This is a genomic window from Salegentibacter sp. 24 (assembly GCF_004362395.1).
GTDB lineage: Bacteria > Bacteroidota > Bacteroidia > Flavobacteriales > Flavobacteriaceae > Salegentibacter.
Genome location: NZ_SNWE01000011.1, coordinates 57,672 through 115,342 on the forward strand (window position 1 = coordinate 57,672; position 57,671 = coordinate 115,342).

General features: G+C 39.5%; 41 protein-coding genes (2 of these 41 cut by a window edge). 6 read left to right on the forward strand and 35 right to left on the reverse strand.

Translation table 11 applies throughout. The annotated features are described in order from the left end of the window. The 26 genes from DET49_RS09500 to DET49_RS09625 form a co-directional block, all read right to left on the reverse strand. Positions 1–1,145, reverse strand: the 5' portion of a protein-coding gene (locus DET49_RS09500; RefSeq protein ID WP_133547866.1) for an argininosuccinate synthase. Its footprint begins 43 nt before the window's first position; 1,145 of the gene's 1,188 nt are visible here — the first part of the coding sequence; the start codon lies at positions 1,143–1,145; the stop codon falls past the left edge of the window. Positions 1,146–1,235: 90 nt separating this feature from the next. Continuing rightward, positions 1,236–1,871: a GNAT family N-acetyltransferase gene (locus tag DET49_RS09505; RefSeq protein ID WP_133547867.1), complete on the reverse strand. Its 636-nt coding sequence runs from the start codon at positions 1,869–1,871 to the stop codon at positions 1,236–1,238. A 331-nt stretch (positions 1,872–2,202) separates the two neighbouring features. Further along, positions 2,203–3,477 carry a threonine ammonia-lyase IlvA gene (gene ilvA / locus DET49_RS09510; protein WP_133547868.1) on the reverse strand — a complete coding sequence of 425 codons (1,275 nt, stop codon included), beginning with the start codon at positions 3,475–3,477 and terminating at the stop codon, positions 2,203–2,205. Positions 3,478–3,479: 2 nt separating this feature from the next. Then, a complete protein-coding gene (gene ilvC / locus DET49_RS09515) occupies positions 3,480–4,955 on the reverse strand; it encodes a ketol-acid reductoisomerase (protein ID WP_133547869.1) in 1,476 nt (491 codons plus the stop codon). Between the two features lie 9 nt (positions 4,956–4,964). After that, positions 4,965–5,495, reverse strand: a complete 531-nt coding sequence (gene ilvN, locus DET49_RS09520) for an acetolactate synthase small subunit (protein WP_208109631.1) — start codon at positions 5,493–5,495, stop codon at positions 4,965–4,967. After that, positions 5,495–7,228, reverse strand: coding sequence for a biosynthetic-type acetolactate synthase large subunit (ilvB, locus tag DET49_RS09525; protein WP_133547871.1), 1,734 nt, complete (start codon positions 7,226–7,228; stop codon positions 5,495–5,497). The genes ilvN and ilvB overlap by 1 nt, the downstream gene beginning before the upstream one ends. 11 nt (positions 7,229–7,239) lie before the next feature. Beyond that, complete coding sequence (gene ilvD, locus DET49_RS09530; RefSeq protein WP_133547872.1) at positions 7,240–8,913, reverse strand: dihydroxy-acid dehydratase; 1,674 nt, start codon at positions 8,911–8,913, stop codon at positions 7,240–7,242. A 571-nt stretch (positions 8,914–9,484) separates the two neighbouring features. Beyond that, positions 9,485–11,011 (reverse strand): bifunctional GNAT family N-acetyltransferase/carbon-nitrogen hydrolase family protein, encoded by a 1,527-nt coding sequence (locus DET49_RS09535; RefSeq protein WP_410527959.1) that lies wholly within the window; start codon positions 11,009–11,011, stop codon positions 9,485–9,487. Between the two features lie 247 nt (positions 11,012–11,258). Next, entirely contained in the window at positions 11,259–11,891 is a 633-nt protein-coding gene (locus DET49_RS09540; RefSeq protein WP_133547874.1) for a response regulator transcription factor, read from the reverse strand. Beyond that, a complete protein-coding gene (locus DET49_RS09545) occupies positions 11,884–12,672 on the reverse strand; it encodes a sensor histidine kinase (RefSeq protein WP_133547875.1) in 789 nt (262 codons plus the stop codon). Before DET49_RS09545 ends, DET49_RS09540 begins: the two co-directional genes overlap by 8 nt. Continuing rightward, complete coding sequence (locus DET49_RS09550) at positions 12,662–13,378, reverse strand: hypothetical protein (protein WP_133547876.1); 717 nt, start codon at positions 13,376–13,378, stop codon at positions 12,662–12,664. The genes DET49_RS09545 and DET49_RS09550 overlap by 11 nt, the downstream gene beginning before the upstream one ends. Further along, positions 13,378–13,764 (reverse strand): hypothetical protein, encoded by a 387-nt coding sequence (locus DET49_RS09555; RefSeq protein ID WP_133547877.1) that lies wholly within the window; start codon positions 13,762–13,764, stop codon positions 13,378–13,380. The genes DET49_RS09550 and DET49_RS09555 overlap by 1 nt, the downstream gene beginning before the upstream one ends. Positions 13,765–14,388: 624 nt before the next feature. Next, complete coding sequence (locus DET49_RS09560; protein ID WP_133547878.1) at positions 14,389–15,246, reverse strand: biotin-dependent carboxyltransferase family protein; 858 nt, start codon at positions 15,244–15,246, stop codon at positions 14,389–14,391. Further along, on the reverse strand, positions 15,236–15,967 hold the full coding sequence (gene pxpB, locus DET49_RS09565; RefSeq protein WP_133547879.1) for a 5-oxoprolinase subunit PxpB: 732 nt from the start codon (positions 15,965–15,967) through the stop codon (positions 15,236–15,238). The genes DET49_RS09560 and pxpB overlap by 11 nt, the downstream gene beginning before the upstream one ends. Further along, the gene (gene pxpA / locus DET49_RS09570; RefSeq protein WP_133547880.1) at positions 15,964–16,704 is read right to left on the reverse strand and encodes a 5-oxoprolinase subunit PxpA; all 741 of its coding nucleotides are present in this window, start codon (positions 16,702–16,704) and stop codon (positions 15,964–15,966) included. Before pxpA ends, pxpB begins: the two co-directional genes overlap by 4 nt. 118 nt (positions 16,705–16,822) lie before the next feature. Beyond that, positions 16,823–18,046 carry an Nramp family divalent metal transporter gene (locus DET49_RS09575; protein WP_133547881.1) on the reverse strand — a complete coding sequence of 408 codons (1,224 nt, stop codon included), beginning with the start codon at positions 18,044–18,046 and terminating at the stop codon, positions 16,823–16,825. Further along, positions 18,043–19,194, reverse strand: coding sequence for a DUF2891 domain-containing protein (locus tag DET49_RS09580; protein ID WP_133547882.1), 1,152 nt, complete (start codon positions 19,192–19,194; stop codon positions 18,043–18,045). The genes DET49_RS09575 and DET49_RS09580 overlap by 4 nt, the downstream gene beginning before the upstream one ends. Before the next feature lie 671 nt (positions 19,195–19,865). Next, entirely contained in the window at positions 19,866–20,726 is an 861-nt protein-coding gene (locus DET49_RS09585; RefSeq protein WP_133547883.1) for an N-acetylglucosamine kinase, read from the reverse strand. Positions 20,727–20,827: 101 nt separating this feature from the next. Continuing rightward, a complete protein-coding gene (gene gap, locus DET49_RS09590; RefSeq protein WP_133547884.1) occupies positions 20,828–21,826 on the reverse strand; it encodes a type I glyceraldehyde-3-phosphate dehydrogenase in 999 nt (332 codons plus the stop codon). 18 nt (positions 21,827–21,844) lie between these two features. Beyond that, positions 21,845–22,831 carry a 6-phosphofructokinase gene (gene pfkA, locus DET49_RS09595; protein WP_133547885.1) on the reverse strand — a complete coding sequence of 329 codons (987 nt, stop codon included), beginning with the start codon at positions 22,829–22,831 and terminating at the stop codon, positions 21,845–21,847. A 124-nt stretch (positions 22,832–22,955) separates the two neighbouring features. Further along, entirely contained in the window at positions 22,956–24,392 is a 1,437-nt protein-coding gene (locus tag DET49_RS09600) for an alpha-amylase family glycosyl hydrolase (protein ID WP_133547886.1), read from the reverse strand. Positions 24,393–24,562: 170 nt separating this feature from the next. After that, positions 24,563–26,419, reverse strand: a complete 1,857-nt coding sequence (locus DET49_RS09605; RefSeq protein WP_133547887.1) for a glycoside hydrolase family 13 protein — start codon at positions 26,417–26,419, stop codon at positions 24,563–24,565. A gap of 145 nt (positions 26,420–26,564) precedes the next feature. Next, positions 26,565–28,871, reverse strand: a complete 2,307-nt coding sequence (locus tag DET49_RS09610; protein WP_133547888.1) for a glycoside hydrolase family 65 protein — start codon at positions 28,869–28,871, stop codon at positions 26,565–26,567. A gap of 76 nt (positions 28,872–28,947) precedes the next feature. Next, on the reverse strand, positions 28,948–29,607 hold the full coding sequence (gene pgmB, locus DET49_RS09615) for a beta-phosphoglucomutase (protein WP_133547928.1): 660 nt from the start codon (positions 29,605–29,607) through the stop codon (positions 28,948–28,950). Positions 29,608–29,688: 81 nt separating this feature from the next. Then, the gene (locus DET49_RS09620; RefSeq protein ID WP_133547889.1) at positions 29,689–31,041 is read right to left on the reverse strand and encodes an MFS transporter; all 1,353 of its coding nucleotides are present in this window, start codon (positions 31,039–31,041) and stop codon (positions 29,689–29,691) included. A 136-nt stretch (positions 31,042–31,177) separates the two neighbouring features. Next, entirely contained in the window at positions 31,178–32,200 is a 1,023-nt protein-coding gene (locus DET49_RS09625) for a LacI family DNA-binding transcriptional regulator (RefSeq protein ID WP_133547890.1), read from the reverse strand. 225 nt (positions 32,201–32,425) lie between these two features. On the opposite strand from DET49_RS09625, the gene DET49_RS09630 reads away from it, so the two are divergent. The 6 genes from DET49_RS09630 (at position 32,426) to DET49_RS09655 (ending at position 43,515) form a co-directional block, all read left to right on the forward strand. After that, positions 32,426–35,344 (forward strand): SusC/RagA family TonB-linked outer membrane protein, encoded by a 2,919-nt coding sequence (locus DET49_RS09630; RefSeq protein ID WP_133547891.1) that lies wholly within the window; start codon positions 32,426–32,428, stop codon positions 35,342–35,344. A 22-nt stretch (positions 35,345–35,366) separates the two neighbouring features. Beyond that, positions 35,367–36,953 (forward strand): RagB/SusD family nutrient uptake outer membrane protein, encoded by a 1,587-nt coding sequence (locus DET49_RS09635; protein WP_133547892.1) that lies wholly within the window; start codon positions 35,367–35,369, stop codon positions 36,951–36,953. Positions 36,954–36,971: 18 nt separating this feature from the next. Next, complete coding sequence (locus tag DET49_RS09640) at positions 36,972–38,117, forward strand: SusF/SusE family outer membrane protein (RefSeq protein ID WP_133547893.1); 1,146 nt, start codon at positions 36,972–36,974, stop codon at positions 38,115–38,117. A gap of 53 nt (positions 38,118–38,170) precedes the next feature. Then, the gene (locus DET49_RS09645; protein ID WP_133547894.1) at positions 38,171–39,631 is read left to right on the forward strand and encodes an alpha-amylase; all 1,461 of its coding nucleotides are present in this window, start codon (positions 38,171–38,173) and stop codon (positions 39,629–39,631) included. 287 nt (positions 39,632–39,918) lie between these two features. Continuing rightward, positions 39,919–40,674: a hypothetical protein gene (locus DET49_RS09650; protein WP_133547895.1), complete on the forward strand. Its 756-nt coding sequence runs from the start codon at positions 39,919–39,921 to the stop codon at positions 40,672–40,674. A 285-nt stretch (positions 40,675–40,959) separates the two neighbouring features. Next, a complete protein-coding gene (locus DET49_RS09655) occupies positions 40,960–43,515 on the forward strand; it encodes an adenosylcobalamin-dependent ribonucleoside-diphosphate reductase (protein WP_133547896.1) in 2,556 nt (851 codons plus the stop codon). Between the two features lie 82 nt (positions 43,516–43,597). On the opposite strand, the gene DET49_RS09660 is transcribed toward DET49_RS09655, so the two are convergent. The 9 genes from DET49_RS09660 to tilS all read right to left on the reverse strand — a co-directional run. Next, positions 43,598–46,165 carry a cellulase family glycosylhydrolase gene (locus tag DET49_RS09660; protein ID WP_133547897.1) on the reverse strand — a complete coding sequence of 856 codons (2,568 nt, stop codon included), beginning with the start codon at positions 46,163–46,165 and terminating at the stop codon, positions 43,598–43,600. Between the two features lie 9 nt (positions 46,166–46,174). After that, on the reverse strand, positions 46,175–47,071 hold the full coding sequence (locus DET49_RS09665) for a hydroxypyruvate isomerase family protein (RefSeq protein WP_133547898.1): 897 nt from the start codon (positions 47,069–47,071) through the stop codon (positions 46,175–46,177). A gap of 230 nt (positions 47,072–47,301) precedes the next feature. Then, positions 47,302–48,006 (reverse strand): NUDIX hydrolase, encoded by a 705-nt coding sequence (locus DET49_RS09670; protein WP_133547899.1) that lies wholly within the window; start codon positions 48,004–48,006, stop codon positions 47,302–47,304. Positions 48,007–48,165: 159 nt separating this feature from the next. Next, complete coding sequence (locus tag DET49_RS09675; RefSeq protein WP_133547900.1) at positions 48,166–49,755, reverse strand: solute:sodium symporter family transporter; 1,590 nt, start codon at positions 49,753–49,755, stop codon at positions 48,166–48,168. Between the two features lie 69 nt (positions 49,756–49,824). After that, complete coding sequence (locus tag DET49_RS09680; protein WP_133547901.1) at positions 49,825–50,823, reverse strand: aldose epimerase family protein; 999 nt, start codon at positions 50,821–50,823, stop codon at positions 49,825–49,827. A gap of 10 nt (positions 50,824–50,833) precedes the next feature. Next, positions 50,834–52,657 carry a DUF885 domain-containing protein gene (locus DET49_RS09685; protein ID WP_133547902.1) on the reverse strand — a complete coding sequence of 608 codons (1,824 nt, stop codon included), beginning with the start codon at positions 52,655–52,657 and terminating at the stop codon, positions 50,834–50,836. A 3-nt stretch (positions 52,658–52,660) separates the two neighbouring features. Continuing rightward, positions 52,661–54,508 carry a CocE/NonD family hydrolase gene (locus DET49_RS09690; RefSeq protein ID WP_133547903.1) on the reverse strand — a complete coding sequence of 616 codons (1,848 nt, stop codon included), beginning with the start codon at positions 54,506–54,508 and terminating at the stop codon, positions 52,661–52,663. 59 nt (positions 54,509–54,567) lie between these two features. Then, entirely contained in the window at positions 54,568–56,586 is a 2,019-nt protein-coding gene (locus tag DET49_RS09695; RefSeq protein WP_133547904.1) for a protein-disulfide reductase DsbD family protein, read from the reverse strand. Beyond that, positions 56,583–57,671 carry the 3' portion of a tRNA lysidine(34) synthetase TilS gene (tilS, locus tag DET49_RS09700; RefSeq protein WP_317130309.1) on the reverse strand. The gene runs 177 nt beyond the window's last position, so the window shows 1,089 of its 1,266 coding nt (coding positions 178–1,266); the start codon falls outside the window, past its right edge — the gene reads right to left on this strand; the stop codon is at positions 56,583–56,585. The genes DET49_RS09695 and tilS overlap by 4 nt, the downstream gene beginning before the upstream one ends.

Below are 57,671 nucleotides of genomic sequence, written 5' to 3' on the forward strand. Positions count from 1 at the left end.
GACAGAATTTTGATGAATCCCTTAGCATCATCGGCAGTCCAGGCTTTATTCTCTTCCCCGTAATTTCCGAAGCTGGAATTCATTAAATCGTTTTTAGATTTAATTCCATCTAATGTAAAACGGTAAGGATGCAGGCTTACAAAAACCTCCCCGCTAACCTGCTGCTGTGAACTATCAAGAAAAGCTTCCAAATCCCGCATTACAGGTTCCAGATACTGACCTTCGTGTAAATGAGTACCATACCAGTTAGCAAGGTAATCCTTGTGCTGTAATTGCCATTTGCTAAGGGTATGTTTCTCAAGCAAATGATGCGCTTTAATGATAATTAGCGCCGAGGCGGCTTCAAAACCAACCCTACCTTTTATACCAATAATGGTATCCCCTACGTGTATATCACGACCTATGGCAAATTTGGAAGCGATTTTCTCGAGGATTTCAATATTTTTTTCCGGTGAATTTTTCTCCCCATTTACTGCGGAAAGTTCCCCCTTAGTAAAGGTCAAACTGATCTGTTTTGCTTCTTTCTCCTTTAGTTGGGAAGGGTAAGCAGAATCTGGTAAAGGTTTCTCCGAAGTCAGGGTTTCTGCTCCCCCCACACTGGTCCCCCAGAGGCCCTTGTTCACAGAATATTTTGATTTTTCCCAATTCATTTCCACCCCATTTTGTTTTAAATATTCAATCTCTTCCTGACGACTGAGTTGTTTATCCCTTATGGGGGTGATAATTTTAATTCCAGGTGCCATTATTTGAAAGATCATATCAAAACGAACCTGGTCGTTTCCGGCTCCCGTGCTACCATGAGCGATATACTTAGCATCGATCTTTTTGGCATAATTTACAATTTCGATAGCCTGTACTATCCTTTCTGCACTTACTGAAAGCGGATAGGTATTGTTCTTCAAGACATTTCCGAAGATCAAATATTTAACGACTTTCTGGTAAAATGAAGAAACCGCATCAATATTTTTATAGGACTTGGCACCAATTCTTTTAGCGTTTTCGCCAATTTTTTTCACTTCTTCTTTTGAAAAACCACCGGTATTGACACTCACCGCATGGACTTCAAAATTTTCTTCTTTAGATAAATATTTTGCGCAGTAAGAAGTGTCCAAACCTCCACTGTATGCTATAACTACTTTTTTCATTTTACTGATTTTCGATTTTAACCTCCCTCCTGAACTTTATGTATCGGAAACTGAAAAAGCTGACGCAGGTTCAGCCTTGAGATCAATTTGTTAACTTTCGTTTTTCTCTTTTTTATAAAACAAGGTCTGTTTAATATTCTTCAACCTTTTAAAAGCTTTTTCATTTAAGCTTTCTTTTTTAGTTCCTTTTTGTAATTCTTTTTTTCTTTCAGGATCGTACATCATTCCCGTGCACAGGCACATTTTACGTTCTGTCCTGGTTAGGATATCGTAATTTTTACATGTTTGGCAGCCTTTCCAAAATGCTTCATCATCGGTAAGTTCGGAAAAGGTTACGGGTTGATAGCCCAGCTCATAATTTATTTTCATAACAGCCAAACCTGTAGTAATTCCAAAAATTTTTGCATTTGGATACATCTTTCTTGAATGACTAAAAATCACCTCTTTAATATCCTTGGCAAGCCCCTGATTCCTGAAATCCGGGTGCACGATAAGGCCTGAATTTGCCACGTACCTTTCGTGGCTCCAGGTTTCGATATAACAAAAGCCGGCAAATATTTCACCTTCAAGTGCAATAACCGCATTGCCCTTTTCCATTTTTCCAATGATATATTCCGGAGTTCTGCGAGCAATGCCCGTGCCTCGAACCTTTGCAGATTCTTCTATATTTTTACAAATAATCTCCGCGTACCCGGCGTGAGATTTATTAGCAATGATAATCTTCATTTGCTAAGGGTTTAGTGAGAAAATAAATTTGATTTGTTCTTTTTGAAAGGGGAACCGGACTCACCTAAGTTCCATTAAATTATACACGCACCAAGGTGCGACGCGGAAAGCGACGGCGAATGGGTGTAATTTCAGAAGTGATTCTGAAATTTAAATTGGACGGTATATTTTGTGGATCTCTCAAGTTGTAATTAAAATCAAATAATATTAAAAAATAGTACATTTTACCTCTGCCTGCTAGGGCGCAGGAAGAAGCGAAAAAATGGGGATATTATTTGTTTCATTGAAAGCATATTGTAAATGTACATAATTATTTTAACCAACAAAATATTTATACTAAATATTGAAACAAATTAGGCTTATCGTTGAGATATTCCCCATAAAAATTCTTCGCTTTCATCCTGGCTACCAGTGGTTCAAAATCCGCAGGATCGTTTAGCTCTATTCCAACAACCGCGGGGGCATTTTCCCGATGATGTTTTTTTGAGTATTCAAAATGTGTAATATCATCCTTGGGGCCCAGAACTTTTTCAAGAAAATCTTTTAAAGCTCCTGCTCGCTGGGGGAAACTAATTACAAAATAATGCTTTAGACCGGCATATAACAAAGCCCTTTCCTTTATCTCTGCAGTTCGGGTAATATCGTTATTGCTTCCGCTAACGATGCAGACCACATTTTTCCCCTTGATTTCTTCTGCAAAAAAATCAAGCGCGCTTATAGCCATGGCCCCGGCTGGTTCTACAACAATTGCATCCTGGTTATAAAGGTCCAGGATACTTTGACAAATCTTCCCCTCGGGAACCGTAATCATTTTATCAAGATTTTCTTTGCAAATTTCAAAATTTCGGCTCCCTACTTTTTGCACTGCGGCACCATCTACAAAACGTTCTATTGATTTTAATTCTACCAGTTTTCCTTCTTTTAAAGAAGAGGTCATAGAAGGTGCGCCCTCTGGTTCTACACCGATAATTTTGGTATGAGGGGAAAGTTCTTTAAACATAGAAGACAAACCAGCTAGTAGGCCTCCCCCGCCAAGAGGTGCAAATACATAATCAATAGGTTCGGTGGCCTGTTCCAAAATTTCCAGCCCAATAGTGGCCTGGCCTTCAATTACTTTCTCATCGTCAAAAGGATGGATAAATACCAAACCGAATTTGTCGGCATGTATCATCGAACTTTTAAAGGAATCATCAAAGGTATCTCCTTTTAAAACCACCTCAACCCACTCCCCGCCAAACATCTTGGTTTGCTCCACTTTTTGTCTAGGGGTGGTAATAGGCATGTAGATGACGCCCTTTACCTGCAGTTTATTACAGGCAAAGGCTACACCCTGCGCGTGATTTCCGGCACTGGCACAAATAACTCCCTTATTCAGCTGATCCTGAGGCAGGCTTGAAATCTTATTGTAGGCTCCCCGAATCTTATAGGAGCGCACCTGCTGCAGATCTTCTCTTTTCAACATTACATTTGCTGAAAATTTCTTGCTATACGTAAAAGATTGCATAAGTGGGGTTTTAACCACCACTTTGGAAATACGCTCGGCCGCTTCTTTTACAGCTTTCAATTGGGGTTTATATATTTTTTTATCTGCCAGCAAAGTATCCATTTTTATTCCTGTATTTTTTTCATTGCAGTCATTGCTTTTCGTAGCCTTCCTCCTACTTTTTCCACCTGGTGTTGCCTGATGTCATCGTTCACTGCTATTAACTGCTGATTATCCACTCCTGTATAATCCGTTCCAAAAGAATGTCCTACAACCTCTTTGGGTAAGCTGTTTACATAATCTTTAATAAGCGGTTTTGCGGAATGGTCAAATAAATAACAACCGTATTCTGCCGTATCAGAGATAATCCGGTTCATCTCAAATAATTTCTTCCTGGCAATGGTATTTGCAATCAGTGGAGTTTCGTGCAGGGATTCATAATACGCTGAATCCGCAACGATTCCGGCTTCCACCATCGTTTCAAAAGCCAGTTCTACGCCGGATTTCACAAAAGCTACAAGCAATACACCTTTATCAAAATACTCCTGTTCTTTGATCTTTTCAGAGGTGGCCTCAGATTTCTCAAAAGCGGTTTCTCCGGTTGCCGCCCGCCATTCCAGCAATTCTTTATCGCCATTTTCCCAGTCTTTCATCATTCTACTACTAAAAGCACCGGAAATAATATCATCCATATGTTTCTGAAAAAGCGGTCGCATCAGTTGCTTTAATTCCTTGGAAATCTCCTCGGCTTTAATCTTAGCCGGATTTGAAAGCCTATCCATCATATTGGTAATACCGCCATGCTTTAATGCCTCGGTAATGGTTTCCCATCCATATTGAATAAGTTTTGAAGCATACGAAGGCTCCACTCCTTCAGCAACCATTTTATCATAGCTAAGGATAGAGCCGGTTTGCAGCAATCCACATAGGATAGTTTGTTCTCCCATCAAATCAGATTTTACCTCAGCCACAAACGAAGAGGCTAAAACTCCGGCCTTATCGCCACCTGTGGCAACGGCATAGGCCTTGGCCCATTCAAAACCAATTCCCAGGGGGTCATTTTCCGGATGTACAGCAATTAAAGTAGGTACTCCAAAACCTCTTTTATATTCTTCTCTTACTTCACTTCCAGGACATTTTGGTGCCACCATTATTACGGTAATATCCTCGCGTATTTTCATACCTTCTTCCACGATATTGAATCCGTGGGAATAAGATAGCACGGCGTCTTTTTTGATATGAGGCTGAATTGCCTTTATTACCGAAGTATGTTGTTTATCAGGTGTCAGGTTAATAACCAAATCAGCGGTAGGGATCAGTTCCTTATAGGTCCCAACCTTAAAATTATTTTCTGTAGCGTTTTTATAAGACTGTCTTTTTTCTTTAATAGCTCCTTCGCGAAGGGCGTAAGAAATATCCAGCCCGCTATCGCGCATATTTAAACCCTGGTTAAGGCCTTGTGCACCACAGCCCACAATCACTATTTTTTTCCCTTTTAAAGCAGCCACTCCGTCGCTGAATTCATCACTACCCATAAACCTGCAGGTTCCCAGCTGGGCTAATTGTTCACGTAAAGAAAGGCTGTTAAAATAATTCGTCATCACTTTTATTTAATTGGTTGTATCAAATTTTTCTAAAATTTTCGAGATTGGCATTTCATTCTTCGTTACAGCAATAGTACCCGAACGAACGAACTGCATCAATCCATAAGGCTTTAATTTTTCATAAAGACTATCGGTTTCGTGGCGTTTCCCGGTTTTTTCAATTACAAAAAACTTGGGAGTAACCGTCACGATACGCGCATTGGATTCCTTTATAAAATCCTGGATATTGAGATCTTCCACGAAATCTGCCGAATTTATCTTATAAAGCGCGGTTTCCTGGTAGATCATTTCATCGTCCGTATGATAAAAAGCTTTAATGACCTCAATTTGCTTTTCTATTTGGCCAGCGATCTTTTTAACCTGGTCTTCGGTCACCTGCACCACTATTGTAAACCGCATCACCTCGTTTACCTCACTTCTGGAAGCGGTAATACTCTCAATATTGATGTGCCTTTTCTGAAAAATAGCCGCGATCCGGCTCAAAAGGCCTATGTTGTTTTCGGTATAAACCGAAACTGTAAAATCTTTCTTTTCCATTACTCTAATCTTATATCAGAAACTGAAGCCCCGGTAGGAACCATAGGGAATACATTTTCTTCCTGTTCAACTTTTACCTCAAGAAAATAGGCTTCCTTGGATTCCATCATTTCCGTAACGGCCTCTTTTAAATCCTCACGTTTACTTACCTGTTTGGCTTTAATATGATATCCTTTGGCAATAGTTATAAAATCAGGATTCATCATTTCGGTAGAAGCATAACGTTTCTCGAAAAACAATTGCTGCCACTGGCGTACCATCCCCAGAAAATCGTTATTTAAAACAACAATTTTAACCGGTACCTTAGTCTGAAATATAGTGCCCAGTTCCTGTATGGTCATTTGGTAACCGCCGTCTCCAATTATTGCCACAACATCCCGCTCTGGCGCGCCCATTTTAGCTCCAATTGCTGCCGGTAGCGCAAAACCCATGGTTCCCAAACCTCCGGAAGTCACATTACTTCGGGTTTGGTTAAACTTTGAATAGCGGCAGGCGACCATTTGATGCTGTCCCACATCGGACACTATTACGGCATCACCTTTGGAGCATTTATTAATTTCATCAATAACTTCAGCCATTCCGATCTTTCCGCGCTCAGCATTTAGATCATTTTTAATGATTTTATCAAATTCAATTTTATAGTGATCTTTGAATTTTTGATGCCAGGCTTCGTGCTTATTGGGTTTTAAAAGGTCTAAAAGCACTTTAAGGGTTTCATTTACATTACCCAGAACCGGAATATCAGCATGTACATTTTTATTGATCTCTGCGGGGTCTATCTCAAAATGGATCACTTTTGCCTGCTTAGCATATTTCTCCAAATTCCCGGTTACCCGGTCATCAAAGCGCATTCCAATTGCGATCAATACATCGCACTCGTTGGTGAGCACATTAGGACCATAATTCCCGTGCATTCCTACCATTCCCACATTTAGCGGATGATCTGTGGGCATAGCAGAAAGCCCTAAAATGGTCCAGGCAGCAGGGATCCCTGATTTCTCTACTACTTGTTTAAAAAGTTCTTCGGCACCGCCTAAAATCACACCCTGACCAAAAACAATCATTGGTTTTTTGGCGTTATTCATGGCTTGTGCAGCTCTTTCTACCTCAATTAAATTAATTTCAGGCTTAGGTTTATAACTTCTAATGCCTGAGCATTTTTTATACGAAAAATCAAGGCTTGCGAACTGTGCATCCTTGGTAATATCAATCAATACAGGTCCAGGTCTTCCTGAGCGCGCAATAAAAAATGCTTTTGCCAGAATCTCTGGAATTTCTTCGGCTTTGGTAATCTGATAATTCCACTTGGTTATTGGGGTTGAAATCCCAATGATATCCGTTTCCTGGAAAGCATCGCTTCCAAGTAAATGCGAGCCTACCTGCCCGGTAATGCACACCAGTGGTGTAGAATCGATTTGCGCATCGGCAATTCCTGTAACCAAGTTTGTCGCCCCGGGTCCCGAGGTAGCAAGGGCTACTCCTACTTTTCCGCTAACTCTGGCATAACCCTGTGCAGCATGGGAAGCGCCTTGTTCGTGGCGCGTAAGGACGTGGTGAATTTGGTTCTGATATTTGTACAATTCATCGTAAACGGGCATAATTGCTCCCCCGGGATAACCGTAAAGCGTATCCACCCCTTCTTCCAACAAACATTTTATCACGGCTTCAGCACCGGAAACCGTGGTTTGTTTTGAAGAAGATACTTTTTCGAAACTAGCTGTTTTCACTTCCATAATTCACCTTATTAAAATTCGTCGGTTACACAACCCTGTGAGGCCGAAGAAACCGTTCTTGCATATTTGTAAAGCACTCCCTTGTTGAATTTTAAAGCGGGGGCTTTCCAGTTTTCTTTTCTTTTTCTTATCTCTTCTGCTGAAAGACTGGCTTCAATCTTATTGGTTTCAGCATTGATGGTAATCTTGTCACCATCTTTTAGAAAAGCGAGTAAACCGCCTTCCTGGGCTTCCGGGGTGATGTGCCCGACGACAAAACCGTGGGTTCCACCGGAAAATCTACCGTCTGTTATTAAAGCTACATCTTTACCGAGTTTGGCGCCCATTATGGCCGAAGTAGGTTTGAGCATTTCCGGCATTCCCGGACCGCCTTTTGGGCCCTCGTACCGAATGACGACGACATCGCCCTTTTTTACTTTTCCTTCTGAAATACCATCATTAGCTTCATATTCACTATTAAAGACTTTGGCAGTTCCGGTAAACTGCAAACCTTCTTTTCCGGTAATTTTTGCTACCGATCCACCTTCAGCAAGATTTCCGTAGAGAATCCTGATATGCCCGGTTTTCTTGATCGGGTTATCCAAAGGCCTGAATACATCCTGTCCTTCCTCCATATCGGGAACATCAGCAAGGTTTTCAGCTAATGTTTTCCCGGTGACAGTAAGACAATCCCCGTGAAGCATATCGTTTTTCAACATATATTTTAAAACCGCAGGAATGCCGCCAATCCTATGTACATCTTCCATCGCATACTTGCCACTTGGTTTTAGATCGGCCAAAAAGGGTGTACTATCGCATATTTTTTCAAAATCTGCCAGATCAAAATCAACCTCAGCCGATTTCGCTATGGCCAAAAAGTGCAGTACCGCGTTGGTAGAACCTCCTAAGACGGTCAATAATCGAATCGCATTTTCCAGCGATTTACGATTTACTATATCGCGTGGCTTAATATCTTTTTCAATTAGTAAACGTACAGCCTTTCCGGCTTCTTCGCTCTCGGCTTTCTTTTCTTCACCTACAGCTGGATTTGAAGAATTATATGGCAAAGCCATTCCCAATGCTTCAATAGCTGAGGCCATGGTGTTTGCTGTATACATGCCTCCACAGGCACCTGCCCCAGGACAGGCTTTTTCAATAATGCTTTCGTATTCCTCTTTTTCAATATCGCCGGCAGTCTTAGCACCCCAGGCTTCAAAAGCGGAAACCACGTCCAGTTTTTTCCCATTGTGACAACCCGAAGCGATGGTTCCACCGTAGACTAAAATCGCAGGTCGGTTAATTCTGAGCATCGCCATAAGGGCTCCGGGCATATTTTTATCACATCCCACCACAGTGATCAGCGCATCATAAGACATCGCATGAATCACGGTTTCCATTGAATCGGCTATAATATCACGGGACGGCAAGGAATACCGCATTCCAGGGGTTCCCATAGAAATCCCATCACTCACCCCAATGGTATTAAAAATCAAACCGACAAGATCATTCTCATTGGCGCCCTTTTTAACCAATTTGGCCAAATCGTTCAGGTGCATATTACAGGGATTACCCTCGTAGCCCGTACTGGCAATCCCAACAAAGGGTTTTTTAAAATCTTCTTTGGTCAGGCCTATGGCATGCAACATGGCCTGTGATGCCGGTTGCGAATCGCTTTGTGTTAAAACTTTACTGAATTTGTTATGCATTACTTATTTCTTCTTCGTGTGTTTTGAAGATTAAAAGTAAGCTGATAAGTTGTCAAGACAGTATTTAAGGAAGTAAGAGCACTACTTTCGGAAGAAAAATAACAGGTTTAACAATCTGAAAAACAATATTTTAGCACTCAATGAATTACGATAGCTGAAAAGCTTATTTTATACAGGAAAATTTAATTCAAAAAAGTCCGAAATTCAACAAAATTAAGGCTTTTGAAGAATTCTTAATTTTTTGAATATTATTTGATATTTTCCATGTTTTAAAGTGAACTTATAAGAATTCCCTAATGTATCCTGGGGATGCTTTCAATTAAAATACTCACCCTGGAATCAGGCAATAATCACTGCAATAAAGCAGCAACTTATAGCCAACTAAAAACTACAATGAAACCTGCGAAAAGGATTTACTGCTTACCGGTGAGGTGCAATTTAAGAAAGTTGAAGGGCTTAGCTTGATCCTTTGTTACTCCAAAGCTAGCTATATTCTGCTTATAATCTCGCCCTCATACATGATATTTAATACGAAATACGTTGAGCATACTACCGGTAAGAGCCACCGTATTTATTTTTTCTTCTTTAAAGAATATAAGTCCTTTCTTCTGTCCTTCATATTACGTACACTTCCAAATGCGTGAAGTTCCTTTAGAAGGTCTAAATCCACATCTACCAATAGCGTACTTTCAGTGTTCGGGGTGGCTTCTGCCTTAATGCCGTTTACAGGGAACGCGAAGTCAGAAGGGGTTAACACCGCACTCTGTGCATACTGGATATCCATATTATTTACCTTCGGTAAATTCCCTACAGAACCAGCAATGGCAACATAACATTCATTTTCTACAGCCCTGGCCTGTGCGCATATTTTAACCCGGGAATAACCGTTTTGGGTATCGGTCATAAAGGGAACAAACAAAATATTCATTCCTTCTTCGGCTAAAATTCGGCCTACTTCAGGAAATTCAACATCATAGCAAATCAGTACCCCTATTTTTCCGCAGTCCGTATCAAAGGTTTGGAGTTTGCTTCCGCCCTTCATTCCCCAGGCCGATTCTTCAGCCGGAGTGATATGTAATTTTTCATAGCGTTCATAACTTCCGTCACGGCGACATAAAAAACCAACATTATACATATGTTCACCAATCACCATCGGCATGCTTCCGGTGATGATATTAATATTGTAATTCACCGCAAATTCCTGGAAGGTTTCCAGCAAACGTTCGGTATAAGTTGAAAGTCCGCGGATAGCTTCAGGCTCTGTTAACTCATTGAATTCTGCCATAAGCGGCGCATTGAACAATTCAGGAAAGAGGATAAAATCACTTTGATAGTCACTTACCGCATCCACGAAAAATTCAATTTGTGATACCAGCGCATCGTAATCCCTAAAAAGTCGCATTTGCCATTGGACCAAACCAAGGCGAACCACGGTTTTGGGGGTATCAATTAATTTGGTGGTTTTGGTGTAGTAAATATTATTCCACTCCATTAACACCGCATACTCCTTACTTTCGGCATCGCCGGGCAAATATCCTTTAATGACTTTTTTTACATGAAAATCATTGGAAAGCTGAAAAGACAATACGGGATCGTGAATTTCCTGCAATTTTACTTTTTCAATATATTTTTTTGGGGTGAGTTCCTTGGAGTAAGTCGCGTAGTTTGGAATTCGTCCCCCAAAAACGATCGATTTTAAATTAAGCTGTTCACAAACTTCCTTTCGTGCTTCGTATAAACGTCTTCCCAGGCGCATTCCACGGTAGTCAGGATGAATAAAAACATCTATTCCGTATAAAATATCTCCGTTCTTTGTATGGGTAGAAAAATTTTCACCCCCAATGATCTCATCGTATGTGTGATCTTCATCAAACTTTTTAGAATCAATAATAATAGAAAGGGCACAGCCAGCAATTTTATTGTCTATAATGATGCAAAACTGGCCTTCGGGAAATTTATTTACCAGGTTTCTAATTTCATCTTTGCTCCAGTATTCCTCTGGCATTTTATGATAACTCTTTATCATAGAAACCTTGAGTTCCTGATAATCTTTAAGTTTTAAATTACGGAGTTCTATTTTTGGCGTTTCGTTCACGATACTATTTATTTAATTCGGCGAAGATACAGTAGAATATTCTGGTTTGAAAATTCCTAACCCGCAAAGAAATCTATCCTTAAATTTGATCTGCTCTTTATTTGTCCAGCTTAGTTATAAGAATAAAAGGAAAAAAAAGATGACTTATCAAGGAATTCCTATGAGAAAACATTAGTTGAATTACCTGTTTGTCAGAATGAAACCACGGGATTTTTCAGTCTGGCACGTTTGAGCAGGGACTAAAATTCCTTTACAATAATAAGATACGGTGCTTGATGGCAAATAACACTAAACCCGTTCGACTTCGTACGTTTAATTTCTGGAATAAACTCTCCCGGTATCCGTCAATGGTTTTTGGACTAAGGTTCATTTCGCTTGCCACTTCCTTGTAGGTCATTTCCGTACAGGCAAGGCCAAGAAATTCTATTTCTCGTTTGGTTAGATTGGTTAATTTATTCTCTCTATTACTGTTCTTTATGGCCTCAGAAACTGCATCGGTATAGAAAAATCCTTCATTAATCACTTCATCCAATGCGAATTTAAATTCGTCCGGATCGATGTCTTTCAATAAATAGCCGCGACACCCGAGTTTTACCATAAAAGTGACGGTTTCCTCATCATCTTCCATGGTCAGGGCAAGCACTTTTTGACCGGGATGGTGTTCCTTAAACCAGGCCATAGTTTCAGGGCCATTCATAATTGGCATTCGAATATCCAGCAATACCAGATCGGGTTTTGGCTGGTTCGTCTTAAACTGGGTGAGAAGTTCCTGGCCATTTTTGTAGATCCCGTAAACCTGGAAGTTATCAAAAGAATTCACCAGGTTCTTTAAAGATTGCGCAAATAAAGTGTGGTCGTCTACAATTGCTACGGTATTATTCATCTTGTTGCCCCTTTAAAGAATAGCGTAAAGATAAAAAAGTTCCAGCATCCTTAGAACTTTCCAGGGCAAACTTTGCCTTTATCAGGGAAGCCCTGCTCTCCATATTAAACAATCCTGAATTCTTCTTTACCCCGGCCATATCAAATCCCCGGCCGTTATCTTTTGCGCTAATAAGGATTTCCTGGGCAGTATAAGCGATAGTAACATGTAATTCTGATGCCTTCGCATGCTTTATCACGTTAGAAAAGAATTCCTGAAGTATTCTGAATAAAATTATACTGTCTTGCTGCGGAATTTCCTCTTTTTCACCGGTAATATCCAGGTGAGTCTTTATCACCCCCATACGCTGAAACCTTGCCAGTTCATTTTCTAATGAAACCAACAAACCGGCATATCCAATCACCTGGTTATTTAAGGATTTTGAAAGCGAGCGCACTTCCTGAAGTGAACTGGCCACGGTTTCTTTAATTTCCAAAACTGAAGTTTTCTCGGTCTCAGGTAGGTTTCTTGAAAAAATATTCAGCTGCATATTAGCGACTGAAAGTAACTGACCAATATTATCGTGCAACTCCCAGCCTACGTTTTTTAAGGTTTGCTCCTGCATTTCTAAACGCGATTGGGAAATTTCCCGCTCAAAGCGCTGTTTAGCCTCAAATTGCTCCTGTAGCATCTTATTTTTTCGCCGTTGATAAACCACAAAAAATACGATCACAAAGGCCGTTAGCAGCAGGATGACTACCACAAAGTAAATAATAAGTAAAATTTCTTCTTTAGAAAGCATTTTTTAAATTCTTAGAAGTTGGTTTTCTCTTGTTGGCCAAGGATAAAAAGGCAATACTATAAGCACTATACATAAATATATTCATTGCGATCATAACCGAACCACTCATCTCCACAAATTCCGGACTTTTATTATTAAAATATTTAAAATAAATAATGATAGGTGTTGTAGTTAAAAAAAACAGCAGTGCTGGAAAGGAAATATAAAAACTAATTTCCCTTTTAATATTTAGAATTTTGGAACTCAGTAAAATTTCAAAGTAATAATAGAAAATAACTCCCAGCAGAAAAAAACTACCCAATAAATAAGTAACTACGGAGTTACTCTGAAGAATTACATCTGAAAATATTAAATTAATAATGCAAATTATCACATATAATAATAAAGCTTTATCAATAAATTTTCTTGTTTTATTATTTGAAATATTCCATTTAAAATAATGTATATAAGCAACAAAACTTATAACCAGATAAGGGTTATGGAGCCAAAAGTTTTGATACCAAAAGGTTCCCTTAAGGTAATGTAGCGGTTCATTCCAATAGATTATTGTTGGAATTGTTCCTATGATTTCAATAAAGTATGTTAGTAGTAAAAAATAAGCAAAAAAGCCGACCGCTTTATCGGTCGGCTTTTTCTTATAATAATAAAGGCCTGAGATTGCCGCAAAACCTTCGAGCAAAATTACCAGAAAGATAAAAATTTGCATTAGTAATTATTTGGAGGCCGACCTGAAGTTATAATATTCATTGGCTCAATTTCATAATTATTAGGATCAGAATCATCCTCGGCAGTTTCTGTATCTCCCGCAGCTTCTTTGGTAGGTGAGAGAAACATGGTAGTATAACTTTTTTTCTCCTTAGTTTTAGGATAAGCCCCTAAATAAAACCTAATTCCCGGTTTCTCCACCCCCTGCTCCTTAGATTTCTCCCTAACATAATCCAGGTATTCCTGTAATTCCTCTACACTGTACCAGAATTCACGGGTATCTTCATAACCCTCGGCTTCCCTGATGTCTTTTCCGCGGGTTCTTACCCATTCGTCCTGTTCCTTGCGCGCCTCTTCAACGCTAATACATTTTTTTGGTTTTTTCATGTGTTCTAGTTGGTTGATTAAAACTTAAAAAATTGTTAAGGTAAATTTAGCAGAAATATTCATTATTACCAAGCTTTGCCTAGTAGTTCTCTTTAATGAGGAATTTGGTATTGGAGTGGTATATTATATTAGGAAGCAGCCTTTAAAGAAAATCTATTAGGATCTTCTTTAAAGGCTATCCCCTGATAACAACGGCATCTGTGGAATGGCCAGCCTTAAAATGAGGCTATGGGATTATTATTTTACATCTTCCCCTTCCAGACTCTACTAGCTCAGTTTTACAAGTACTAAAACTTCCCGGATGCTTCTGAATTCCCTGCTGAAACTGGATTAATTCGTTAATACGGAAAAAGTCTTTGGTTAAAAAAAGCAAAGGATGAAAAAGGGGATTTTTCCCCTTGTGGGGGGCCTGCCTGTCTTCTACTTTTGACACAGTCATTTTAGTTAGCTAAAGTGTTTTGGGGCAAAAAAGTGTCGTCAATGGTGAGGAGCCTGATTGGTAGGGTAATCAGGTTTCTCGTAACCGAGACGGCACTTTTTTATTTGGAGAAATCCTTACACCCCAATCCAAAACAAAGAGATTATTCCAGTTGTTACGTACTGGAACGACCCGAAATAGAAAACTTATATTTTAAACAGGAATTTAATCCTGTCTCCCGTCTTCTTTTGCGCCATCATATTAATTCCTCTTTCACTTAGCTGCAACACCCTTGGATAACCACCGGTGGTTTGGCAATCCCTCATTAAAACAATCAGTTTTCCACCAGGAGTGAGTTGCACGGTTCCCGGAAGCACCGGGCCGGTGATAATTGGATCGAGCTGGTTTCCCAAAACTTCAGTTAGCTGGATCGCCATCCTGTTGCTTTTCTGATCAATGCTAAAGCTGCTTTGCCGTAAATGACTTTTTAAGGTTTCAGGAAGCGCTCTGAACTCAGGACCGGGAAAAACTTCAATTTCTTCTGAATTCAAATAGGTCTTATCAAATTTGATCGCGGCATAAGTCTCATACTTTTCGGCTTTAGAAGCTTCGTATGGCAGTTTCATCTTCTTTTCGAGTCGATCGACCTTTGTAAGATCTGCGTACCAGCTTCGACTTCCCAGGACTTTATCAGTCTTAAATCCATTGGCGATGGCCAAATAGGCACGAATACCACATACTGGTTTTCCGAAAGAAAGAATATCGTCCTCACTTATTTTTATCACTGTGTTATTTTCAATTTCCCGGTCGTTTAATTTCGGGGATAGAAAAGCGCCACTGATAGCAATTTTAGTTGCAGCGTTAAATTTAAGTTTAGGTCCCATCTGGGTGATTTCCATCACAGCGGCATCAGCCTGGTTTTGTAGAATAAGGTTGGCAGTCTTTAATGCAATCCTGTCCATAACTCCACTTAAAGGTACTCCATACCTTTGATATCCCCGGCGACCAAAATCCTGAATAGTGGAAAATAACCCAGGTAGTAATACTTCAACTTCAGCCCTCATAATTTTCTTTTTTAAGTTGAAATTTTCCCTTAGAAACCTGTGTTGATATTTCTTTAAATTCCTCCCTGGAAACCGAAAAGAATTTCACTTTATCACCGGCCGAAACTTCACAGGGTGGATCGCTATTTTTATCAAAAAGCGGCACCGGACAATTCCCTAAAATTTGCCAGCCACCGGGACTGGATTTCGGATAGATACCCGTCTGATTTTCCCCTATGCCAACCGCCCCTTTTTCTATCGCTGCACGAGGTTGACTTTTTCGTGAAATTTGCAGGTTTTCATCCAGCCCGCCCAGGTATAAAAATCCAGGTAAAAACCCGATGAAATAAACCGTATAAACCGCTTGAGAATGAAGTTCAATAATTCTTTCTTTTGAGAGCTTTTTCTCCCTGGAAATCAGATCGAGGTCCCATCCAAATTCCTCATCATAACAAACCGGGAGATAAAAAATTTGACGGTTATTAATTTTTCCTATCTTAGCCTTACCAAATAGCTGCTCAAGGGCTGAAATCTCACTATAGAGGTTTTCTATACTGAACATGTAACTAATTAATAACGAGTTATATGTACTTATTACTTCAACATTTACTTCAGCATAAAAATCTTCTATTTTATTTTTATAAAAGAGCAGTTTTTCCAGGAGTTTTTCACTGATCTCTGGCTGAAATTCGATTAGAATTCCTCGCTCCCCCATCGGATTTATTCTTGGAAAATCACTCATTCTGTATTCTTTATTTTAATATTATATTCAGCAAATTTCTGCTTTAGAAATACCAGGATTTCAACCGAATTTGGAGTATCGCTATGCAGGCAAAAAGTATCGGGTTTATAGCTGATAATTTCAGTATTTACACAAGTGATTTTCCCCTTGCCAAACATGGAAAAAACGTGCGCAAAAACCTCTTCTTTTTTAGTGATTAATGCCCTTGGTTTTGACCGGGAAACCAGGCTGAAATCAGGCTCGTAATTTCGGTCTGCAAATCCCTCAAAAAGGATGGGAATTTTTCCATTTGCAAGATTCGAAATAACCGATTTGGGCGGACAAAAAAGAGCAAGATTTTGATCGATTTCAAAAATAGTATCGATGATAATTCCGGCAATTTTTTCATCTTTTGCAGCTTCATTGTAAAGCGCTCCATGAGGTTTCACATGGCTGAGTTGGACCCCTTCCTTCTCCGCCAATTTTTTTAAACTTAAAATTTGCAAAGCGATAGAACGTTTCAAATCTTCGGAAGATATCTCCAATGATTTTCGTCCGAAATTTTCCTTATCAGGATAAGAAGGATGTGCTCCTATTTCGACCCCATGCTCCATAGCCAGTTTAATGGTTTTTCGCATGGTTTCCAGATCACCCGCATGTCCTGCGCAGGCAATATTACAGGCAGAAATATGAGGCATTAATTCAGCATCGAAGGCGCCTCCTTCGCCTAAATCACAATTGATATGGATTTCTTTCATTTTCAATTTAAATACTCATCGGTTATAGCCTACTTTCCAAGGTTGAAAAAAGAAACTCTCCTTCTTATATCAAGTATAGCATTTAACACCTTGGTGAACACACGCTACCGGGATAAGCCTAAAGCCCCTGAACAACACTCAGAATCGATTTGATACCCAAAAACAGGGCGAGTACTATCACTACTATTCCCAGCAGGTTTTGTAATTTAGAATTCCGATGCACTCCTAAAACCGAAGCTTTATTTACTACCCAAAATAAGAAAATCGCAATAACGGGCAATAAGATTCCATTGGCAATTTGTGCAAAACGTATAATTTCAATAGGATTTATTTGAAGCGTGGAGAAGAAAACTCCCAGCATTAGAACGAACCCCCAGACTAGTTTGAATTTTGCAGATTTCATTCCTCCCGGCCAGCCAAAACATCCTTTCACCACATAGGCAGCGGCGAGAGGTGCGGTAATTGAAGAGGTTATCCCCGCTGCTAATAGACCCAGAGACATAAACCAGGTAGCGAATTTTCCAAAAAGCGGCTCAAGGCTTACAGCCATATCTGCTGCAGAATTCACATCGGCCAATCCGGCTGAAGCTGCGCTAATCAGGATGGCCATAGAAACTAACCCGCCCAGTATTATGGAAACCACCAGTTCTTTTCTGGCCATAGCTAAAAAAGAGGCCTCCTTCCACTTCTCACTCACCAACGAAGCGTGTAAAAATAAATTATAAGGGACCACTGTGGTACCCACAATAGCCATTACCGTCAGCAACCCGGCCGCATTACGGCTTGGCAAAAGACCATTTAAAACTTCAAGGATATTGGGTTTGGTAAGGATTGCAGTAAGGATAAAACTGATGCTCATAAGCAGCACAAGGGTAATAAAGAATTTTTCAAGGGTTTTGTAACTTCCGGTAAACAAAAGTATAAAAGCAAAGCCCCCAATACCTATACTCCACAGATTAAGTGTAAAATCACCCATTTGCAGGTTTTGAACTCCAAAAATAGCCTCAGCTCCTAAAACTGCCCCTGTGATATTACCTGCTTGGTAGGCAGCGTTTCCTATAACTATTGCTGAAAAAATAAGGATAATTGCCAGGATATTAAGAACCGGTGTTTTTACTTGCTCCCGGATAACATCGCTTAGGCCCTTTTGAGAGACCACCCCCAACCTGGCCGCCATTTCCTGTAAAATGATACAGGAGAATACGGAAAGTAACAAGGCCCAAAGCAAGCCATAACCGAACTCAACCCCTGCCAGGGTACAAACGGTAACTGTACCCGGGCCAATGAATGCCGCAGATATCAGAATTCCCGGGCCCAGGTTTCTAAGAAAATTTCGCACTATAAATCTTTCGATTCCTGCAAGGCATACAGCGCAAAGCTTCCCAACCAGTGCCCACCTTCATAACTATCTCCCACTAAATTTGGGAAAGAATAAGCTACGTGGCGATCAGCGATTTCCTGTAAATGTGAGAACTTATCAGGAAATTGGTTTATTAGTCCGTAAAAAACCCATGCCCGGCTGAAGTTAAGTCCATCAAGATGCACAAGTTTACCATCGGATCTATCGGACACCTCCCCCACCGCGATATCAAAATCCGGAGATTTTAACTGAGGAAGAAAATCTTCCAGCCACAGGTCAAATGCATTTTTAGGTAAAACACGGCGCATAATATTCACTTCTTCCAAACAGGGTGATAAAAAGTCGAAACCGCTAGGTTCCCAGGCTATAGGACAATTATTATCTTTTAAATAAAAATCTTTTGCCCGTTTTGAAACAAGCTCTTTTAATTCCGTATGATCAGTAGCCAGGGCATAATCGTAAGCGAAACTGAGTGCAAAAGCGGTATTATCGTGCTCGCCAACTCGAATAGGATAATTAAGTTTTGGAAGGAATTCCAGGTATTTTTCAACGATAAGATTCGTTAGGGGTTTTAGATTTTGTTGAAGTTCCTCCGCCAGGGGATCGTTCCAGGTATCAATCTCTTCAGCTAGTTTTAATAGCCATGCCCATCCATAAGTCCGCTCGAACGAACCGCTTTCTTCGCGTTTAAAATAAGCCACTTCACCCTGGATATTTTCAGCGGAAAGAGATTCTTTCAACTTTTCCTTAATTGATTGGGCATTATCCAGATCCGGGAACTGCTTAAGCAAACTCACCAGTGACCAGTGCGCATGTACTGAAGAATGCCAATCGAAACAGCCATAAAAGGCCGGGTGCAATTCTGAGGGTTCCCCCAGGGCTTCTTTATTTTCCAGGGTCTGGCCAAGCTTGTTAGGGTATTCGGTATTGATACAACCAAGTGGAAGCTGGGCTAATTTACTGGCTTCTTCCCGGGTAAAGACGATCTTGTCGCTCCCCAGCAACTCTGCCTCTAGAATACTTTCCTCTTTAATACTGTCGCTTTCCATTTCTGAAACCTCTTCAACTTTTGGATCTCCTTTGCAAGCAAATACAAAAATAGCCATAAGGAGCAATAAACTTTTTTTCATAATAGGTGGTCTTAGTATACAAATCATCTCAGTGCAACCTGCACAGGAAGTACTGGAAAATAAGAACATAAAAATTTAAGCCGTTCCTGATTTTTTCAAGTGAGTAAATATAATTTTAAAAGTTGACATATTTAAACCCCATAAGCTTTCAAAAATATCAAAATTCTCTTAAAAAGTCGAAGATAGTGCCTTACCCCACAATTAAAAGACCGTCCTCTTAATTAGTAAGCCTGTTATTTAGGGATTAACCCAGGAAGTGCAGGCAATGGATGATTTTCACAAAAAAGTATTGGTGAAAGCTTTCGGCCTGCGAAAGCCCACCAATAATAAGGAAAATTAAAGTACCTGCTTTTTATAATTTTGCCAGGGAAAAATGTTGCTACCCGGCTTAAAACAGGTCCTATGTCCTGCTTTTTTTCGGAATGGGTCCAGGTTGTATCGAAGATGGTATTTACTTCGGAATATTTCCAGTGCTTTATTTCAATGGCAGACAGGACTATAACTGCTTTTCATAAGCTTTTAAGTCCTACAACTGTACCATCCAATCCAGGCTTAAGTGTTAAGAAAAACGGGGCTCCCATTCGCCTTAGCCTTAAATACGGCGCTTTAAAATATTACCTTATATCAAGCGATTTATTCCTTGAATACATTTGAATTTATGAAAAAGGTATTTAATTACCGATAAGTACTTCTTTTCTATAATATTCTATTAAAGCATCAATTGGTCTGCGCACAATATTTCCGATTTCTATCCCGTAAGGTTGAGCTACGGCACGAATAATATCTTCACTGAAATAAGCAATAGTACCAATAAAGTGTACCGGTGTATTTTGAGCCTGTTTATAGCACATAACCCGGGAATGCATAAAATCGGTAATTCCTTCGTGAACTAATTTGTAAAAATAGCCATTGCGTTCATTGGCGAAAATAAATTCAGCAAAAGAAGCTAGGTAGGTATTTGGATTCTCTTTACGATAGAGGTTTTTCTTAATCTCATCAGACTCCAAATTGTATTTTTTACCAAATTCTTCAGCAAGTTCCGGAGGCATTCTCTTATAGTAATAATCTCTGATAAGTCTTTTTCCAAAGTAATTCCCACTGGCTTCATCCATTAAGATATATCCCAGGGAATAAACTGCCTGATGGATATCCTTACCATCAAAATAACAACTATTAGAACCCGTACCAAGAATACAAACAATTCCAGGTTCTGTGGTGGCCGCATAAACAGCAGCAACCATATCTTCAAGAATTACTACTTCTTCTACATTGGTAAAGAAATTCGTAAAAATTCCCTCCAGTAATTTTTTAGGCGTTTCGGTTCCGCAACCGGCACCATAAAAATGCACTCGCTCCACCTTATCCTTTACTTCCTTTAAATCGGCATTCTCTTCTACCCGTTGTTCCAGTATTACCTCAGGAAATACAGCCGGATTTAATCCCTTAGTACGAGTTCTAAGTAATTCTTCCCCTGTTGCACTAAGTAAAATCCAGTCACATTTTGTTGAGCCACCGTCCGCTATTAATATCATGTGTGTGTATATAAATATGGTTTAAATTAAAAAGCCTGAAAAAAGCGCTAAAAGATTAAAATAATCCAAGCGTAGCTTTCTTCAGGCTCTAAAATAAAATATTAAATTGAATTAACGTGTACCGCTAAATCTACAAGTTTGGCAGAATAACCATATTCGTTATCATACCAAGCGATTAATTTGAAAAAATTATCGTTAAGTGCAATTCCCGCATCTGCGTCAAAGTTACAGGTATGTGCATCTGATACAAAATCCTGAGAAACTACTGCATCCTCGGTATAAGAGATCACCCCTTTGTAAGATCCTTCAGAAGCTTTTTTAAATGCCGCTTTTACCTGGTCATAAGTAACAGACTTTTCTGTTTTAACCGTAAGATCCACTACGGATACATCCGCAGTTGGCACTCTTAAGGCCATCCCGGTAAGTTTACCATCCAGTTTAGGAATTACTTTCCCCACTGCAACAGCTGCTCCCGTTGAGGATGGGATAATATTAATAAGGGCACTTCTTCCGCCTCTAAAATCTTTTGCAGATGGTCCATCTACAGTAAGTTGTGTAGCGGTAGTTGCATGCACGGTAGTCATTAAACCTTCTACAAGTCCGAACTCGTCGTCTACTACTTTTGCAAGCGGCGCAAGACAGTTTGTAGTACAGGAAGCGTTAGAAACAATGGTATCTTCCGGTTTCACCTCATTATGATTAACACCCATAACAAACATAGGTGCAGTTTTAGAAGGGGCAGAAATCACTACTTTTTTAGCTCCGGCTTTAATATGTGCATTTGCGCTATCTTTTTCTTTAAAGATACCGGTACATTCCATTACCACATCAACACCAACATCTCCCCATTTCAGGTCTTCAGGATTTTTTTCTGCGGTAATACGAATCGTATTTCCATTTACTATAAGGTTCCCGTCTTTAACTGAAACATCCCCTTTAAACTTACCGTGAACAGAATCATATTTCAGCAAATAAGCCAAATGATCAACATCCAGTAAATCGTTTATTGCTACTACTTCTACGTCATTTTTTTCAGCTGCAATTCTAAACGCGATACGTCCAATTCGGCCAAAACCATTAATTCCAATTTTTGTACTCATAATTTAAATTTTAAAAATTTACACTGAAGTGATGTTTGCCACCCTTCTTAATTCTTGATCAAATTCCCTGTCTTCCTTTAAAGCAGTTTCCAAAGGTACGTGTACTACTTTTTGATGGTGCACACCTACCATGATATTGGTTTTACCATCGGTTAATGCTTCAACCGCCCCAACACCAAGTTTACTGGCAAGAACACGATCAAAACAACTTGGAGATCCTCCTCTTTGAATATGACCCAGCACAGAGACTCTTATATCATATTCTTCGTGGCTTTGCGAAATGAATTCAGCTAACTGAAATATATTCTTTCCACTTTTTTCACCTTCAGCCACCACAATAATGCTGGAGGTTTTTCCGGATTTCTTACTTTTTTCCAAAGAATCCATCATACGTTGAATACCCTGGTCTTCTTCCGGAAGTAATATCTCTTCGGCACCTGCGCCAATACCGCTATTTAAAGCAATATCACCTGCATCCCGACCCATAACCTCGATTAAAAACAAACGGTTATGAGAACTTGCGGTATCTCGAATCTTATCTATGGCTTCAACTACCGTATTTAAGGCAGTATCATAACCAAGGGTATAGTCGGTACCGTTAATGTCATTATCTATAGTTGCAGGAATCCCTACAATTGGAAAATCAAATTCTCTATTAAAATGAAGCCCCCCGGTAAAAGTTCCATCTCCCCCAATCACAACCAAAGCATCCACACCGGCATCGGTAAGATTTTTATGAGCTTTTGCTCTTCCTTCTTTGGTCTTAAATTCTTCAGATCGGGAAGATTTTAAAAAGGTACCCCCTTTATTAATGATGTTTCTAACAGATCTTGCGGTTAGCTCTTCAAAATCTGCCTCTATTAGTCCCTGGTAGCCTCGATAAATACCAACACACTCCAGGTTATAATAGGAACAAGATCTGACAACCGCACGGATAGCAGCATTCATGCCAGGGGCATCCCCACCGGATGTTAACACTGCAATTTTATTAATTTTCTTCGCCATTAAGCCAAAGCTATCTTAATTATACAATATAACCTAATTTCCTAAAAAACTAAAACGTTTTCGGTTAATAACTAACAAAAACAGCCCTTTTGAGAGGGCTGTTTTTATTATTTTAGTAAATTTATTACTTATTTATTAAGATTAAATACTGCCAGGGTTCTAAATCCATATTTTTATCTTCTGAAATCACCAGCGTTTCACCGGTCATATAATTTTCAAAGGTCCCTTCCAATTGTATACCGAAATTGGTTGCCTTATCGCTTATATTTGCGATATAAACTAATTCAGCATCCTCTTTTTCCCTTTTAAAAGCCAAAATCTCCTTTTCGTTTGAAGTGCCTATCTCCTGGTAAGATGCTGCATTTTTAGCTCCATGAAGGGCTTTATTTTCATTTTTAAGTTTTCCAAGTTTTACCAGTAAAGGCCAAACCTCACCTTTTGTCTTGGGAATTGTATCCTTCTCGAAGAACCGAAGTCTTTTTTCCATATCATATTCCTGTCCACTATAAATAAGTGGCATCCCAGGAATGGTATAGGTCAGGGCCATCATTGTTTCTGAAGCTTCTCCAAGCCGCTCTTTTATAGTACCATTCCAGGAATTTTCATCATGGTTGGTCACAAAATTCATCAGGTAATCATCTTGATCGTATGTAGAATCAATTTTCTGCATATAAGCATCCCAGTCCAAAGCAGACTTTTTCCCCTGAGCCATTTCGTTCATAATATGGTGGCCTTCCCAATTATAGCCCATATCAAAAGCATTTTTGAACAGGTCCTTATCTTCAGATTCAGCCAACATAAATATCTGCTTATCCTCCCTGATCTCTGAAGCTACCTGTTCCCAGAATTCTGTAGGCACCTCTCCTGCCACATCAGCCCTGAAACCATCTATATTGTATTTTTCTACCCAGAATTTCATGTCTTCGCTCATCGCCTTCCATAGATCCTTATTCTCGTAGTTCAGATCGGCAACATCGGTCCAGCCCCAGCTTTCGCCCGTATCGGGATTTAAAGGGTCTATTACCTCACCTTTTTCGTTTTGTGTATAATATTCAGGATTCTGGGTTATCCACTTATGGTCCCAACCAGTGTGGTTGGCCACCCAATCCAGGATTACATACATCCCATTTTGATGGGCTGTTTCAACGAGTTCCTCAAAATCTTTAAAATTCCCAAACTCAGGGTTCACATCGGTATAATCGGAGATCGCATAATAGCTTCCCAGGTATTTTTTACGTTCTTCTTCGTCTTGAATATCCTCTACCGACAGCTCCCCGGTTGCCTTCCTGTTTTTCATCGATATCGGATGGATGGGCATAAGCCAGATCACCTTTACACCAAGTTCTTTTAACTGCGGAATATCTTTGGTAAAGGCATCAAAAGTTCCTTCAGGAGAATACTGGCGAATATTAGCTTCGTAAATTACCGATGACTCCAGTACATCGTTAGTCACGGGTGCTATGGTTTGTTCTTCTTCCTTGACGGCTTGCTCTTCTTTTTGGTTTTCCTTACAGGAATACACGGCCGACAAGGCCAGTAGCATTATAATTGCTTTTTTCATCGTATCAATTTTAATTGTTATTTAATATTTCAGTGCTTTTTTTATTCCTTTTCATTACTTGTTTGAGAAGACGATCCATTTAATTTCTTCCTTTTCCTTGAGGAAAGCAGGAACAAATTCCGGATAAGCTTCATAAGACTTTGGCCTAAGCTTTTGAAACCTTTGAAGCTTTACTCCATTTTGGTGGTAAAAAAGTAAACACCTTCTTCCGGCAATTCCAGAGATGAACCCCATTGGAAAGATTTTTCTGAAATTAAATTTTTAAAGGTTTTTCCCTTTAAATTTAATTCGCTAAAACGTTCCAGGTCCAATGTCACGGCTTCTTGGTTTTTGTTTAAAATGAGAACCACTACTTCCTTGCCTTTTTTTCGGGTAATTAAATAAGTACCATCCTGTGGGGCAAAATGTTTGGTTTCTCCAGCATGTAAGGCCTGGCTGTCTTTTCGGTAATTCATTACTTTTTTAACAAATTCCTGCATTTCGGACTTCTTTTCTGAAAGCCCCTTTCCGGTAAAGGCGTTTACCTGGCTATCCTCCCAACCACCGGGAAATTCCGTTCTGATAAGGCCGTGATCCCCGGGGTTTTCAGAGTCATCCATTAAAATTTCCGTTCCATAGTACATTTGGAAAATCCTTGGCAACACGGCCATATAAGCTATGGTCATTTTGGTTTTAGCCACATCTTCTCCAAGTTGGGTATAGATCCGGCTTTTATCGTGATTATCCGGGAAAATCATAATATTTTCAGGATCGGCATAAGCAAAATCATTGGCCAGACCCTCATAGATTTCAACGAGCCCGGTACCCCAGGTTTCTTCAGCTTTTAAACCGGTTACTATTTTATCCTGCATCGCGAAATCCATGGTAGATTTCAGGTTCGAGTCATAAGCATTGTCTACTCCATCCTGCCAGTAACGAATAAGCAAGGGATTTAAACTCCATTCTTCCCCAACGATATTGAAATTAGGATATTCCTTCATAATGGCACCTGCCCAATCACTCATAAAGGCTTTATCGGGGTAAGGATACGTATCCTGGCGAATTCCTCCCAGACCAAGGGTCTCGATCCACCAAATACTATTTTGAATAAGGTATTGGGCCAAAAATGGATTCTCCTGATTTAAATCGGGCATTGTTGCTACGAACCAACCTTCGGTCATTCCTTTTTTATCGGTCTTTGATGCGTAAAGGTCCTGGTTGGTAGTGCGGCGATGATTGGAATATACCAGATCTTCACCATTCTCAAATTTCTCCTGAAAATTGATCCAGTTATCAAAAGGCAAGTCATCCATCCACCAGTGCTCTACCCCGCTGTGGTTAGCGACCTGGTCCATAATTAATTTAATGCCACGATCTGCAGCCTTATCAGAGAGTTCCTTATATTCTTTTAAGGTGCCAAACCGGGGATCAACCTTATAGAAATCGGTCATGGCGTATCCGTGGTATGAACCCGATTCCATATCATTAATTAGCAAAGGGGAAGGCCAGATTGCGGTAAAGCCCATTTCCTCTATATAATCCAAATGATCAATAATTCCGCGGATATCTCCACCGTGTCTTGCGTAGGCATCACTACGATCAATGGTCTTTTCATTTAAATAATCGAAGCTATCATTAGATTTATCACCATTGGCGAACCGATCCGGAGTGATTAAATATATCGCATCGGTATTATCAAAACCTACATATGCTGAAGCCGGTTTTTCTCTTTCTTTTAGTTCATACTCATACACCTGCTTTGAACCATCCTCCATGGCAAATGTAATGTCGAAAGTCCCGGCCTGGGCCTCTCCAATGGCCAAATCGATAAAAAGGTAATTCGGACTATCAGCTTTTTCAACATTTTCTACGCTAACACCGGGATAATCTATGGACGGGGTAGCATTTCCAATATTGTTCCCATATACCATTAATTGAAGCCCGGTATCCTTAAAACCTGTCCACCAGTTTGGTGGTTCTACCCTTTCAATTTGTGCAAAACAGCTAAATCCTGCAAGAAAAAAAAAGCAGATTAGTATTTTCTTCATAATTATTTATTTTAAATTAATATTCCTGTGTGAGATAAAGTAATTCAGAACCTTTCAATTGCGCATACTTCTTTTCTACTTTAAGAACAGCTGAAAATTTCATTCACAGCATACTTTTGATTTAGAAAAAAACCAGGATAAAACATTAAACCACATATTCCTGGTTTGGCTGAACTTCTACTGCATTTCCGTTAACTAATATATTAATAGGGCTTTCTCCTTCTAGGTGGAAAATCGTTTCCTTTGCGGCAACCTGGACCTTTAAAATCCGGTCCCTGAAATTCACTTTAAAGGAATAGCATTTCCAGTCTTCAGGAATAGTTGGGTTAAAAGAAAGCTGGTCGTTTTTCACGCGCATCCCGCCAAAACCTTCAACGATACTCATCCAGGTACCGGCCATACTGGTAATATGACAGCCTTGCTCTACCTCCTTATTGTAATCATCCAGATCCAGTCTTGATGTCCTCAGGTAAAATTCATAAGCCTGCTTGGTTCTGCCCAGGAGTGCTGCCTGAATGCTGTGTACGCAAGGGGAAAGCGAAGATTCGTGAACGGTTATAGGTTCGTAGTAATCAAAATGTTTTTCGAGCTCATTTTTGCTAAAATGATCTTCAAAAAAATAGAAGCCCTGCAATACATCCGCCTGTTTGATATAACACGAACGTAAAATTCTATCCCAGCTCCATTTTTGGTTGATTGGCCGCTGAGTTTTATCTAATTCCGCGATTGGCAGGATTTCCTTGTCTAAAAATCCATCTTGCTGCAGAAAAACTCCGTGCTCATCTGAATAAGGCAAATACATGTTTTGCGCAACTTCTTTCCACTTGGCCAATTCTCCCTGATTAAGCCTTGTTTTACCCATAATACGCTCGTAATCTTCAAAATAAGCGTCTTTAACTTTGTCAATGGTTTCCATGGTGTAATCAAGACACCATTTTGCTATATAATTGGTGTACCAGTTGTTATGTACATTATTTTCGTACTCATTAGGTCCTGTTACCCCTAACATTACGTATTTCTTCTTATCCTGGCTGAAATTCACTCTTTGTTGCCAGAACCTGGCAATAGCGATCATGACCTCCAAACCTTTTTCAGGGATATATCCAAAATCCCCGGTATAACGAACATAATTATAGATGGCGTAAACCATCGCCCCATTTCTATGTATTTCTTCAAAGGTAATTTCCCATTCATTATGGCTTTCTTCGCCATTCATCGTCACCATAGGATAAAGTGCCGCCCCGTTGGTAAAACCGAGTTTTTTCGCATTTTCTATGGCCTTATCCAGATGATTGTACCGGTAAGTCAGTAGGTTCCTGGCCACATGCTGATCTTTGGTCGCCATATAAAAGGGAATACAATAAGCTTCGGTATCCCAGTAGGTACTGCCTCCGTATTTCTCACCGGTAAAACCTTTTGGACCGATATTCAATCGCTCGTCTTTTCCTAAATAAGTTTGATTTAGCTGAAAAATATTAAAGCGGATTCCCTGCTGGGCCTTTACATCGCCATCAATGGTGATATCGGCCATTTCCCAGATTTTAGCCCAGGCTTCTTTTTGCTCCCGAAGCAATTTGGAAAAACCTGAATGTGTTGCATCATCCAGAAGCTTACTCGCCGCATCAACCAGTTCTACGCGCTTATGGTTCATATCGGTTAGGTAACCGGCATATTTTCTCAGGCTCTGGGTTTGACCTTTTTCAGCGCTCACAACATAAGAAAAAGTAAGCTTATCCTCGGTTTTAGTCTCAGTAAAATCCACCTGCTGTACCTTACCGTTAAGCAAAACTTCAGATTGCATATAGGTATTTACGTGAAACTCGGTTTTCAGGGTTTTAGAAAGCACAAACCCCTTGTTGCCCTGGGTTTTCACTTCCAAAGTTTCCCAGAAACGTTCTTCCCAGTTTGCATCGGTATTAGTAATTCCACCGTCCAGATATGGTTCAAAGCGAACTTCCGCATCACTGTTTAATACGGTAATTTCAAAATCTATCGCCCCTAGTTCATCCTTAACAATGGATAAAAAACGGGTGGCTTGTACCGAAATTTGAATATCATTTGGAAGGGTGGCCTTGAAACTACGGCGATGAAAGCCTTCTTTCATATTTAGCTCACGCTTAAAATCTTCCACTTTTTTACAGGTATAAAGATCTAAAGCCTGGTCGTTCACAAAAACGTTTATCCCAATCCAATTGGGCGCGTTGAGTACTTTGGCAAAATATTCCGGATAACCGTTTTTCCACCAGCCTACTTTGGTTTTATCGGGATAGTAAACCCCGCCAATATAGCTACCCTGGAAACTTGGGCCGGAATAATTTTCTTCAAAATTAGCCCGTTGTCCCATTACTCCATTACCAATACTAAAAAGGCTTTCTGAGGATTTTACGCGTTCTGTATCAAATCCTTCCTCTAGAATAGACCACTCGTTAGGTTGTATATAATCTTGGTTCATTGCTTTATTTTCTATCTAAATTCTTATTAGGTAAGCCCGGGACCAGCCACAAAGCTTATGCTTGTACATTTAAGGCTCACTTAGTGAGTACTTTCTTTATAAAATCTAAATCTATTTTGGTAAAATCGGGAAATACATAATCGGCTTCCCCTAGTGTTTTTGGATCTCCAATTCCAATACTTAACATCTGTGCATTTTTTGCGGCCTGTATCCCGGCCACAGAATCTTCAAAGACAATACTGTTTTCCGGTTTAACACGCAGTTTTCCGGCAGCGATAAGAAAAACTTCGGGATCGGGTTTTGCCTTGCTAACATCGGTGCCGTCAACAATAGCATCAAATTTTTCCAGTAAACTAATCTTTTTAAGAATTGTCCGAGCATTTTTACTGGCGGAACCCAGGGCAAATGGAACATTATTTATAATTAAATAATCAATGATTTTTTGAACTCCCGGAAGAATTTCACGCTTATCCATTTTAGCCACATAAGACAGGTAATTTTCATTTTTAAGGGCCATTTGACGTTTAAATTCGGTTTTAGAAAGCTCCAACTCTCCCCATTCCAGTATTTTTTTAAGGGATTCTACCCTGCTCACGCCTTTGAGTTGCTCATTTTGTTCCTGGGTAAAATCAAAACCCAAATCATTGGCCAATTTTCTCCAGGCCAAAAAGTGGAATTTCGCGGTATCAACAATAACTCCGTCTAAATCGAATATTACTCCTTTATCTGTTTCCATCATTTTAAATTATCATTCATTCTTTTTTGGTGGGCACGTTTTGATCCTATATACGATTAGCAAACCCCCTCAAACTAAAATTTATTTTCTTGCTCTCACGGGTTCATCTACATCATCTATCCTAAAGGTCAGAATAGCCGCAATTAAAAAGGCTACACCACTGGTAACTAGTGCGTAAACAGGATTTCCGTCATAAAGGTATTTTACCATTATTCCGCCTATAAGGGCATTTACAATTTGCGGGATTACAATAAAAAAATTAAAAATCCCCATATAAACCCCCATTTTTTTCGGGGGAATAGAACCTGCCAGGATTGCATAGGGCATTGCCAAAATGCTGGCCCAGCCAATACCTATTCCGAACATCGAAAGTAGCAGCCAGTATTCGTTTGGCATTATATAAATGGAAAGCATCCCGAGTGCTCCGATAAACAAGGACAAAATATGGGTGCTTTTTCTGCCTATTTTTAGGGCAATGGCCGGAAGAAAAAAGGCAAAAACTGCTGAAACGCCATTATAAACACCGAAGAGCACCCCAACCCAATCCCCTGCATCCTGGTATGTTGCACTACTACTATCGGTAAGTGGTAAACCGTATATATGATGGGCAATGGCTGGAGTGGCAAAGACCCACATTCCGAAAAGCCCGAACCAGGAGAAGAATTGCACCCAACTAAGTTGCCGCATGGTATGGGGCATTTTGGCAAAATCTGAAAAGATATCCATCAGGCTGGATTTTTCTTTTTCATCGACCGTGTCTTCCACATGGTCGTCCATTTTTTCCAGTTCTTCGGGAGAATACTCTTTGGTTGTTATTACCGTAACCAAAATACTTCCTACCAGAATTGCCGCACCGATTACAAAAGAAAGTAATAGGTTTAGCGGAACTTCGCCAACAACTGTTCTATTACTTATATCAAACCAATTAGCCAGTACATAAGGCAACCAGGAACCGATCACGGCCCCGATTCCGATTAAAATTGTTTGTACGCTAAAGCCAAGGGTTCGTTGATCTGAAGGTAATTTATCGGCCACCAAAGCACGAAAAGGTTCCATGGCCACATTAAAGGAAGCATCCATAATAAACAACATCCCGGCACCGACCCATAGGGAAGGTAACAAGGCGATGAACCAGTCGGCATTAGGCATTAAAATCAGGCCTATAGCCGCTAAGATCGCCCCTGTTAAAAAGAAGGGCCTTCTACGGCCAAGGCTCGTCCATGTTCTATCGCTGTAATAACCAATAATTGGCTGAACGATTAAACCCGTGACAGGCGCTACCAGCCAAAACCATGAAAGTTCATGAATGTCGGCTCCAAAAATTTGTAAAATTCTACTTGCGTTGGCATTTTGGAGGGCAAACCCCATTTGAATTCCGAGAAAGCCGAAACTCATATTCCAGATCTCCCAGAAACTTAATCTACGTTTTTGCATATCGTACAATTAACGTTTACGATAAGCGTATAGGCTTATCAAAACTTATTTTAGGTAGGAAGTAAAAATATAAGTTCTGATAAATTAACTAAGATGGGGTAAATATATATAAAATTTTAAAGATAAACTTCCAAAATTAAGATTTGGTAGAATTTCTTTCCACTAAACTTGTTTCCACGATCACCGTTTTATAGGAATCTTCATCCTCTGGTTTGCGTTCCAATTTATCTATTAATAACCTTGCTGCTTCGGCTCCCATCCGCTCTCCATGTTGACTTACCGTGGTTAGACTGGGAATAAAACGTTTAGAAAGTTCTCCGTCGGTAAAACCGATTACCGAAACATCTTCTGGAACTTTTAAACCTTTTTCCTGGATGGCCTTTATAGCATGAATGGCAAAATGTTCATTGACGGCAAATACCGCATCAAGTTCATTATTATTGATAAACTCTTTTATTTTAGCTTCACTATTATCCATATCCTCTATTTTAAGGATAAGATCCTGGTCAACTTCGAAATTATTGTCTCTTAGAATGTTCAGATAACCACGGGTTCTAAGTTTCCCGACACTAACGTAATCTACCGTAGAAACAAGTCCAATTTTCCTGGCTCCTTTATCTATGAGGTGTTGTACCGCTTTTTTAGCACCAATTACATCGTCGATAATCACCTTATCACAATGTATTTCATCCACCACCCTATCGAACAAAACCACTGGCATTCCCTGGTTGATCACTTCAATTAAGTGATGGTAATCTTCTTTTTGCATAGTTTCCTTGGCCAGAGAGAGAATAAAACCATCAGTACTCCCGTTAGCCAGTAGTTCAAGATTTAATACCTCTTTATCGAAAGAATTGTTAGAAAGGCAGACAATTACATTATAGCCTTTTTCATTAGCTACCTGCTCAACACCGCTGATTACAGTAGTAAAAAAATAATGAACTATTTCCGGAATAATAATTCCTATCGTTTTTGTTTTCCTGTTCTTTAAACTTAAAGCGATATTATTAGGCCGGTAATTATAAAGTTTTGCAAAAGCTTTAATCTTTTTTCGGGTTTCTTCCCCTATTTCAGAACTATCACGCAGCGCTTTTGAAACAGTGGAAATCGATACATCTAATTCTCGCGCAATTTGTTTTAAAGTCAATTTCGGCCTCATAGAAATCTTTTATTTAGAAATAATGCTAGGATTATTTTTAAGATGTCGTAAAAATACCATAAAAATTACGCTATACCTTTAAAAAACAAAAGTTTTCAACACTCAAACGTTTGCGCAAAATACTGCCTGGAAAACGCCCATTTCTTTACATTGTATTTACATACATTTAACCTCAGGAAGTAAAAATATAAGCTTAATTTTTATTAAAAATCAATAAAATATTTTATGAAAACACTATTTAAAAGCACGTTGATGTTGCTCTTTATGCTGCCAATGAGCTTTTTCGCACAGCAAACAGTTAGCGGAGTTGTTACGGAAAGTTCAACGGAGCTTCCGGTTCCTGGCGTTAACGTTATTGTCAAAGGAACTTCCAACGGAACTGTTACAGATTTTGATGGTAATTACTCCCTTGAAAATGTAAGCGAGGACGATATCCTTGTCTACTCTTTTCTTGGTTTTACTACCCAAGAAATACCTTTTGAAGGCCAGGCAACAATAAATGTACAATTGGATGAAGACCAGGCCACTTTGGAGGAAGTTGTTCTTATTGGTTATGGTAGTACTTCGGAGCAGGATGCAACAGGATCCGTTGAAAAGATTTCTCCGGAAAGCTTTAACCAGGGCGCAGTTGTTTCACCTGAACAATTAATTGCAGGAAAATCGGCCGGGGTAAGAATAACTCCTGGCAGCGGAGAACCTGGCGGTGGTGGTGAAATTAGGATCCGGGGTGGCTCTTCCTTATCAGGAAATAACTCTCCCCTTATCGTGGTAGACGGGATTCCATTAGACCAACGTGGTGTTCAGGGTGTTAGAAACCCTTTAAACGCTATAAACCCTAACGAGATTGAAGATTTTGTTATATTAAAAGATGCCGCAGCAACCTCTATTTATGGTTCCAGGGCTTCTAACGGGGTTATACTGATTACCACTAAAAACGGTAAAGAGAATACCCCTCTTTCATTGACTTATGATCTTAAAGTATCAGCAGGTAGAATTATAGATAAAGTAGACGTTCTTAATGCTTCGGAATTTAGAACATTAATTTCTGAAACTCCGGGTACCGATATTTCTTTATTAGGAGATACTGAGACCGATTGGCAAGACCAGATTTATCAAACTTCTGTAGGGGCTATCCATAATTTTACCGCCACACAGGGTTTTGAGAATTTAACATACCGCATTAATTTTAATCATACTTCTCAAACCGGGGTGTTAAAAACCGATGTTTACGAAAGAAATGCCCTGAACATCTCCCTGAGTCAGGATTTATTCGATAATCATTTAAAATTAACTTTTTCTACCAAAGGAATTGTGGATGAAAATCGTTTCGCCGATCAGGGAGCCATTGGTTCCGCTGTGGCTTTTGATCCGACCCAACCTGTGTATGATGCAGATAGCTATTTTGACGGGTATTTTGAACATACCCTTTCACCAGGCCAGCAGCAAATCCAGGCTACCCGAAACCCCTTGGCCCTTTTGGAACAATTAGATGGTCGCGGGGTGACCAAAAGGAATATAACCAACCTCAATGCAGAGTATAAATTTCATTTTCTTCCGGAATTGAAATTTAATGTAAATGCTGGGTTTGATTATGCAGATAACCAGGGTCACAACAGAAGACCTTTAACATCGGCAGCCAACAATCAGGATATTCCATATTTTGAAGAATACGGTGGATTCAACAGAAATACCTTGCTGGATTTTTATTTCAATTATAGAAATGATATAGATTTCTTGAATACCGAAGTAGATTTAACAGCAGGACATTCTTACCAGGAATTTTATATTACCAGTAAGAGAGTGGAAACGATCTCTAATGAAATTCAGGAATTTCCAAGAGCGATCAACCGTAATGCTTTAGAATCCTATTTTGCGCGAGCCAGCTTTGATATTGCCGACAAATATTTACTCTCAGGTAGTGTTAGAAGAGATGGTTCGTCAAGATTTGGAGGAGATAACAAATGGAGTATTTTCCCTGCGGTATCCGTTGGATGGAAATTGGAAAACGAAGAATTCCTAAAAGATTCTGACGTAGTAAATCAATTAAAGCTTCGTGCAGGATACGGAATAACAGGGAATCAGGAAATAGGACCTAATTATGGTTACTTTGGAATTTATAACCCAAGTGTTGGTGGAGTTCGTTACCAGTTTGGTAATCAATTTTACAATACCCTTCGTCCAGAGGCTTTTGATTCAGAACTAAAATGGGAGGAATTAAAAACCTACAACCTCGGTATCGATTACGGTTTCTTCAATAACAGAATTTCCGGTACAGTAGAAGCGTATTATAGAGAAACTGAAGATTTACTGGCCACTGTCCCAGTTCCTGCAGGTGCTAACCTAACGGACCTTCTGGTAACCAACGTAGGTAACACGGTTAGTAAAGGACTTGAATTTGGGATTAATGGTGCCATTGTTAGACAGGAAGATTTTGACTGGGAAATGAACTATAATATAACGTTCCAGGATTTGGAAATCACAAACCTCACTTTGGGAGAAAATCCAGATTTTCAAATTCCTCAAGGTGGAATTAGTGGAGGTGTTGGTAACAACATTCAACTTTGGAAAGAAGGTTATGACCCAACCACTTTTAATGTATTCCGCCAGGTATACAATGAAGCAGGACAACCCATAGAAGGGGCCTATGTAGATGTAAATGGTGACAACGAAATTACTGAAGAAGACCGTGTTCCCTACAAAAAAGCAACCCCGGATTATTATATGGGCTTTACCAATACCATGAGATATAAAAACCTGGACTTCAGTTTTACTTTCAGAGGGAACTTCGGAAACTATATGTATAATAATACACAATCTGGAAACGGATTCGTGGAAGCCGGTACTAATACGCCCCAGCCATACTACTCCAATTTTAACAGCAATGTTCTGGAAAGTAATTTTAGAAACAACCAGTTGTTTTCTGATTACTACATCCAAAGTGCTGATTTTGTGAAACTGGACAACATTTCAGTAGGGTATTTCTTCCCTGGAGATAAGCTGGATGTAAGAACTTCACTAACCGCAACCAACGTTTGGACCATAACCGATTATGAAGGTTTGGATCCTGAAATTGCAAACGGAATAGACAATAATTTTTATCCAAGATCTACCACCATTGTACTTGGATTAAATCTTTCATTTTAAGAAATAATTTAATAGATAAGCTATGTTAAAAACAATAAAACCATTCCTAATCCTTTTTATAAGCGCAAATTTATTTTGGGCTTGTGAAGATGATTTGGATTTGCAGCCTGAAGATAATAGGCTCACGGCTGAAAATACTTTTGAAGATCCCGCGTCCTATAAACAATTTTTGGCAAAACTTTATGCTGGTCTTGCGGTAAGCGGTCAGGAAGGTCCTGCCGGAGACCCGGATCTTGTTGGGCTTGATGAAGGTTTCTCCCAGTATTTAAGATTGTACTGGTCTATGCAGGAACTGACCACCGATGAAGCGGTCATAGGATGGAACGATGGTACCATCCAGGACTTGCATGCCCAGAACTGGACTGCTGGTAACGAATTTATTAGAACCATGTACTACAGGATATTGTACCAGGTTTCCCTTACCAATGAGTTTTTAAGACAAAGCACTCCGGAACTTTTAGATGCCAGAGGCCTCACTGCCGAGGATAAAGAAAATGTAGGGCAGTACCGTGCCGAAGCCAGGTTTCTAAGAGCGCTTCATTACTACCATGCGCTGGATCTTTTTGGAAATGTGCCATTTGTTACCGAAGAAGACCCCATAGGAGCTTTTCTTCCACAACAAATTCAAAGACCGGAATTATTTGATTATGTAGAAAGCGAACTTTTAGCTATAGAGAGTGAGATGGCAAGTCCAAATTCCAATGAATATGGACGAGCTGATCAGGCAGCTGCCTGGATGCTACTTTCAAAATTATACCTGAATGCTGAAGTGTATACCGGGGAAGCGCGATATGCTGATGCCCTGTCATACGCTGAAAAAGTAATAAATGCGAATTATAGTTTAGTAGACAATTATCAGAAATTATTCCTTGCAGATAACAGTACCAATGGAGCTCAATCTGAAATAATCTTCCCGATTACTTTTGATGGCCAGGAGACCCAATCCTATGGAGGAATGGCATTTATCATTCACGCAGCTGTAGGTGGTGAAATGGATCCTGCTGATTTTGGCGTAAGTAGTGGTTGGGCCGGGTTAAGAACTACTGCCGCCTTGGTGGATAAATTCCCAAATGGCGCTGAATCTCAAGACGAAAGAGCGATGTTCTTTACGGAAGGACAATCAAAGGAAATAGATGATATTTCTAGCTTTAATGACGGGTATGCCGTCACTAAATTTAAGAACGTTACCGTAGAAGGAGAATGGGGGTCTGATGATACCGGGGAATTTCCGGATACAGATTTTCCAATGTTTAGACTTGCAGATACCTATTTGATGTATGCTGAAGCTCACCTTAGAGGAGGTGGCGGAAGTGCATCCGCAGCGCTAGCTTATGTGAATGAACTTAGAGCACGAGCAGAAGCTGAACCCATTGAAGCATCAGATCTTAGTCTGGATCTGATCCTCGAGGAGCGTGCCCGAGAATTATACTGGGAAGCAAAAAGAAGAACTGATCTTATTAGGTTTAACCAATTTACAGAAAATGGAGTTTGGCCTTGGAAAGGTGGAGTACCCCAGGGAACTACAACCCAAAGTTTTAGAAACCTAATGCCTATTCCGGCTTCAGATTTAGGAGTAAATACCAATTTAGAACAAAATCCAGGATATTAATTTTATAAATAAATTAAAATGAAGAAATTTTCAATTTTATTTTTAGCATTCATTGCGCTAATTAGCTTTAACGCGTGTACACAAGACGATGATATTGTATTTGTTGCACAACCAGACCCTGAAGGAATTCAGTTCAGCAATTCATTTCAAGGTGCTTACGTGCTACCAGCGGGCAACCCTGATAATCTTGCCGAAAGATTTGTTTGGGAGGAAGTTGATTTTGAAGCTCCTACCACCATTACCTACGAATTACAGGCTTCAGCTGACCAATCTTTTGGGGACTTTATGGTCATAGGTAATACCGGAGGTAACAATCTTGGGGTGACTGTGGGTCAAATGAGACAACTTGCTGAAGATGCAGGTTTAGATAACGATCCTGAAACCGAAATGCCAAACACAGGCACTGTATATTTTAGAGTGCGTGCTTTCGCAGGAGAGGGTGCTGGAAATGCTTTAGAAGAATTTTCCGAGCCCGTAAGTATAAATGTTGAGCTTCCAGAAGCTGTAGAAGAGGAAGAAGAGAGCAAACTAGAGCTTTATCTTGTCGGGGATGCGACTGCTGCTGGTTGGGATCCTGCCAATAATAACACCCCTTTATTCAGAGATGCTGAAAATGAAAGTATCTATTACTTTGAAGGCCGATTTGCCGGGGGTGCGGATGTCGAAGGTTTTAAATTTCTACAAACTACCGAATGGCAACCTCAATGGGGACTTTCTGATGGAGAACTTACCAACAGTGAGATACTGGGGAATGATCCGCAAGCTTTTCCAGTACCAAATGATGCGTACTATTCATTAATGGTAAATGTTGAGGAAATGAGCTATACCTGGGAAGAAATAGATGAAACTACTGCCGAAGTTCAAACCAACATCGGAATAATTGGAGATTCTACTCCTAGTGGTTGGGATGCCGATACCGATATGACCCAATCCGAATTTAACCCTCACATCTGGTATATTCAGGGAATTGAATTAGTGGACGGCTTTGCAAAGTTCAGAGCAAATGATGCCTGGGATCTTAACTGGGGTGCTGAAACACCAGTTAGCGGGCAAACCACTACAGGTGGCCCGGACATCCCGGTAACTGCCGGAACTTATGATGTTTGGTTTAATACACTTGACGGTCGTTATATCTTTATTCCTCAAGCGGTGGAAGAAGAATAAAAATAAATTTAATGAAGGGCTGCTGTTGTGCAGCCCTTTTTAATTCAATTAATATGAGAAAAAATAAATTTCTATTTCTATTTCCATTTATTTTCTGCTTTCTCTTAGTGATTTCAAGTTGTTCCAAAGAGGAAGATGAAGCTGCTAATACTACCGAGGAAATTACCGGGGAAGAAGGGCAAGAAGAAACTCCTGAAGAACCCGTAGCTTTAGACCTTTCGCAATATTCTACAGGACAAAAAGTAATGATGCAAACCTTTTATTGGGATGTGGAACCCCGATTCGAGTGGTGGAACAATCTTTCGGATAAAGTCGAAGGCTGGGCAGAGGCTGGGATTGATAGACTATGGCTTCCAGTGGCAACTAAAGGCCAATCTGGTGGATATTCTATGGGCTACGATCCTTCCGATTATTTCGATTTCGGTCAATACGACCAGCACGGAACTATTCCAACACGTTTTGGAACAAAAGAAGAATTGGAAGACCTTATTACCAAATCTCATGATCTGGGTTTGGAAGTGATTGCTGATATTGTTTTAAACCACAATTCCGGGGGCGGACTGGAATACAATCCCTATCGTGAAAAAGAAACCTACACTAATTTCGATGAACAACACGGAAATGCTTCCGGGATGTTCAATAGAAGTTACGAACATTTTCATCCTAACGATGTTAGCCAGAGTGACCGGGGAGATCTTTTCTTTTCCGAACAGGATGTAGACCATGATGTACCCTATGTACAGGATTGGTTATGGAAAAAGGATAATTCCGTTGCAAAATATTATAAGAACGAAATGGGTTTTGATGGCTGGCGCTTTGATTATGTAAAAGGTTTTGCTCCGTGGGTTATTAAAGCCTGGATGGATGAAGTTGGTGGGTTTGCCGTTGGTGAAAACTTTGATGGTAATGCTGATGTTCTGGTAGACTGGGTAGATGCTACGGGCGTTTCCGCCTTCGATTTCGCCGCATTTTACAAAATGGAAGAAGCCTTTGATCGTTTTGACGACTTAAATTATTTAGATGGAAGTATGCTTAGGAAGGTTTACCCGAATAAAGCGGTGACATTTGTAGCCAATCATGACACAGAAAAGGACGAAAATGAAGACAATCGCATTGCCAATGAAAATAAAATGAAGGCATATGCTTATATTTTAACCCACGACGGATATCCGACAATTTTCTATTCAGATTACGAAAATGAAGCGTTTAACGAAGAAATAAAGCAGTTAATCGAGATTCATAACAGCCTGGCAATAGGAAATGTAGAAGTGCTTCACGTGGATAATGACGAATATATCATGAAAAGAGCAGGTAATGCTGAAAACCCCGGATTAATTCTATATATTAGCACCGGAAGTACTACCAAGCGTAGAAACGTTCAAACTAATTGGAATAATGTTACTCTTTTAGATTATAGTAGTAACACAACATACACCCCTACCTCCGATGAAAACGGAATGGTAACAATTGAAGCTCCGGCGAATGGATATTCAATATATTCCATCACGAAATAGTTTTATTTTGAATTTTCATAGGTGTTAATTCAAAGACTGGCTGGTTGTTCATTCAACCAGCCTCTTTTTTTACCAGCCTGTTTTTTATGCATTAACTTAGACAGAGATCGCGTCTGTTGCATTTCCCTCAAGCAAACTTTATTTTAATAATAGGCCTATTATTCAACTGATGGAATGATAGTTTAGTCTCACATTTACGGAATCCGGTTTGGGCTCTTATAAAAAAATGATTATTCTTTGCCCATTATTTATGCTGGTCATCAGCAATATTTTTAAACTAGTTTGACATGACTTCCAAGCAAGCTACCCTGCTTTTGATAAGGCTTTCATTAGGAATTATATATTTAACAAGTGGTCTTAGCAAATTAGCTCCTGAGCATTTAGGTAATATTATTGGTCCTGTCGGCCTGGAAAAAGCATTCAGTGTTTATGGCATTGCTATTTTTATCGATATTACTGCACTTATTCAAATCCTAGTTGGAGCACTATGTCTATCCCAACGCTATGCGATATTGGGCCTGGTTATACTCTTTCCTCTATCAGTGGGAATATTTATTTTTACGCTTGTTGCGGGTTTTGGTCTCACTCCTATTATTAATGCGTTGCTGCTCGCTTTGTTGCTCTATGCACTTGTAGCTGAAAAGGAAGCTGTTCAAAAATTAGTGAAATTTAAAATTCAAGGTTTAAGAAGTTCCAATCCCTATTTAAGCTATTCCAATAAGAAAATCCCTGACCTGGCACTGATCCTTGTTTGTTTAACAAGCGTATTGAGCTTTTTAGAGGGACTAATTCTAAATCTACTGGCAACAATTTCATTTATCTTATTTTTTATTAATCTATTTCAGCGAAAAGATTATTTATTTCTGGATTACCTCATTCTAGCTACATTTTTCCTGGTTAGTTTTATCATTGTAAACGCAATGGTACTTAACAGATTTATTCCAAAGGCATTTTATGTAGTTTTCTTTTTAATTCCTATAGGATTTATACTTTATATGGCAAGAATCATCTATTGGAAATTGGTAAGCCGTAACCACAAATAATTACTTTAATAGCTAAATTTTCTCTCAGGTTTATAAGGATTAACGTTAAAAAAACTGGTGACTTGTCTTCTGCTTCAGCGGTTTACTCCCACGCAAATTCTAATCATCTTTTTTTACAAATTTGTCAACTTTTTAATGTTGATAAATTTACAAGTATTTGATTTTAAGCTTATTAACAATTTTTGTTTGATAACTTTTTTTAACAATATTTTAAATTCTTGCAGTTCTTTGTCTATATTTACAATCCGCTTGAAACTATTACTAATCCAAAAATCTAAAAATAATATGGGTGTGAACACTACTACCGCCGCTCCTAAGACCTATAGCCAGGATGAGGCTTTTAAAGCTTCGATGGACTATTTTAAAGGAGATGATTTAGCCGCACGGGTGTGGGTAAATAAGTATGCACTAAAAGATTCCCAGGGAAATCTTTATGAGCTTACGCCAAATGATATGCACCACAGAATTGCAAAAGAAATTGCCCGTGTGGAGCAGCGCTACCCAAATCCTATGAGTGAAAATGAAGTTTTTGACCTTATTAAAGACTTTAAATATATCGTTCCTCAAGGGAGCCCGATGGCCGGTATTGGTAACCCCTATCAAATTGCTTCTCTCTCCAACTGTTTTGTTATCGGTAACGATGGCGATTCAGATTCTTATGGTGGGATTATGAAAATAGACCAGGAACAGGTACAGCTTATGAAACGCCGCGGTGGTGTCGGTCATGATCTTTCTCATATTCGCCCCAAAGGTTCGGCAGTAAAGAACTCGGCCCTGACCTCTACTGGTATCGTTCCTTTTATGGAACGCTATTCTAACTCTACCAGAGAAGTAGCCCAGGATGGTCGTCGTGGTGCTCTTATGCTCTCAGTTTCTATAAATCATCCTGATTCTGAAGATTTTATAGATGCTAAAATGGAGCAGGGAAAAGTAACAGGTGCGAATGTATCAGTGAGAATAGACGATGAATTTATGCGTTCGGTAAAAGAAGATCGCAGTTATGTTCAGAAATATCCAGTTTTTAGTGAGAACCCTAAGAAAACCAAGGAGATCCAAGCCAATAAACTTTGGAAAAAAATAGTCCATAATGCCTGGAAATCCGCAGAACCGGGAATTCTTTTCTGGGATACCGTAATCAACGAGTCAGTTCCGGATTGTTATGCCGACCTTGGTTATAAAACGGTCTCTACCAATCCTTGTGGTGAGATTCCACTTTGCCCTTATGATTCATGTAGGTTACTGGCGATCAATTTATTTTCATATGTAGAAAATCCATTTACTGAAAATGCTTCTTTCAATTTTGAACTTTTCAAGAAACATATCGCTGCGGCTCAGCGAATAATGGATGATATAATTGATCTTGAATTAGAGAAAATTGATGCGATCCTGGGTAAAATAGAGGCTGATCCTGAAGGTTCTGAAATTAAAGGCGTTGAATATAATCTATGGAAGAATATTCAAACTAAAGCCAAAGAAGGTAGAAGAACCGGAATAGGCATTACTGCTGAAGGCGATATGCTTGCCGCTCTGGGTATAAAATATGGAAGTGACCAAGGGGTGGATTTTTCGGTAAAAATTCATAAAGCTATTGCTTTGGAAGCTTACAGAGCTTCTGTTTATGCAGCCAAAGAAAGAGGTGCATTTAAAATATTTGATTCGGAAAGAGAAAAAGAAAATCCATTTATTCTTCGCCTTAAAGAGGCCGATGAGAAATTGTATTACGATATGCTGGAATACGGTCGCCGTAATATTGCCCTACTTACCATTGCTCCCACAGGAACCACCAGTTTAATGACACAAACCAGCTCTGGAATTGAACCGGTATTTATGCCAGTGTATAAACGAAGAAGAAAAGTTAATCCAAACGACAAGGATTCCCGTGTTGATTTTGTAGACGAGGTTGGTGATTCCTGGGAAGAATATGTAGTTTTCCACCATCGATTTAAAGAATGGATGAAGGTTAACGGCCACGAAATTACCGATGATTATTCGCAGGAAGAATTAGATAAACTCGTAAAAGCATCCCCATATTATAAGGCTACTTCAAACGATGTTGACTGGCTTAGTAAAGTTAGAATGCAGGGTGCTGTACAAAAATGGGTAGATCATTCTATAAGTGTTACCATAAACCTGCCAAACGATGCTACGGAGGAATTGGTTGGCCAGCTTTATTTAGAAGCATGGCAGGCAGGATGTAAAGGTGTTACGGTATATCGCGATGGTTCTCGTTCCGGGGTTTTAATTTCTAATGAGGAGAAAAAAGAGGAGGCAGCTGATGACCAGAACTCCCCTTTTCCAACGACAAGACCGGAAGTTTTACAGGCGGATGTAGTACGCTTCCAAAACAATAAGGATAAATGGATTGCATTTATTGGCTTAATCGACGACAGGCCTTACGAGATCTTCACCGGTTTCGCAGATGATGAAGATGGTATTTTAATTCCACGCTGGGTGACTGAAGGCGCTATTATAAAAGCCCGAAATGAAGACGGGACTTCCCGTTACGATTTTCAGTACGAAAATAAACGAGGTTACAAAACCACCATTGAAGGCTTATCCCATAAGTTCAACCCGGAATACTGGAATTATGCAAAACTGATCTCTACCACCCTTAGGCACGGGATGCCCATTGAAAAGGTAGTAGATTTAATAAATAGTCTGCAATTGGATAGTGAGTCTATAAATACCTGGAAAAACGGAGTGGCCAGGGCGCTAAAACGCTTTATCGCCGATGGTACCGTTGCCAAAAAACAAAAATGCAGTAATTGTAACTCATCTAATCTTATCTATCAGGAAGGCTGCCTTACCTGTCAGGATTGCGGCTCTTCCAAATGTGGATAGCATAGCCCTTAGTAGATTAAACAAAAAGGTCTTTCGGAATAACCCCGAGAGACCTTTTTGTTTTTAGAAAAGCCTGAATTTATTATTTCAAGCTTACCGAAATAATCCCAACGCCATGGGAATCATCCAATGCTTTGTCCTTAATGCCAGGACCTATTGAAAATTGTAAGGCTTCCGCATTTTCGATCTTAAAATCACCATTATAGGAATGTTCAAAATAATAAGGCAAAAACGAAGGATAAGGTCTTGGCAGGCTCACGGTTTTAACCAGTTTTAATGTAGAAAGGTCAATCTCATATGTTTCTAATTCAGAACTTAGCTCTATTGAAGTTCCAAAAGCTGCACCGTTTTCCATTACAAAAGCAAGCTGCAATTTATCCGTGTTTTCAGAAAGCGCCCTGGCTTTAATGATCACCTTATCTTTAGCACCTAATGCTGCTCTGCGCCCTTTAATTTTTCTGCTGAAATTGTATCTAAAAGAATAATCATAAATAGGGGTTGCTTTTGGGTTCTCTTCATCTTTTTCAAAGAGTTGCTCCACACGCACCTGGTATTCTGCCTCCCCAGGTTTACTGGTTGGTACGAGTTTATTATTCGGGCTCCATTTCCCAACGACATAATCCTGATCCTGTGAAGCATTAAAGAGATAAAGTGGTTTTTCTTTTTTGACCACCGCAGTGGTATACCGCTGATCAGAATAAAAATCCCAGGCTGCGGGGCTTCCTGAAACCTGTCCAGGAAAAGTTTCCTTACCATCCTCTGTAGTCACGATTAATCTATATTCCAAAAATCCATTATTCAAAAGATTATCTGGAACCTGGGCTGAATAATTATAGGCGCTGGTATTTTTTAGTTCCACCGTTTCATAGATATTCCCATTTTGAAACCAGGCCTCCACTTCTTCTATTTTCTTATCTGAAATAATTTCTGCAGTAATTTCTGCCGGGGTATTTTCTGAAAGCTCATATAAAGGTTCGTGCAATACAAAGGTTTTAAAAACTGTGGTTTGGGGTGCGGTAAACTCAGTTAATCCAAATCTTAAATCCAGGTCTGAATTTTTATCAAATTCTACCCCTTTGTTTTTTAAAAGATATGTTCCGGGTCGAATTTTAAAAGATCTCCCATCAATTTCAGGAGTAAAGGTATTTCCCTCATTTAATGCTTCCAGGCTGAAGCTATCAGCTAAACCGGGAAGCTTTAATTTCATCTCCCATGTTTTCCAGTTAATTATTCCTATGGTTTTCTCCAGGCTATTACTTCCAAAGGGATTATCTACCACAACAGCATCAGGCATTACTTCTAAACGCCAAACGCCCTTGGTTAATTTGTCCAGAAAATAGGCCCCTTTTCCTTCATATTCCACTACTTCAGAGTTTCCGAAACCAGCAATTTGTTTAAGATTTTTCAAGGATTTAGGCTGAATTTCATTAGGATTGGTGTAAATAAATTTCTCTTTGGAATTTAAAACGGCCAGGTCATTTTTGTAATCAATCTTAAAATTCTGAAATTCCAGGTTTTCAGGATAAACTCCGAAATCACTGTTTATGGGAACACGATGAAATACCTCCCCGGCAATCATTAAACCTAGGGCTTTCTGTGGTGTATAGGCCAGGTTCATATAATGGGTATTATATTCTGTATTCCAGGGCGCTAAATAAGTAGGGTCGTAAGCAAAATGAGTACCTATTTGGATTCCCGCCTCCCTAAAACTTCTGGCCATGGCGGGATAAATATAAGATTTCATTACATCTGCCGCGTCAAATTCATAAACCAGTTTTGCTGCATTATTTTCTTCAATGACCTCATTAAAGGGAATATGATAATCATTTACATTTGGTAAAAGGTTGCCTTCAAGTTCTTTCTGAAAGCCAAGTCCGGTTGGATACCATTGAAAAGTCCCCCCATCGATACCTGCATCAAAATAAGATTCGGCCAAATCAATACTATGGCTGACATTATAGAAAATAGGTTTATCAGCACCTGTACTTTTCATAGCCGAAACCATTTTTTCTATAAACTCCTGAACTGTTTCGGGTTTCCCCTTGTGGTGAGGCTCATTACTAATTTCAAAGGCGATCAGATTTGGCTCGTTCTTATAAGCTACCCCGGTATAAGGATTGACGTGGTTTAAGAATTGTTTCAAATAATTCTGCTGGGCTTTTATAGCACCGGGCTCAACAAGGCTTCCTGCTTTTCCATATTTGTTGGAGAATCCCGGAGTATCCTTATCGGGTTCTGGCCAACCATTTCCCCAATAAGCAATGGGTGTTATCACAAAATTTATATTGCGCTCCTTGAGCTTCTTCAATAAATAATCGAAGGTTTCCAAGTGATCATTTTCCAGAAGATTTCCTTGTTCATCGCTAATTTCAGTATCCCAAACGTGAATTCGGTAAAGATCGAAACCAAGACGAGTAAAATGATATACATCATTATCTATGGCTTGCTTTAAATCTACATCTAATTGCTGTCCGCTCCGATAAGCATGTGCAAAAGGCACCGAATAATTCACCCCAAAACCTTTCACCTCCTTATCATTATGGCCCCAGCGCATTAAACCTTCATCATCGACATAGACATTTTCTTTTTCCTGTGAGAACCCAAAAATACTTAGCAGGCCAATGATGAAACCTAAAAAAATCTTATTCATAAATAAATTTTAAACATCACAAATTTCAAAAGCCCTTTTCAGAGATTCCAACTCATCGGGATTGGTAGGGATAAATTCCTGTGCGACGAATCCATCAAAACCGGTTTCTTCGATCGCCCTCATAATTGCAGGATAGAATAATTCCTGAGACTCATCTATTTCATGCCTTCCTGGAACTCCTGCTGTATGGTAATGATTTATATGTTTATGGTGCTTTTTAATGGTCGCGATAATATCACCTTCCATCACTTGCATATGATAAATATCGTAGAGTAATTTAAAGTTTTCCTCCCCCATCTCTTCGGCCAGAGAAACGCCCCACTCGGTATGATCAGCCATATAATCTGGATGGTTCACTTTACTGTTGAGCAATTCCATAACCAGGTTCACATTTTTCCTTTGGGCATATTTAAGCAGAGGTTTTAAACCTTTCGAACAATTCTTGATTCCTGTCTGCTCATCCATCCCTCGGCGATTTCCTGAGAAGACGATAACATTTTTAATATTATGCTCTGAGGCCTTATCAATTAACCCCCTGTATTTTTCCTGAAGATTTTTGTGGTTTTTAGGATCATTAAAACCGTGTTCTATATTGGCAAAGTCATCTGTAGCCATAGAACAGACTAATCCATGTTTTTCCACGGTATTCCATTCCGAAGGTTTTAAAAGATCAATGGCCTGAATTCCCATAGCTGCGCATTTTTGAGCAAATTCATCTAAAGGAATATCCTGGAAACACCACCTGCAAACCGAATGATTAATATTATTTTTTTGACTCTTTGGCAAGGTATTATTTTCGATGTAGTTTATAGCAGCAAAAGAAGACGCTACCCCACCCAGGCTCAAAATTCCGGAACCTATGGCTATACTTTTTAATGCATTACGCCTAGAAAATTTTGTTTTCATATCATTTGGTTTTAAGTTGGTTTTTATAATGTGAAGGATCAAAAAATAGTAAAGCTGAAGTCAATACTATTTTTTCTCCCTTAACTGGCCAAAAATTTCAATAAAAATTAAGGAGCTCTCCAGCCCAAATAATCATAAACGTAAATCTTACAATTATTTTTCAGAAAACAAATTTATTACTAAGAATTCTTTAATTTTTTCTTAACATTATACGCAATGCTAAGAACGATTTAAGCTATTTCAAAGTTATAGCCAGATTCCAGAAGTTTTTTATAATTTTTATAATCAAACTTATAGAGAAACGCGCCTCTGCGGGAAGAAGACTTATCCTTTTTGTCCAGCTTGATGAGCACATTAAGCGAAAGCACTTTTTTTCTAAAGTTTCTGGCATCCAGCTCTTTTTGATAAATAGCCTCATAAAGCTGCTGGAGTTGCGGAATAGTAAAATTTTCAGGAAGTAATTCAAATCCGATCGGTTTGTACCTTGCTTTGCGCTTTAAGCGCTCCAGGGCATCCTTAACCATCTGGTCGTGATCCAGTACCAAATCCGGCACTTTATCTATCTCATACCAGTGAGCTCCGTGTTTTTCCACGAGTTCCTTATCATATTCATCTAACCTGATCAGCGCATACTGACCAATGGAAATTGAACGATATCCGGGATCTCTTTCCGCCTTGCCATAGCTTTTCAGTTCCTCCATAAACACGTTATCCAGGCCAGTGATTTCTTTAAGTACGCGTTTAGCGGCCTGGTCTACATCTTCATTTAATTTCACAAAACTCCCAATTAAAGACCAGGCATTCTTAAGAGGCTCTACCCTTCTTTTGAAGATTAAAAGTTTCAATTTACCATCATCAAAACCAAAAATAATACAGTCGGTAGCGACGTACATTTTATCGTTCTGTTCATAATAATCTGAAATATATTCAGGCATAAAAGATTTGAGATTTCAGGATAAAAATAATTAAAAGTAAAAACTAGCAAAAAACCTAATGCTTAAAGCTCTGCAAAATACTTTTTCATAAACAAACCAGGCTTTTTAAAGGATTAGCTTTATTTCTGCACTCGTTTTTACTATAGCTATTCAGAACATTTACTGGGCGAAATAGATATAAATAAAAATTACCAGCCCTACAATAGCCACCCCGACCGGTTTCACCAGCTTCCATGGCTGGATATCCACCTGTCTGGTATAATCCAGAACAAAAGGCTTAATTCTAGGCTTCCACTGCCCTATTAAGAGCATAATTATAACGTTCAGTACAAATAAAATAGCCATCACGTGAAGGTAATGAGGTAAGGAATCCTCTCCTACGACAAAATATTTAAGCACTAAATAAATTAAATAGAAACCAACTCCACTAAAAATAGCAACCTTAGCGGCAATGGCGGGAATTCTTTTGGTTAGATAGCCCATAATAACGATGGTCAGAATAGGGATACTGTAACTACCGTTTACTTCCTGCAAATAACCAAAAAGTCCCTGTGGAGCATTGGCAATAAATGGTGCAATAAGCATAGCTCCAACGGCCAGGAATATGCCAAATCGCTTTCCTTGTTTTACAACCTGTGCTTCACTGGCCTCACTATTGAAATATTGTTTATAAATATCGATTCCGAAAAGGGTAACTGAACTATTCAATGCGGAATTAAAAGAACTTAAAATCGCACCGAATAGTACAGCGGCGAAAAATCCGGTAAGTACCGGTGGAAGAACTGCGTTAACCAAGGCGGGATAGGCCTGATCCGCATTTTCCAAATCCCCCTGGAACATATGCCAGGCAATAATACCGGGTAGCACCACTATAATGGGACCCAGAATTTTTATAAATGCTGCCAGCATTAAGCCTTTCTGACCCTCTCGGAGGTTTTTAGCAGCTAAAGCACGCTGAATAATCGCCTGATTGGTTCCCCAATAAAATAATTGTACAAGCATCATCCCTGTAAAAATGGTTGAGAAGGGGACCGAAGCCTCGGGGCCACCTATGGAATTAAATTTTTCTGGATGCGCATCAACCAGGGTTTCCAAACCACTAATAATCCCCCCATCTCCAATGGCCATAAGTCCGAAAATCGGAATTAGCAAACCTCCCACAAGCAAACCAATTGCATTTATGGTATCTGAAACTGCTACAGCTTTTAAGCCTCCAAAAATGGCATAAATGGAACCGATGATTCCAATTCCCCATACGGTAAGCCATAAGGCAGTGGTACTACTCACCCCTAACATTTCAGGGATTTCGAACATAGTACTAATGGCCAGTGCCCCGGAGTATAATACGATGGGCAAGAAAATAATCATATAACCCGAGAGAAATAGTGCGGAAACAAGGGTTTTGGTTCCTTTATCGAATCGCTTTTCTAAAAATTGCGGTACGGTGGTTAAACCACCTTTTAAATATCTTGGTAATAAATATAAGGCAGTGATCACTATGGCAATTGCCGCAAGGGTCTCCCAGGCCATTACTAAAATTCCCTCGCTATAAGCCTGGCCATTTAAACCTACGATTTGTTCTGTGGATAAGTTAGTAAGCAATACCGACCCGGCAATTACACCCGCGGTAAGGCTTCTTCCACCTAAGAAATATCCATCACTTGTACTTTCATCAGTTTTTCGAGTAGCCAAATAGGCAATTATCCCCACTAAAAGCGTAAATCCTACAAATGATATTATACCAACCATAACTTATTAAAAAATTTTGTTAAATATAAAATTTAAATCGAAACTTAGCCCCTTTAGCCGGTAATTTTCTTAATGCCCACTTACCGAAAACTTATATGAAATTCGGTTATAATACTCATCTCCAGGCTTTAAAACGGCCTCCGGGAAATTTCTAAAATTAGGGGCGTCTGGAAAATTCTGTGCCTCTAAACACAGAGAAGGATAATGTTCGGCAATTTCGGTATGATAATTAAAATCCTGAGGAAGGCTCTCAGGAGCGTAGGCAACCATAGCTTTCTGGTTGGTCTTCACCTCCATTTTGATTCCGGTTAACGGTGCGAACAACCTGGCATCAACTTCATCTTTTTCAGATCTTAAAACAAAGGTGTCATCCAGGTTTCGGTTGCCAATTAATTTGCTCTGGCCAAAGTTCTTAGGATGTTTTTTTAGCTTGGTTAAATTCCCTGTAGGCAGGAGATTTTCATCAACTTCCAGTATTTTTTCAGCTTCTATCTTTAAAAAATGATCACTAATACTACCACCTCCATTTAGATTGAAATAGGTATGGTTAGTAAGGTTAATCACCGTTTTTTTATCCGTTTTCCCGGAGTATTCTATAAGCAATTCATCGTCTTCAGTAAGGGTATATGTTACCCCAACTTGGAGGTTGCCAGGATAGGATTCCTCCCCGTCTTTACTCAAATAACTTAATTTCACTGAGGGATTTGGAGCAGTTGTCTCTTCTTCAATTTCCCATATTTTATACTGAAACCCATATTCACCACCATGGAGGTGCACATCATTCTTTTCAAACAATTTATAAGTAGTCTTATCGAGTTTAAATTCGCCTTTAGCAATTCTACCAGCATATCTCCCCACCGAGGCACCAAAACATTTGTTATGCTCCCTGTAGGTGGAAGTAATAAAATCTTCGGCCCAGGGGCTCACCACTACATTTATCTTTTTACCGCTTTTGTCTTTTATCTTAAAGCTTAGCACTGCAGCGCCAAAGTTGAGGATTTGGAGCTCGCTCCCATTCTTATTGATAAGACTAAGCGTTTTTAGTTCTTCCTTTTTTATAAGTTTCAAATTCACTTTTTTAGTTAGTTTTTCTGGATATCCAGTTGTCTACTTTTTCTTCAAGAATATTCAAAGGTAAAGCTCCATCTAGAAGAATCACATCATGGAATTCCCTAATATCAAAATCTTCTCCCAATTCTTCTTTGGCAGTTTCCCGTAATTCGAGGATTTTATTCATTCCAATTTTATAGGCCGTGGCCTGACCTGGCATCACAATATGCCGCTCTACCATTTTAATACAATCACTTTCGGCATTCGGAGTATTTTGTTTGTAGTATTCGATACCTTCCTGGCGGGTCCATTTTTTAGCGTGAATTCCTGTGTCAACAACAAGCCGGCAGGAGCGCCAAAGCTCCATGGCAAGGCGGCCAAAATCGGAATATGGATCTTTATAAAAGCCTATCTCTTTGGGCAACAATTCGCTGTAAAGTCCCCATCCTTCCACATAGGCTGTATAAAAACTGAATTTCCTAAACTGGGGAATATTCTCTAGTTCCTGGGCTATGGCAATTTGCATATGATGCCCTGGAATTCCTTCATGATAAGCCAGAGCCTCCATTTGATAAGTCGGCATCGCAGACATATCATATAAATTGGCATAATAAGTACCCGGTCTGGAACCGTCAATTGCAGGTTGTTGATAAAATGCCTTACCCGCACTTTTCTCCCGGAATGCTTCCACGGCTTTAACGACCAACTTTGCCTGAGGTTTGGTAAGAAATAAATTATCTAACCGAGCTTTCATCGTATTGATGATATCCGTAGCTACTGTGAGATATTTTTCCCTGCCAAGAGAATCATTGGCGTAATAAAATTGTTCATCGCTACGCATATATTCAAAGAAATCCTGCAAGGTTCCTTTAAAACCCACTGCCTTTTTTATCTTCTCCATCTCACTATGAATACGGGCAACTTCAGCTAACCCAATTTCGTGAATCTCTTCTGCAGATAGATTAGTAGTAGTAGTTCGTTTTAGGGCCTTTGCGTAAAAGGCATCTCCTTTTGGAAATTTCCAGGCTCCGGCATCATTGTTTGCTCGTTTTTGCTGGGTCTCCAAAAAAACGATCAAATTCTGGTAAGCTGGTTTAACCGCCTTAGTCAGGGTCGTTTCAGCTTTGTAAATAAGTTCTTTTTTCTCCTGTTCTGAAATATCTAATTTATCGACCTTTGATTTAAAATCGGCCAGTAACGCGCTGTTCTCTGAAGATTTCCCAAAGGGTTTACCCTTAATTATGTTTCTGCTGGATTCCAAAACCCTGTCAAAAACAAATACCGGTGGCACAATTCCATTTTGCTCCCTAATTTTTAAATTTCCAATGACCTCTTCCATTACCCTGGGAATTCCTTCCAACCTTGAAATATAGGCCCTGGCATCACTTACCGAATCTATTTGATGCATGTTTATTAAAAAAGCGGGTAATTCGGCATGGTAACCAAACATCTGGTTTACCGGGTAATCATAAAACCGAAAATCATAATCGTTGATCTCATTTTCAAGGTTTTGACGGTATAAATCATAACTGAGTCGTGTTTGCTTATTTAATGCCGCGACATCTACCTTTTTTAGATATTCCAAGCGTTTCTTGGCCTTTTCAAGGTCCTGGGCGTATTTCAAGTGCGAAAAATCATCCCATTTCCCATAATTGGTTTTTTGTCCCAACCGGGTTTGCATCATAGGTGAATCCGCGACATCCTTTTGAAATTCCGCTTCAAAATATTGGTTTAATTCCGCTGATTGCTCAGCGATTTCTTCCGGGGAATAATTTTCTTCCTTTTGGTTACAGGCAACTAACAAAACCAAACAACCCAGAAAAATAAACTTATTTAAAAAATTAAGGCGCATAGGCTAATCTTTAATTACGGAAAACTCTATTGCAGAATCTCCAAAAACGGTATGGGTTTGCTGTTGGAAATCCTCTTCTTCAGCTTTAAAAATATTAGGCACGTAGGTTTGGGGGTTTCTGTCGATAAGCGGAAACCAGGTACTTTGAACCTGAACCTGTAATTTATGTCCTTTCTTAAAGGTATGATTGATACCCTGAAGTGTAATATTTACAGAAGTTTTCTTATTGGGTTCAAAGGGCTCAGGATCTTCAAAACTATTTCTAAAACGTCCGCGCATAACTTCACTGCGTACCATCATATGGTAATTATCCATATCGAGATGTTCCATAGTCTCTTCATAATCCTCGGCATCGGGTGGGTAAACATCTATGACCTTCACGATCCAATCGGCTGCAGTCCCTGTAGTAGCAACATTTAAACGCGCTTGAATTTCACCGGTAAGTTTCAGATCTTCATCCAGGACCTCGGTTTCAAAAACCAAAACATCTGGTCTTCTGGCGGCAAAACGCTGGTCGCCGGTCATATATTCTCTCGGTGTGAACACTGCTTTAATCTCATTATTATAGGAAACCGGTTTCATGGGGTCACTTATAAACACTTCTTTATTCTGGGTGGGCTCATCGGTTAATTCCTGGTCATCTCCCAGGTAAAATGTGATAGGTTCAGCTTCCTTCGGAGGCCACTGGTCATAAGAATTCCATTTTCTCAGACCGGTATCATAAACATAAGCTTCGGAAAGATCTAATTCTTCTGTCTGTGCACCTTTTAGAAAATGATTAAAAAATTTGGTTTCAATATTACGCTGATAGTCTTCAGATATATCATCTCCAAAATACACATTTCCAACCGCCTGTCTTTTGGTTTGTCTCGCCCAGTCACCGTGGCTCCAAGGGCCAAAAACCATAATATTATAATTATCGCTGGTTTCTTCTATTTTCTTATAAGTGTTGAAAGGACCGTAAAGATCTTCAGCATCAAACAAACCGCCAACAACCATAACCGCCGGCTTAATATCATCTAAATGCTGGATAATTCCTCTGCTCTCCCAGAACTTATCATAATTCGGGTGCTCTTTTAACTGTTGCCAAAATTCATTGTCCTCACCGTAATATTTATCCAAATTACTTAACGGCCCTATATCCAAAAAGAATTGATATTGATCTTCAGTACCTAGATCAGGCAGTTCATACCAGGCTTCTTTAGTAGGGCCTGTTTTATCGTATCCAAAAAGCGCGGTGGCTCTCCAATAACTAAGAAGGTACGCGCCATTATGATGAAAGTCGTCAAAAAAGAAATCCCCAATTCCGGCCTGTGGGGAAGCAGCTTTTAATGCTGGATGGGCGTCGATAAGGGAGGCAACGGCGTAATGACCCGGATAAGAAATCCCCCAGGTACCTACCCTTCCGTTATTATTGTTTACGTTATTAATGAGCCATTCAATAGTATCATAAGTATCGCTGGATTCATCAAATTCCTTTCCGGATTTATTTGGAATTATAGCCCGCATATTGTCGTATTCTCCTTCACTCATCCAACGTCCACGCACATCCTGATAAACCACAATATTTCCTTGCTTCATCAAATACTCGTTAGGCCCAATAAGCGACCTAAACTGATCTTCTCCATAGGGCCTGGAACTATATGGCGTTCGTTGCATAAGAATAGGATATTCTTTTGAAGTATCTTTTGGCGAATAAATAGTGGTATGCAACTTAGTTCCATCCCGCATAGGGATATCCACTTCTGTTTTGTTATAATGTTCCTTTACAATATACTCTTCCTGTGCAATGATATGAACAGGTATAAAACTCAAAAACAGAAGAATAAAACTTAATCGGAGTAATTTCATAGTCAGGGAATATTTTAAGCCCCTAAGATAGAAATTACCCCGATAAACCTAAAGGAATTTTAATTATTCGGTGCTTGGTGGAATTTTGCTAACCCCTCTTTAAGCCAGTTAAGGTATTTTGAATCATCCGGGGTATAACCCACCGGCTTGTTAAGCAGCTTGACCTCATTATCCAGCAACACATAAAATGGTTGGGAATTATTCTGAAAATTAAGCGTTTGGAAGGTTGCCCATTTATCGCCAATGGTTTCAATAGGTTTGATTCCGCCTTTTGGTTTTAGATAATTGAACTGTTTTTCTTCTGCTAACTCTTCCCTGTCGTCTACATAGAGAGAAATAAGAATATATTCATCGTTTAATACATCAAACACCTCGGGATTACTCCAAACCTGTTCTTCCATCTTCCGACAATTTACGCAGGCCCAACCGGTAAAATCAAGTATGATTGGTTTGTTCTGTTTACGTGCAGCTTCCAGGCCTTGGTCCCAATCCTTATATGCTTTTAATCCCAGGGGTGCCTCGGTACCCTTGTCGTAAATACTGTAAAATAAAGGAGGGGGAAAACCGCTTAAAAGTTTAAGGTTCGCAGCGGAAGTATTGGTTAACCCAGGAATTAAATACAGCACAAAAAAGAAGGTGATCACCCCCACGCCAAACCTGGCCTTACTGATCTTCTTCTTAGGTCCATCGTGTGGAAAACGAATAAACCCGAACAAATAGGCCATTAGTCCTAATCCAATTAAGATCCATATCCCGATAAAAATTTCACGCTTTAAAATCCCCCAATGTTCGACAAGGTCGGCATTGGAAAGAAATTTAAAAGCCAAGCCTAATTCTATAAAACCTAAAGTTACCTTAACAGTATTGAGCCAACCACCGCTTTTTGGTAAGGAATTAAGCCAGTTTGGAAATAAAGCAAAAAGGGCGAAAGGCAAGGCCAGGGCAAGGCCAAAACCACCCATTCCCATAGAAAGCTGCATCGCACCACCATCGCTGGTTAGCGAGCCGCCCAAAAGGGAACCCAAAATTGGTCCGGTACAGGAAAAGGAAACCAAAGCCAGGGTAAGCGCCATAAAAAAGATCCCTACAAATCCTCCTACACTGGAAGCTTTATCATCCATTTTATTGCTCCAGGAACTCGGCAAAGTAATTTCGTAATAACCAAAAAAGGAAAACGCAAAAATGATGAAAATGATGAAGAAAACTATATTAAGGGTAACATTGGTGGAAATGTTGTTGAGTATTTCCGGATTTACGCTATCCAGTAAATGAAACGGCAAGCTAAGCAGTAGGTAAATCACGAAAATAAAAAAGCCATAAAGTATAGCATTTACCAAACCCTTTTTCCGGTTTTTAGCCCCTTTGGTGAAAAAGGAAACGGTAAGCGGAATCATCGGAAATACACAGGGTGTCAATAAAGCGATTAAGCCCCCGACGAATCCCAGAAGAAAAATATTCAGGAAATTATTGCCTTCCTCCTCTTGCGTAGCAAATTCCTCCATTCCGGAAACTTCAATATTTAGTGCCTGGGTAAGTTTTTTATCCTTTTCTGAAATTTTAAGATCTGTAAAGCCTTCGGTTATTTCATTTTCTCCCAGGGATATATTGAAGCGCTCTGTTTCGGGAGGTAAACATTTTTCATCATCACAAACAGAGAAATATATTTCCGCAATAATTTTCGAATTCGATTGAGTGGGAACTTTTACCTTCTGGGTAAAAACTGCTTCCTCTTCAAAGTAAGTGATGTCGGCTTCAAAGACCTGGTCATAAATCGGTGCTACATCGGGTTCCTCGGTATCACCTATCAGCTCAAAGTTTCCTTCATTAGCACTGTAAGAGAAAGTAGTTGCAATTGGCGCTATATCAATATCGGCTTCCTTTTGGGAATATAAATGCCAGCCTTCTTCAAGGTCGGCAGTAAAAACAAGGGTATAAATACTATCGTTCTCCTTTTCTACGGAAGCCTCCCAGGTTATAGGATCGGACAGTTGGGAATCTTCCTCCCCCTGGTTAAAATATTGTGCCTGTAGTTGTAGTAAAGGAATTAAGAATAAAAGCAGGCTTGCCATGTATTTCATAAACTGAAAGTGATTTTTATAATTTTTTGACCGGGGGATGTAATGGAAAAACGCCTGTCGGCCCGTTGATTGATGACCCAAATAATTTTTTCTCCAGAACATAGCACCCAGCTGTTTTCTTTCTCGGGCAAAGATAATTTTTTGTCTTTAAAGAAGTCGCTTAACTTCTTCTTTCCTTTCATCCCGAAAGGATAAAACACATCACCTTTCTGCCACTGTCTTACACTAAGTGGATAATCAAGTTTTTCCGGATCTACATAAATACAATTCGGATTCTTCTCCTTGATTTGCTGAACTTCGGAAAAGGAAAAAGTTCCCATAGGCAGCATAGCAAAGTCTTCATCCTTAGCAATTTTGTAAACCTTCTCTTCTTTGCTATTTTTCTCAGTTAAAATTAGGTAGTCCCGGTCTTTAACCAACCTGTGTGAAGCAGAAAAAACCATTTTTCCAGGTTGCGCATCCAATAAATTATAAATGTCGCCCCATTGGGTAAAACCGAAAGATTTAAGCAACTGATACAAAACCGCTGGAGTATTAGGAATTTTTTTTAGGTAATTGATCTCCAGGCTATACCCGTATTTTGTTTTACTGATAATTTTAGGATAGAGCAGGCTCATATAATCCTCCACCAATTCTTCGCTTTCCTTTAAATGTGATTGGGTTTTTAAAAAAGTCTCTAGAAACTGCGGATTTAATTCTTCAAAAATCGGTACGATTTCGTGTCTTATCTTATTGCGAAGGTACTTTGTGGAGGCATTACTGCTATCCTCCCGCCAGGGAATATTATTCTCCTGTGCATAAGATGAAATTTCCTTTCGGGAAAATTTTAGCAAAGGCCTAATTAGGCTATGACTGTCAGAATTTATTCCGCTTAAACCTTCCAGGCCGGTACCGCGCAGTAAATTAATAAAAAAAGTTTCCAGGCTATCATTTGCGTGATGAGCAGTTAAGGTATAATCAAATTGATATTTTTGTCGTAATTCTTCAAACCATTCATAACGGAGATCTCGTGCCGCCATTTGAATGGATAATCCATTGTCCTTTGCATATTGCTCGGTATCAAAATTCTCTATAAAAAGTTTCAC

Bases quoted from the DNA above. Each gene is read 5' to 3' on its own strand.
- ilvC (WP_133547869.1), bottom strand. From the start codon at position 4,955: ATGACGAATTATTTTAACAGCCTTTCTTTACGTGAACAATTAGCCCAG.
- gap (WP_133547884.1), bottom strand. From the start codon at position 21,826: ATGAGTACAAAAATTGGAATTAATGGTTTTGGCCGAATTGGACGTATC.
- DET49_RS09675 (WP_133547900.1), bottom strand. From the start codon at position 49,755: ATGGTTGGTATAATATCATTTGTAGGATTTACGCTTTTAGTGGGGATA.
- DET49_RS09685 (WP_133547902.1), bottom strand. From the start codon at position 52,657: ATGCGCCTTAATTTTTTAAATAAGTTTATTTTTCTGGGTTGTTTGGTT.
- pxpA (WP_133547880.1), bottom strand. From the start codon at position 16,704: ATGAAAGAAATCCATATCAATTGTGATTTAGGCGAAGGAGGCGCCTTC.
- DET49_RS09625 (WP_133547890.1), bottom strand. From the start codon at position 32,200: ATGAGGCCGAAATTGACTTTAAAACAAATTGCGCGAGAATTAGATGTA.
- DET49_RS09655 (WP_133547896.1), top strand. From the start codon at position 40,960: ATGGGTGTGAACACTACTACCGCCGCTCCTAAGACCTATAGCCAGGAT.
- DET49_RS09555 (WP_133547877.1), bottom strand. From the start codon at position 13,764: ATGAAAAAACCAAAAAAATGTATTAGCGTTGAAGAGGCGCGCAAGGAA.
- DET49_RS09605 (WP_133547887.1), bottom strand. From the start codon at position 26,419: ATGAAGAAAATACTAATCTGCTTTTTTTTTCTTGCAGGATTTAGCTGT.
- ilvA (WP_133547868.1), bottom strand. From the start codon at position 3,477: ATGGATACTTTGCTGGCAGATAAAAAAATATATAAACCCCAATTGAAA.
- DET49_RS09545 (WP_133547875.1), bottom strand. From the start codon at position 12,672: ATGCTTTCTAAAGAAGAAATTTTACTTATTATTTACTTTGTGGTAGTC.
- DET49_RS09610 (WP_133547888.1), bottom strand. From the start codon at position 28,871: ATGAACCAAGATTATATACAACCTAACGAGTGGTCTATTCTAGAGGAA.
- DET49_RS09665 (WP_133547898.1), bottom strand. From the start codon at position 47,071: ATGAAAACAAAATTTTCTAGGCGTAATGCATTAAAAAGTATAGCCATA.
- pfkA (WP_133547885.1), bottom strand. From the start codon at position 22,831: ATGGCGAAGAAAATTAATAAAATTGCAGTGTTAACATCCGGTGGGGAT.
- pgmB (WP_133547928.1), bottom strand. From the start codon at position 29,607: ATGGAAACAGATAAAGGAGTAATATTCGATTTAGACGGAGTTATTGTT.
- DET49_RS09630 (WP_133547891.1), top strand. From the start codon at position 32,426: ATGAAAACACTATTTAAAAGCACGTTGATGTTGCTCTTTATGCTGCCA.
- DET49_RS09690 (WP_133547903.1), bottom strand. From the start codon at position 54,508: ATGAAATTACTCCGATTAAGTTTTATTCTTCTGTTTTTGAGTTTTATA.
- DET49_RS09560 (WP_133547878.1), bottom strand. From the start codon at position 15,246: ATGAGGGCTGAAGTTGAAGTATTACTACCTGGGTTATTTTCCACTATT.
- DET49_RS09585 (WP_133547883.1), bottom strand. From the start codon at position 20,726: ATGATATTAATAGCGGACGGTGGCTCAACAAAATGTGACTGGATTTTA.
- DET49_RS09640 (WP_133547893.1), top strand. From the start codon at position 36,972: ATGAAGAAATTTTCAATTTTATTTTTAGCATTCATTGCGCTAATTAGC.
- ilvD (WP_133547872.1), bottom strand. From the start codon at position 8,913: ATGCATAACAAATTCAGTAAAGTTTTAACACAAAGCGATTCGCAACCG.
- DET49_RS09600 (WP_133547886.1), bottom strand. From the start codon at position 24,392: ATGAAAAAAGCAATTATAATGCTACTGGCCTTGTCGGCCGTGTATTCC.
- DET49_RS09550 (WP_133547876.1), bottom strand. From the start codon at position 13,378: ATGCAAATTTTTATCTTTCTGGTAATTTTGCTCGAAGGTTTTGCGGCA.
- DET49_RS09505 (WP_133547867.1), bottom strand. From the start codon at position 1,871: ATGAAGATTATCATTGCTAATAAATCTCACGCCGGGTACGCGGAGATT.
- pxpB (WP_133547879.1), bottom strand. From the start codon at position 15,967: ATGAGTGATTTTCCAAGAATAAATCCGATGGGGGAGCGAGGAATTCTA.
- DET49_RS09580 (WP_133547882.1), bottom strand. From the start codon at position 19,194: ATGAAAAAAAGTTTATTGCTCCTTATGGCTATTTTTGTATTTGCTTGC.
- ilvB (WP_133547871.1), bottom strand. From the start codon at position 7,228: ATGGAAGTGAAAACAGCTAGTTTCGAAAAAGTATCTTCTTCAAAACAA.
- ilvN (WP_208109631.1), bottom strand. From the start codon at position 5,495: ATGGAAAAGAAAGATTTTACAGTTTCGGTTTATACCGAAAACAACATA.
- DET49_RS09650 (WP_133547895.1), top strand. From the start codon at position 39,919: ATGACTTCCAAGCAAGCTACCCTGCTTTTGATAAGGCTTTCATTAGGA.
- DET49_RS09540 (WP_133547874.1), bottom strand. From the start codon at position 11,891: ATGAATAATACCGTAGCAATTGTAGACGACCACACTTTATTTGCGCAA.
- DET49_RS09620 (WP_133547889.1), bottom strand. From the start codon at position 31,041: ATGCAAAAACGTAGATTAAGTTTCTGGGAGATCTGGAATATGAGTTTC.
- DET49_RS09670 (WP_133547899.1), bottom strand. From the start codon at position 48,006: ATGCCTGAATATATTTCAGATTATTATGAACAGAACGATAAAATGTAC.
- DET49_RS09645 (WP_133547894.1), top strand. From the start codon at position 38,171: ATGAGAAAAAATAAATTTCTATTTCTATTTCCATTTATTTTCTGCTTT.
- DET49_RS09660 (WP_133547897.1), bottom strand. From the start codon at position 46,165: ATGAATAAGATTTTTTTAGGTTTCATCATTGGCCTGCTAAGTATTTTT.
- DET49_RS09635 (WP_133547892.1), top strand. From the start codon at position 35,367: ATGTTAAAAACAATAAAACCATTCCTAATCCTTTTTATAAGCGCAAAT.
- DET49_RS09695 (WP_133547904.1), bottom strand. From the start codon at position 56,586: ATGAAATACATGGCAAGCCTGCTTTTATTCTTAATTCCTTTACTACAA.